Source organism: Peptoanaerobacter stomatis (assembly GCF_000238095.2).
GTDB lineage: Bacteria > Bacillota > Clostridia > Peptostreptococcales > Filifactoraceae > Peptoanaerobacter > Peptoanaerobacter stomatis_A.
This window is the reverse complement of record NZ_JH815225.1, coordinates 1,656,090-1,713,760: the sequence shown is the minus strand read 5'-3', so window position 1 is coordinate 1,713,760 and position 57,671 is coordinate 1,656,090. Positions and strand designations below refer to the sequence as shown.

At 31.2% G+C, this 57,671-nt stretch carries 49 protein-coding genes (2 of these 49 cut by a window edge); 12 read left to right on the top strand and 37 right to left on the bottom strand.

Going from position 1 to position 57,671, the window contains the following annotated elements; all coding sequences use genetic code 11:
* The 8 genes from ygfK to HMPREF9630_RS07480 form a co-directional block, all read right to left on the bottom strand.
* On the bottom strand, positions 1-1,975 hold the 5' portion of the coding sequence (gene ygfK / locus HMPREF9630_RS07515) for a putative selenate reductase subunit YgfK (protein ID WP_009527904.1). 1,073 nt of this gene lie to the left of the window's left edge; the window shows 1,975 of its 3,048 coding nt (coding positions 1-1,975); the start codon lies at positions 1,973-1,975; the stop codon falls past the left edge of the window.
* A gap of 419 nt (positions 1,976-2,394) precedes the next feature.
* On the bottom strand, positions 2,395-3,327 hold the full coding sequence (gene arcC / locus HMPREF9630_RS07510; protein ID WP_009527903.1) for a carbamate kinase: 933 nt from the start codon (positions 3,325-3,327) through the stop codon (positions 2,395-2,397).
* Between the two features lie 126 nt (positions 3,328-3,453).
* The gene (locus tag HMPREF9630_RS07505) at positions 3,454-4,821 is read right to left on the bottom strand and encodes a uracil-xanthine permease family protein (RefSeq protein WP_009527902.1); all 1,368 of its coding nucleotides are present in this window, start codon (positions 4,819-4,821) and stop codon (positions 3,454-3,456) included.
* Between the two features lie 495 nt (positions 4,822-5,316).
* Positions 5,317-6,510, bottom strand: coding sequence for a knotted carbamoyltransferase YgeW (gene ygeW / locus HMPREF9630_RS07500; RefSeq protein ID WP_009527901.1), 1,194 nt, complete (start codon positions 6,508-6,510; stop codon positions 5,317-5,319).
* Positions 6,511-6,673: 163 nt separating this feature from the next.
* On the bottom strand, positions 6,674-7,999 hold the full coding sequence (locus HMPREF9630_RS07495; RefSeq protein ID WP_009527900.1) for a YgeY family selenium metabolism-linked hydrolase: 1,326 nt from the start codon (positions 7,997-7,999) through the stop codon (positions 6,674-6,676).
* Between the two features lie 117 nt (positions 8,000-8,116).
* The gene (gene dpaL / locus HMPREF9630_RS07490; protein ID WP_009527899.1) at positions 8,117-9,322 is read right to left on the bottom strand and encodes a diaminopropionate ammonia-lyase; all 1,206 of its coding nucleotides are present in this window, start codon (positions 9,320-9,322) and stop codon (positions 8,117-8,119) included.
* 680 nt (positions 9,323-10,002) lie between these two features.
* Positions 10,003-11,760: a sigma-54 interaction domain-containing protein gene (locus tag HMPREF9630_RS07485; protein WP_009527898.1), complete on the bottom strand. Its 1,758-nt coding sequence runs from the start codon at positions 11,758-11,760 to the stop codon at positions 10,003-10,005.
* Between the two features lie 58 nt (positions 11,761-11,818).
* Positions 11,819-12,631, bottom strand: coding sequence for an XdhC family protein (locus HMPREF9630_RS07480; protein ID WP_009527897.1), 813 nt, complete (start codon positions 12,629-12,631; stop codon positions 11,819-11,821).
* Positions 12,632-13,309: 678 nt separating this feature from the next.
* Between HMPREF9630_RS07480 and ggt the strand changes: the two genes are divergently transcribed.
* The gene (ggt, locus tag HMPREF9630_RS07475; RefSeq protein WP_009527896.1) at positions 13,310-15,028 is read left to right on the top strand and encodes a gamma-glutamyltransferase; all 1,719 of its coding nucleotides are present in this window, start codon (positions 13,310-13,312) and stop codon (positions 15,026-15,028) included.
* 361 nt (positions 15,029-15,389) lie between these two features.
* Here the strand turns inward: ggt and HMPREF9630_RS07470 are convergent, their stop codons facing one another.
* Positions 15,390-16,850 (bottom strand): hypothetical protein, encoded by a 1,461-nt coding sequence (locus tag HMPREF9630_RS07470; protein ID WP_009527895.1) that lies wholly within the window; start codon positions 16,848-16,850, stop codon positions 15,390-15,392.
* Positions 16,851-16,946: 96 nt separating this feature from the next.
* A complete protein-coding gene (locus HMPREF9630_RS07465) occupies positions 16,947-17,891 on the bottom strand; it encodes a DMT family transporter (protein ID WP_009527894.1) in 945 nt (314 codons plus the stop codon).
* 523 nt (positions 17,892-18,414) lie between these two features.
* On the opposite strand from HMPREF9630_RS07465, the gene HMPREF9630_RS07460 reads away from it, so the two are divergent.
* The 4 genes from HMPREF9630_RS07460 (at position 18,415) to HMPREF9630_RS07445 (ending at position 21,898) form a co-directional block, all read left to right on the top strand.
* A complete protein-coding gene (locus HMPREF9630_RS07460) occupies positions 18,415-19,119 on the top strand; it encodes a response regulator transcription factor (RefSeq protein ID WP_009527893.1) in 705 nt (234 codons plus the stop codon).
* A gap of 176 nt (positions 19,120-19,295) precedes the next feature.
* On the top strand, positions 19,296-20,213 hold the full coding sequence (locus HMPREF9630_RS07455; protein WP_009527892.1) for an ABC transporter ATP-binding protein: 918 nt from the start codon (positions 19,296-19,298) through the stop codon (positions 20,211-20,213).
* Positions 20,206-20,970, top strand: coding sequence for an ABC transporter (locus HMPREF9630_RS07450; protein WP_009525257.1), 765 nt, complete (start codon positions 20,206-20,208; stop codon positions 20,968-20,970). The genes HMPREF9630_RS07455 and HMPREF9630_RS07450 overlap by 8 nt, the downstream gene beginning before the upstream one ends.
* 10 nt (positions 20,971-20,980) lie before the next feature.
* Complete coding sequence (locus tag HMPREF9630_RS07445) at positions 20,981-21,898, top strand: sensor histidine kinase (RefSeq protein ID WP_009527891.1); 918 nt, start codon at positions 20,981-20,983, stop codon at positions 21,896-21,898.
* Here HMPREF9630_RS07445 and HMPREF9630_RS07440 read toward each other — a convergent pair.
* The 15 genes from HMPREF9630_RS07440 to HMPREF9630_RS07375 all read right to left on the bottom strand — a co-directional run bounded on the left by HMPREF9630_RS07440 (position 21,895) and on the right by HMPREF9630_RS07375 (position 34,291).
* The gene (locus HMPREF9630_RS07440) at positions 21,895-22,740 is read right to left on the bottom strand and encodes a MetQ/NlpA family ABC transporter substrate-binding protein (RefSeq protein ID WP_009527890.1); all 846 of its coding nucleotides are present in this window, start codon (positions 22,738-22,740) and stop codon (positions 21,895-21,897) included. The genes HMPREF9630_RS07445 and HMPREF9630_RS07440 overlap by 4 nt on opposite strands.
* Positions 22,741-23,002: 262 nt before the next feature.
* On the bottom strand, positions 23,003-23,653 hold the full coding sequence (locus tag HMPREF9630_RS07435) for a methionine ABC transporter permease (RefSeq protein ID WP_009527889.1): 651 nt from the start codon (positions 23,651-23,653) through the stop codon (positions 23,003-23,005).
* Positions 23,653-24,627 (bottom strand): methionine ABC transporter ATP-binding protein, encoded by a 975-nt coding sequence (locus HMPREF9630_RS07430; RefSeq protein ID WP_009527888.1) that lies wholly within the window; start codon positions 24,625-24,627, stop codon positions 23,653-23,655. Before HMPREF9630_RS07430 ends, HMPREF9630_RS07435 begins: the two co-directional genes overlap by 1 nt.
* 480 nt (positions 24,628-25,107) lie before the next feature.
* Positions 25,108-25,860: an ABC transporter ATP-binding protein gene (locus tag HMPREF9630_RS07425; protein ID WP_009527887.1), complete on the bottom strand. Its 753-nt coding sequence runs from the start codon at positions 25,858-25,860 to the stop codon at positions 25,108-25,110.
* A 96-nt stretch (positions 25,861-25,956) separates the two neighbouring features.
* Positions 25,957-26,403 carry a ribosomal protein S18-alanine N-acetyltransferase gene (gene rimI, locus HMPREF9630_RS07420; protein WP_009527886.1) on the bottom strand — a complete coding sequence of 149 codons (447 nt, stop codon included), beginning with the start codon at positions 26,401-26,403 and terminating at the stop codon, positions 25,957-25,959.
* Positions 26,404-26,492: 89 nt separating this feature from the next.
* Entirely contained in the window at positions 26,493-27,200 is a 708-nt protein-coding gene (locus HMPREF9630_RS07415) for a class I SAM-dependent methyltransferase (RefSeq protein ID WP_009527885.1), read from the bottom strand.
* A complete protein-coding gene (locus HMPREF9630_RS07410) occupies positions 27,201-28,067 on the bottom strand; it encodes a ComEC/Rec2 family competence protein (protein ID WP_009527884.1) in 867 nt (288 codons plus the stop codon).
* 74 nt (positions 28,068-28,141) lie between these two features.
* Entirely contained in the window at positions 28,142-29,863 is a 1,722-nt protein-coding gene (locus HMPREF9630_RS07405; RefSeq protein WP_009527883.1) for a phospholipase D-like domain-containing protein, read from the bottom strand.
* Positions 29,864-30,156: 293 nt separating this feature from the next.
* On the bottom strand, positions 30,157-30,513 hold the full coding sequence (locus HMPREF9630_RS07400) for a hypothetical protein (protein ID WP_009527882.1): 357 nt from the start codon (positions 30,511-30,513) through the stop codon (positions 30,157-30,159).
* Between the two features lie 4 nt (positions 30,514-30,517).
* Positions 30,518-30,838 (bottom strand): hypothetical protein, encoded by a 321-nt coding sequence (locus tag HMPREF9630_RS07395; protein WP_009527881.1) that lies wholly within the window; start codon positions 30,836-30,838, stop codon positions 30,518-30,520.
* A 291-nt stretch (positions 30,839-31,129) separates the two neighbouring features.
* Positions 31,130-32,515, bottom strand: a complete 1,386-nt coding sequence (locus tag HMPREF9630_RS07390; RefSeq protein ID WP_009527880.1) for an aminopeptidase — start codon at positions 32,513-32,515, stop codon at positions 31,130-31,132.
* 352 nt (positions 32,516-32,867) lie between these two features.
* A complete protein-coding gene (locus HMPREF9630_RS07385; protein WP_009527879.1) occupies positions 32,868-33,083 on the bottom strand; it encodes a DUF2922 domain-containing protein in 216 nt (71 codons plus the stop codon).
* A gap of 19 nt (positions 33,084-33,102) precedes the next feature.
* Positions 33,103-33,315, bottom strand: a complete 213-nt coding sequence (locus HMPREF9630_RS07380) for a DUF1659 domain-containing protein (RefSeq protein ID WP_009527878.1) — start codon at positions 33,313-33,315, stop codon at positions 33,103-33,105.
* A 283-nt stretch (positions 33,316-33,598) separates the two neighbouring features.
* Complete coding sequence (locus HMPREF9630_RS10110) at positions 33,599-33,751, bottom strand: YvrJ family protein (protein WP_009527877.1); 153 nt, start codon at positions 33,749-33,751, stop codon at positions 33,599-33,601.
* 9 nt (positions 33,752-33,760) lie between these two features.
* Entirely contained in the window at positions 33,761-34,291 is a 531-nt protein-coding gene (locus HMPREF9630_RS07375; protein WP_009527876.1) for a sigma-70 RNA polymerase sigma factor region 4 domain-containing protein, read from the bottom strand.
* Between the two features lie 485 nt (positions 34,292-34,776).
* Here HMPREF9630_RS07375 and HMPREF9630_RS07370 point away from each other — a divergent pair, with 485 nt between their 5' ends.
* A complete protein-coding gene (locus HMPREF9630_RS07370; RefSeq protein ID WP_009527875.1) occupies positions 34,777-35,367 on the top strand; it encodes a peptidoglycan recognition protein family protein in 591 nt (196 codons plus the stop codon).
* 295 nt (positions 35,368-35,662) lie between these two features.
* Here HMPREF9630_RS07370 and HMPREF9630_RS07365 read toward each other — a convergent pair whose 3' ends face one another.
* Both HMPREF9630_RS07365 and HMPREF9630_RS07360 read right to left on the bottom strand, forming a co-directional pair.
* Positions 35,663-38,131 (bottom strand): stalk domain-containing protein, encoded by a 2,469-nt coding sequence (locus HMPREF9630_RS07365; protein ID WP_009527874.1) that lies wholly within the window; start codon positions 38,129-38,131, stop codon positions 35,663-35,665.
* A 513-nt stretch (positions 38,132-38,644) separates the two neighbouring features.
* On the bottom strand, positions 38,645-39,688 hold the full coding sequence (locus HMPREF9630_RS07360; RefSeq protein ID WP_009527873.1) for an ORF6N domain-containing protein: 1,044 nt from the start codon (positions 39,686-39,688) through the stop codon (positions 38,645-38,647).
* Positions 39,689-40,362: 674 nt separating this feature from the next.
* Between HMPREF9630_RS07360 and HMPREF9630_RS07355 the strand changes: the two genes are divergently transcribed.
* Together HMPREF9630_RS07355 and HMPREF9630_RS07350 are read left to right on the top strand one after the other, a co-directional pair.
* Complete coding sequence (locus HMPREF9630_RS07355; protein WP_009527872.1) at positions 40,363-41,862, top strand: leucyl aminopeptidase; 1,500 nt, start codon at positions 40,363-40,365, stop codon at positions 41,860-41,862.
* A 23-nt stretch (positions 41,863-41,885) separates the two neighbouring features.
* Complete coding sequence (locus HMPREF9630_RS07350) at positions 41,886-42,464, top strand: TetR/AcrR family transcriptional regulator (protein ID WP_009527871.1); 579 nt, start codon at positions 41,886-41,888, stop codon at positions 42,462-42,464.
* 145 nt (positions 42,465-42,609) lie between these two features.
* Here HMPREF9630_RS07350 and HMPREF9630_RS07345 read toward each other — a convergent pair whose 3' ends face one another.
* From HMPREF9630_RS07345 to HMPREF9630_RS07320, 6 genes are all read right to left on the bottom strand, one after another.
* The gene (locus HMPREF9630_RS07345) at positions 42,610-43,512 is read right to left on the bottom strand and encodes an acetyltransferase domain-containing protein (protein WP_009527870.1); all 903 of its coding nucleotides are present in this window, start codon (positions 43,510-43,512) and stop codon (positions 42,610-42,612) included.
* Positions 43,513-43,558: 46 nt separating this feature from the next.
* Positions 43,559-44,062, bottom strand: a complete 504-nt coding sequence (locus HMPREF9630_RS07340) for a YaaR family protein (protein WP_009527869.1) — start codon at positions 44,060-44,062, stop codon at positions 43,559-43,561.
* Positions 44,063-44,520: 458 nt separating this feature from the next.
* On the bottom strand, positions 44,521-45,708 hold the full coding sequence (locus tag HMPREF9630_RS07335; protein WP_009527868.1) for a M20 family metallopeptidase: 1,188 nt from the start codon (positions 45,706-45,708) through the stop codon (positions 44,521-44,523).
* A gap of 133 nt (positions 45,709-45,841) precedes the next feature.
* Positions 45,842-46,690, bottom strand: a complete 849-nt coding sequence (locus HMPREF9630_RS07330) for a MetQ/NlpA family ABC transporter substrate-binding protein (protein WP_009527867.1) — start codon at positions 46,688-46,690, stop codon at positions 45,842-45,844.
* 307 nt (positions 46,691-46,997) lie between these two features.
* Complete coding sequence (locus HMPREF9630_RS07325) at positions 46,998-47,672, bottom strand: methionine ABC transporter permease (protein ID WP_009527866.1); 675 nt, start codon at positions 47,670-47,672, stop codon at positions 46,998-47,000.
* The gene (locus HMPREF9630_RS07320) at positions 47,656-48,678 is read right to left on the bottom strand and encodes a methionine ABC transporter ATP-binding protein (RefSeq protein WP_009527865.1); all 1,023 of its coding nucleotides are present in this window, start codon (positions 48,676-48,678) and stop codon (positions 47,656-47,658) included. Before HMPREF9630_RS07320 ends, HMPREF9630_RS07325 begins: the two co-directional genes overlap by 17 nt.
* A gap of 425 nt (positions 48,679-49,103) precedes the next feature.
* Between HMPREF9630_RS07320 and HMPREF9630_RS07315 the strand changes: the two genes are divergently transcribed.
* On the top strand, positions 49,104-50,342 hold the full coding sequence (locus tag HMPREF9630_RS07315) for a D-alanyl-D-alanine carboxypeptidase family protein (RefSeq protein ID WP_009527864.1): 1,239 nt from the start codon (positions 49,104-49,106) through the stop codon (positions 50,340-50,342).
* 149 nt (positions 50,343-50,491) lie between these two features.
* Here the strand turns inward: HMPREF9630_RS07315 and hydA are convergent, their stop codons facing one another.
* The gene (hydA, locus tag HMPREF9630_RS07310; RefSeq protein ID WP_009527863.1) at positions 50,492-51,871 is read right to left on the bottom strand and encodes a dihydropyrimidinase; all 1,380 of its coding nucleotides are present in this window, start codon (positions 51,869-51,871) and stop codon (positions 50,492-50,494) included.
* 147 nt (positions 51,872-52,018) lie between these two features.
* Here hydA and rnr point away from each other — a divergent pair, with 147 nt between their 5' ends.
* Positions 52,019-54,133 (top strand): ribonuclease R, encoded by a 2,115-nt coding sequence (gene rnr, locus HMPREF9630_RS07305; protein WP_009527862.1) that lies wholly within the window; start codon positions 52,019-52,021, stop codon positions 54,131-54,133.
* Positions 54,134-54,347: 214 nt separating this feature from the next.
* A complete protein-coding gene (locus HMPREF9630_RS07300; RefSeq protein WP_009526002.1) occupies positions 54,348-54,554 on the top strand; it encodes a TOBE domain-containing protein in 207 nt (68 codons plus the stop codon).
* Between the two features lie 251 nt (positions 54,555-54,805).
* Here the strand turns inward: HMPREF9630_RS07300 and HMPREF9630_RS07295 are convergent, their stop codons facing one another.
* Together HMPREF9630_RS07295 and HMPREF9630_RS07290 are read right to left on the bottom strand one after the other, a co-directional pair.
* Positions 54,806-55,396 (bottom strand): class I SAM-dependent methyltransferase, encoded by a 591-nt coding sequence (locus HMPREF9630_RS07295; protein ID WP_009527861.1) that lies wholly within the window; start codon positions 55,394-55,396, stop codon positions 54,806-54,808.
* Positions 55,397-55,559: 163 nt separating this feature from the next.
* A complete protein-coding gene (locus HMPREF9630_RS07290; RefSeq protein WP_009527860.1) occupies positions 55,560-56,090 on the bottom strand; it encodes an ECF transporter S component in 531 nt (176 codons plus the stop codon).
* 274 nt (positions 56,091-56,364) lie between these two features.
* Between HMPREF9630_RS07290 and HMPREF9630_RS07285 the strand changes: the two genes are divergently transcribed.
* The gene (locus tag HMPREF9630_RS07285) at positions 56,365-57,327 is read left to right on the top strand and encodes a DHH family phosphoesterase (protein ID WP_009527859.1); all 963 of its coding nucleotides are present in this window, start codon (positions 56,365-56,367) and stop codon (positions 57,325-57,327) included.
* Between the two features lie 286 nt (positions 57,328-57,613).
* Here HMPREF9630_RS07285 and HMPREF9630_RS07280 read toward each other — a convergent pair whose 3' ends face one another.
* Positions 57,614-57,671 carry the end of a flavin reductase family protein gene (locus HMPREF9630_RS07280; protein ID WP_009527858.1) on the bottom strand. It continues 479 nt past the right edge of the window, so the window shows 58 of its 537 coding nt (coding positions 480-537); its start codon lies beyond the right edge, outside the window; its stop codon occupies positions 57,614-57,616.

Below are 57,671 nucleotides of genomic sequence, written 5' to 3'. Positions count from 1 at the left end.
AGAATTCAAGAGCGTCTATTATCTTGTCTGCTCCATCTTTAACAGGTGATAGACCTTTTTCCCAAGCACCTGTACATACAACTACATATTTATATTCTTTTTGAAGATTTTCATAACTGTCTTTAACTTCAGTGTTGAATCTGAATTCTACTCCTTGATTTACAGCTATTTGGTAGTCTCTTTCAATTTGTTCATTTGATATTCTAAACTCAGGTATGATGTGGCTTACTATACCGTAAGGTTTTGATAGTTTTTCAAATACTGTAACTGCAACTCCGTTTCTTCTAAGGTATGATGCTACAGCTATACCTACAGGTCCTGCTCCTATTACTGCTACCTTGTTTTGAGTCTTCAAGTCAACTTTTTTGATATTGCTTATAAACTTATCTTGTGCGTTGTCAGCAGCTATAAGTTTCATATCTCTGATTTGAAGTGTCTTATCGTAGTCAACTCTCGTACAACGATCTTGACAGTGATGAGCACATAGTACGCCCAAGATAGTAGGTGCAGTATTGTCATTTGCTATAACTTCTATAGCCTTGTCGTAATTCTTGTCAGCAACAAGTTTAAGATATTCAGGTATTTGTTGTTCTATCGGACAACCGCCGTCCTTACATGGTGCCTTGTAGCAATCAAACAGTGGCAATTCAGAATCTGTCTTTCTGTTTCCTGCTTTTTCTCTATAAAGCTTGTGATTTCTTCTTTCATTAGGTATATTTGCCACAACTTTTGCAAGTTTTTCATGGTCTATACCTTCGTATTTATCTTTCATCAAGTCTTCAGTTTCTTCAGCAAGTTGTCTGAATCTTTCGTATCCGCCAGGTTTTAATATTGTAGTTGCAACTGTTATTGGCATTACTCCAGTTTCAAATATTTCTCTTATATTAAATGCATCAGCTCCACCTGAATAAGCCATAGGTAATTGTCCCTTAAATTCAGTTGAAAGCTTGCTTGCCAATGACAATGACAATAGATATAGAGAACGTCCTGCCATGTACATTTCTTCAGAAGGCAATTCGCCTTTTTTAACTTGTACAGGGAAGGTATTTGTAATCTTAAGTCCAAATGCCTTACCTTCGTTTTCAGCAACCTTCAATAATCTCCTAAACATTGCAATAGCATCTGCATATTGTAGGTCGTTATTGAAATGGTGATCGTCAAATGCGATATAGTCATATCCCATTTTATCAAGCATACTTCTTGCAAATTCATATCCAAGTAAAGTAGGGTTACATTTTATAAATGCGTTTACTTTCTTTTCAGTAAGAAGATAATAACTTATCTTTTCAATGTCTTCAGCAGGACATCCGTGCAATGTTGACAATGTTACTGAATTACAGATATTTGGAGATATTTTTTCCAAGTCTTCAAGTGTAAACTTTGAAAACATTGATATATTTTCTTTTAAGAAGTTCTTACATTCGTTGAATATCTCTGTCTTAGAAGCATCTTTCATATTTTCTATATAGCTGTCTATCTTAGGAAGCTTTATACCTTCCAAATCATATCCTACACTCATATTGTATGCAAAGTCTTGGCTGTCTGATATGCCAAATTCCTTTGCAAGCACAATACAGGCAAAGTAAGCTTTTACATATTCTTCATAAGCCATAAGCACTGTAAGCTCTGTAGACCATTCACAGTTGTAGCATTCGTCTTCTGCATATATACATGGTCTTGCTATGCAGTCTTGCAATTCTTTACCGTCCATCTTTTGTACAGTCTTAAGTTCCATGAATCTTGCTCCTGAAAGATAAGACGCTACTATATTTTGTGCAAGTTGAGAGTTTGGTCCTGCAGCAGGTCCTACTATAGTTGATATTTCATCTCCAAGCACAATTTTTTGTTTCTTTCCTGATTTGTTGAAATAAAACTTGTCTTTTCTTATCCCAAATACGCTTCCCATCTTCTTGTATTCGTCCAAAGACCAAGTTATGATATTTTCAAAAGGAATTCCTCTCATTAATTCACTCATAATTTCCCCTCCTAAATTAAAAGTTTTTTGTAAACATTAATTCAAATAATTTTTTTATTTATATAAGTTTCAATTTTTTTCAAGCTCAAAATAATTCTTTTTTAATAAAATCTAATATCATTTTAAAATGATACATAAACCTTAAAACTGCCATTTCTCAAATATTGTTAGCGATTTCTTTCAGAGCACTCTATTTTTATTTGAGAGTAGAACAATATATTTTTACCTGCAAAATTACTTTTTAAAATAATTTATAACTTAGTATTAAACCGCTATATAGTTAAATATCAGTATCTAAATTTATATAGCGGTTCAATTAAAACATATCTCTTCCTTTAAAACTTTATTATTCGTCTTTTCTTGCCATTTCTTCCACTAATTCATAAATATTAATTTATACTTAATATGAATTTTAAAAACTATTCATTTACTATAACTGTTCCTGTTTTTCCTGCTATAGCTTCATCGGCTTTTTCAAGTGATGTTATTATAGCTTTTCTTCCTTTTTTAGATTTTGCAAATTCAACCGCAGCCAATACCTTCGGCAACATTGAACCTTCTGCAAACTCTTTGTCGTCTATATATTTTTGTACTTCTTCAAGTGATATTGTGTCAAGCCATTTTACATCAGGTTTTCCAAATCTTATTGCCACTTTATCTACTGCTGTAAGTACCAAAAATACATCTGCATCCAATATCTCAGCAATTTTTTCACAAGTAAAGTCTTTGTCTATTACGGCAGGCACACCTACAAGTTCGTCTCCTCTTTTTACTACAGGTATACCACCGCCACCGCCGCATATCATGACTATTCTGTCATTAAAAATATTTAGCAGTGAGTCTTTTTCAACTATATCAATAGGTTTTGGTGATGGAACTACAGTTCTATATCCTCTACCTGCGTCTTCCTTTACAGCTATGCCTTTGCTTGCAAGTACATCAGCTTCTTCTTTAGTCATAAATGCTCCAACAGGTTTTGTAGGATTTTTAAAAGCAGGATCGCTTTCATCAACCAACGTTTGAGTTACAACCGTAATTACAGGTAAATCGCCTCTACCTCTCTTAGCAGCTTCATTTTTTATGGCATTTTGAAGGTGATATCCTATATATCCCTGACTCATGGCTCCGCATTCAGGGAAAGGCATCTGAGGTATTTTAGCTTCAGCTTTTGCCGCTATGTCCATGGCATTGTTTATCATACCTACTTGTGGTCCGTTTCCATGACCTATTATTACTTTATTGCCTGATTGAATCAAATCTACTATGGACTTCGCAGTCGTCTTAACAGCTTCTTTTTGCTCTTCAGGTGTGTTGCCAAGGGCATTTCCACCAAGCGCTAACACTATTTTCATTTATTCGCCTCCACTACTATCAATATTATATTTTTATATAAAATCAATATTTAAATTTTTATAATAAATTATTAGATTTTTTAATTTAAATTGAATTTTTAAGATTTATATATTTTCAATACAAAATTATTCTTTTTTCGAATTATTTTCAATAATTTGTGGTAATACAAGATTCAATACCACAGCTATCAATGTAGTCGTACTTGTAGCTGAAGTTCCAAATACGTCTATAATCATTTTAGGAAATCCTGTAAGTGATCCGGGTACTCTAACTATACCTTCTCCTATAGCAAGTGCTATTCCTACCACTCCTATATTTCTTGGATTTAAACCTGCACTTGATATCATTTTTACTCCTGTCATAGATATTGTTGCAAAAACTGATATTGTAGCACCTCCAAGAACCGCCTGAGGAATTGTTGTAAGTACAGCTGAAATTTTTGGTAAAAGTCCTGCTATTATTACAATTATTGATGAGAACACAAATATTTTTCTATTTATACATTTATTAAGTGTAACTATACCAACATTTTGACTGAATGTTGAAAGAGGCATACAACCAAATACAGAACCCATTAAACTTGAAAATCCGTAACCTATTATTCCGCCTTGAAGCTCATCATCTGTAGGTAGTCTATCCATTCCACCTTGTGTTGTTGCAGTTAAATCACCTATGGCTTGTATTGAGTTTACTATATGAAGTATTCCAAGAGATATGATTGCTGATGGTACAAACTCAAAACCGAAATGCATAGGTTTTGGTGCTTGAACAAGACCTGCATTTGCTATGCTTGAAAAATTAACCATACCAAGAGGTATAGATACTAAATATCCTACTATAACTCCTATCAATATAGAAGCAAGTTTTATTGTTCCTTTTCCCCAGTTATTACATACTAAAACTACTGCCAAAGTTATAAGAGCTACAGCCCAGTTTTTAAGTGAACCGAAATTTGGATTTATATCTATATTTCCTCCTCCTGCCATATATCTTACAGCAACCGGATATAGACCTAAACCTATTGAAAGTATAACTGTTCCTGTAACAAGTGGTGGGAAAAGTTTTGTCAATTTCTTTACAAATAGCCCAAAAATCATTGAAATTATTCCACCTACAAGCTGAGCTCCAAACACCACTGCCATAGCTTTAGGACCGTCAAAGCCTGCTTCTATAGCGTTTTTCACTATAGCTGAAAGCGTTGACACATAGGCAAAACCTACCCCCATTATAACAGGCAACTTAGAGCCTAATTTTCCAAAAAGACCGAAGTTTTGCAATAATGTAGCAAGCCCTGCAAAAATTAATGAAGATTGAACAAGTAGCACCTTATCTTCCGGTGATAATCCAGCTCCTCCGGATATTATAAGTGCCGGCGTTATACATCCTACTACCATTGCAACAACGTGCTGAAAACCAAGTGGAGCAGTATCAGACATTGAAAGCGGCGCTTCGTATATGTATAAATTTTTATTATTTTCTTTAGTGTTTTCCATTAATTATCTCCCCTATTTAAATCAATATTAATGACTCAATTACACATGGAAATAGACACAAAATCCCTAAAATTACAAGGAAGAAGTGAAATAAAATACTTACCTCGACTTATTCTAAAATCTTTGATTTAAGCACAAGGCTTTTTAAATCAAATCTTTACAGTATTATGATATAAATAGTATAAATTTAAAAGTGCAATTATTTTTTTGTCGAGTTGTATATTATTATTTTTCCAAATGTTAATATTTCAGTAGTTATACTACTTTATTTATTCAGAAAAGCTGAGTTGGTGATAAATGTTGCAAATAAATCCACACTTATCTTAGTACTGTCATTTATTTAAATTTTAGATGGGTCCCTTACTTTGCCTAATATTCAGCAAAATTTAATATACATAAAATATAAAAATTTCCACGCAATATTAAAAATGATTCCTTTGGCAAAGCACCTTTGCCAAAGGAAAATATTAAGTTGTAATGATTTTATAACTTATACTATTTCATCCATCTTTCTTTTTTTGCATTTTCTAATCTTTGCAACATATCTTGTGGATTTCTTACTTTTGATAAGAATATCATAGCTGCTATTATATATGGTTTGAAGCTTGCTTCTTTGTATAGAGGCACTCTATATCTGTCGAATACTGAGTTTTCAACTTCTCCTTCTTTACAGCTAAGTCCTGTTATATCAGCAGGCAAGCAGTGTAGGTAAAGAGCTTTTCCGTCTTTAGTAGTTTTCATTAACTCTTCTGTACATTCCCAATCTTTATGTTTAGCGTTTTGAGCAAGAAGTTCTTTTTCAAGTTCATTTATTCCGTTCATATCGCCTTTTCCATAAAGGTCTGTTCTTTTTTCCATAGCTGCAAAAGGAGCCCAAGATTTAGGATATACTATATCTGCATCTTTGAATGCTTCTGCCATTGAGTTTGTCTTAGTGAATTTTCCACCATAAGCTGCTGCATTTTTTCTACCTATTTCTTCTACTTCAGGCATTATTTCATAACCTTCCGGATGAGCAAGAGATACTTCCATTCCTAATCTTGTAAATAGTCCTACAACACCTTGAGGTACTGAAAGTGGTTTTCCGTAAGATGGTGAGTAAGCCCAAGTCATAGCTATTTTTTTGCCTTTAAGATTTTCTATTCCACCAAATTCGTGTATTACATGAAGTGCGTCAGCCATTGTTTGTGTAGGGTGATCTATATCGCATTGAAGGTCAACAAGTGTAGGTCTTTGCTCTAATATACCGTCTTTATGTCCTTCGTCAACATATGATGCATAATCTCTCATATATTTGTTACCTTTTCCGATATACATATCATCTCTGATACCTATAACATCAGCCATAAATGATATCATATTAGCTGTTTCTCTAACTGTTTCACCGTGTGCTATTTGTGATTTTCCTTCATCTAAGTCTTGTACTTCTAAACCTAATAGGTTACAAGCTGATGCAAAAGAGAATCTTGTTCTTGTTGAGTTATCTCTAAATAGTGATATTCCAAGACCTGAATCGAATATCTTTGTAGATATGTTTTCTTCTCTCAATTTTCTAAGTGCATCTGCAACTGTCCAAGTAGCTTGTAATTCATCAAATGTTTTTGTCCAAGTTTCAAAAAAATCGTTGTTGTACATTTTTTCAAAATTTAGTGAATCTAATTTGTTTACATATCTTTGCATTAATGACATTATTTAATCCTCCGAAATTAATTTATTATTTAATTTGTAATTACTCCATATTAAGCCGAAGATGCGTGTTTAACGCACATATGAAGTTGCATTTCAAACACGCACTCTTCTTTTAGCTTTAAACTTAAAACTTGTTTATTTTTTAGTCCAATAATATTAAAATTTATTTTACTATTTGTGAATATTCGTAAGGAACTCCTGCATATAAAGCAGCGCAAGTTACCAAGTCGTTTTTCCAAGTTATTTCATTTGGTGCATGGGCTTGAGCTTCCGCTCCAGGTCCAAATCCTATGCAAGGTATTCCGTTTCTTCCCATTATAGACACACCGTTTGTAGAGAATGTCCATTTATCTGTAAGAGGTCTTGCTTGTCTCATTTCTATATTATCTACGTCACCTTTTCTAAGTTCAGTATTGTATAGTCCTTGATATACTTTTTCAAGAGATTTTGTAACATTGTGATCTTTTGGAATTACCCAAGTTGGGAAGTAGCATTCTATAGGATATTTTTCTCCTGTCCAAGATGGTACATCATATTCGTACATTGATACCTTAGCACCGTATTTTTGTACTGCCGGAAGGTCTTCAATCTCTTTTATACAACTTTGCCATGTTTCACCTGCAGTCATTCTTCTGTCAAGTGATATGCTGCAAGAGTCAGCTACTGCACAACGGCTTGGAGATGTGTAGAATATTTGAGATACTGTAACTGTTCCTCTTCCAAGGAAGTTAGCTTCTTCATAATGCTCAGGATTGTATTTTTTATCAAGCATTTTTACAAGTCCTCTTATTGCAGTAGACTCGTCTGCAGAATTTGCATTAAGATCTCTTATGTTTTGGATTATTTCAGACATTTTGTATATAGCATTATCTCCACGCTCAGGAGCTGAACCGTGGCAAGATATACCTTGTACGTCAACTCTTATTTCCATACGTCCTCTTTGTCCTCTGTAGATACCACCATCAGTAGGTTCTGTAGATACAACAAATTCAGGTCTTATGTTTTCTTTTTTGATTATATATTCCCAGCAAAGTCCGTCGCAGTCTTCTTCTTGAACTGTTCCTACAACCATTACTTTGTATCCGTCAGGGATAAGGTTAAGTTCTTTCATTATTCTTGCACCGTAAACAGCAGATATAACTCCACCTAATTGGTCAGAAACTCCTCTACCGCCTATATGCAAATCATCTTCGAATCCTTCATATGGATCGAATGTCCAGTTAGCTCTGTTTCCTATACCAACTGTATCTATATGTCCGTCAAAAGCTATTATCTTGTCGCCTTTGCCCATGAATCCCATTACGTTTCCTTGTTTGTCTATATACGCTTCATCAAACTCTAACATTTTCATTTCTTCAAGAATTCTTTCAGCATGTTCTTTTTCTCCGCAGCTTTCACCAGGAAACTTTACTACATCTCTTAAGAATTTTGTCATAGCAGCTTTATAGCCTTCTGCTTTTTCTTGAATTAACTTGTAATCAATACTCATTTTTTTCTTCCTCCTATATATTTTTTGCTGACTTTTAACAGCAAATTTTTAAATTAATATTTTATACTAAAATCTATTTAAATAAAATAGAATTACCATCCAAAACTTAGTCTAAAACTATCTTGAAAACTCTCCGTCCCAAACTATTTTTCTGTAGTTATCAGGATCTGTATCCCCTTCTGTTGAAATTACAAGAATCTTTGAATTTTCATCTATTTTAAGTTTTTCTTTAAGTTCTTTTAAATTTTCATCTGTAAGGATTTCATATACTATACCTGAAGTAACAGCTCCTGATTCTCCTGATATAACTTTAGGGTCATTTCCAAGCGGATTACCTAAAACTCTCATACCATCAGCTGCAACATATTCAGGGCAAGATATAAATGCATCCGAATAATCTTTCATTATATCCCAACCTATAGGATTAGGCTCACCACAAGCAAGACCTGCCATTATAGTAAACATATCTCCTGTAACGTTAGTCATTTTTTTATTTTCTGCTGAACGGAATATACAGTTTGCAACTTCCGGTTCAACTATTGTAGTTATAGGTCTGTTTTCAGGATATATAGAAGCTATCATCCCTTGAACCGCACCTGCCATAGCTCCAACACCTGCTTGTAAGAATACATGCGTAGGTGCATCTATTCCATATTCTTTCATTTGTTCAACCGCCTCAAGCATAAGCGTACCGTAGCCTTGCATTATCCACATAGGCACTTTTACATAACCTTCCCAAGCTGTATCTTGGATTACTTCTCCGCCTGTTGCTTTTGCGTTTTTATCAGCCAATCTAACCGCTTCATCATAGTTCATATCAGTTATGCTGGCATCTGCTCCTTCTGCCTTTATCTTATCAAGTCTGTACTGTGAAGAACCTTTTGGCATATATACAACAGATTTTTGACCAAGTTGATTAGCTGCCCAAGCCACACCTCTACCATGATTTCCGTCCGTAGCTGTGTAAAAAGTAATATCTCCCAATTTTTCCTTTGTTTCGTTTGATTTGAGCATATCAAAATCTACTTCATCAATGTTTTTTTCCAGCTTTTCAGCTAAGAAATTGCCTATTGCATATGAACCTCCAAGCACTTTAAAAGCATTAAGTCCAAATCTTTTGGACTCATCTTTTACAAGAAACTCCTTAACCCCTAACTTTGCTGACAATTCAGTAAGTCTTGCAAGTGGAGTAGGCTCATAAATGTCAAATTTTTTATGGAAGTTTCTTGCCTTTGAAATTTCATTTTGACTGAAAGCATCTACATTCGCTTTTTCACCTGAAACTCTTGAATTATCGTTGATAATCCATCTTACATTCTCCATACTTCTCTCCCAATCTTTAATAATACATATGCTGAAATACATTTATATAACTTCAATTTTATGTAAGGATTCAGCTATGCTTCTATATTTTTACCAAAGTCTAACAGCAATAAAGACAGTTTTTAATATCATACTCCTCACCAAGTTTTATTTTTTTGTGCACAATAATGATTTTAAAATTTATCCAAGTCATATTTTACTATTAAACTTTTCCATTAAATAATATATGCAAATTTCGTGCCAAGTTTTTAAATTATTAAAAAATATTTTTTATTTCTTAATCATCCTCTACGAATATTCGTTTAAAAATTATAGTTTATTTAGAAAATATATTAAATTTAAAAATACTACATTAGTATAATTTATCCGCAAATATGATTAAAAATTTAATAAGCACTTAATATAAAAACCAAAAATTTATTATCATTTTGATAATTTTATCATTTTGATAATAATTTTTTGATAAATTATTTATATTTAGACATTATAAAGCTATACTTTTTTCAGAATAATATATACAATGGTGTTTAATATAAATAACATTCGTTGTATGTGTGTAAAACTATGCAGACAAAATAAGTCTTAAATACATGTATTTAAGGCACACAAATAAAATACATATACATCCAACAACCAAATGCACACCTTTAGAATAGTTTTTTATCATTTTGATAATTTAATTAAACATTAATCTCTTCTTCAATCTTTCTGTACAGAGTGGCTATTCCTATACCCAATTTTTTTGCTGCAATCTTCTTGCCTTTCGTATCATAGCCGTATATGTTGAGAGCTTTTCTTATTTCATTCATTTCCAATTCTTTTATAGGAACTACTCTTTGACTTTTATTAGCTTTTTCATCGTCTTTCGGTTCATAACCGACTCTTTTTTCAAGTATATTTATAGGGATTAACTCTTCCGTAAGTGTATCAGTTTCAGATATATTCATCATATATTCTATTACATTTTCAAGCTCTCTGATATTACCTTCCCAATCATATTCCATAAATATCTGTATGACTTCACTATCTATATGTGTAACATTTTTACCGAAACTCTTGTTATATCTGTCGAGCATATGATAAGCTAATTTTTCTATATCATCAAGTCTTTTCCTAAGTGGTGGAACGCTTATAGGAATTACATTTATTCTGTAATACAAATCCTCTCTGAACTTTTTTTCTTCTATGAGCTTCTTCAAGTCCTTATTAGTTGCCGTTACAACTCTCACATCCAATTTTATCGTCTTGTTGGAACCTATCCTTATGAGTTCTTTGTCTTGGAGCAGTCTTAATATTTTCGCTTGTAAATGCAACGGCATATCGCCTATTTCATCCAAAAATATAACTCCTCTGTTGGCAAGCTCAAATTTACCTATCCTACCTTGATCGCTCGCACCTGTAAATGCACCTTTGACATATCCGAAAAGCTCAGTTTCCAATAAACTGTCCGGTATTGCCGCACAGTTTACAGCTATAAACGGTTTATCAGCTCTATCAGATTCGGAGTGTATAGATCTTGCAATGAGTTCTTTACCCGTACCGCTTTCTCCCGTTATAAAAACTGTCGATGTAGATTTTGCAATCTTTTTTATTCTTTCTTTTAACAGTTTTATCTGTTTGTTAGAGCCTATTATGTCGTCCGTACTTATATAGTTATGTCCTGTAACGACGTTATATGCTCTATCTTTAATATTCTTTGTCTTGGTACAAATTATTATATCGGTATGCTCATAATATACACTGTTGGCTGATTTTATTCTACCTATTACATCTACGTCCTTTTGATCCGTCTGTATGGTAAAAAGATATTCTCCCACCAACATCTCGTGTGTTTTCTTGACGTTTATTTTCTCTCCAACTTCTATATTTAGAGTGTTTTTTGCCATTTTATTTATATGAATTACAGTATTTTCACCGTTTAAGACTATAACCATCTTATCTATATCATCCACTATTTGATGAAACAGCTCTATTCTTTTTTTAGTTTTTTCCTGCTCGTCCAACTCGTGCAACTTATCCGTTATATTGCCGGCAATCTCTTTTATAAACTTCAAATAATCTTTTTCTTTTGCAATAAGCTTTTGCTTCTGCTCCAATTTGGTACAGACCAACTGTATAACGCCCACTATCTCTTTTTCATATTTTATAGGCATAGATATTTGCATAAGTTCTCTGCACTCGTCTTTTTCACTACATTTGGAACATAATATATTTTTACCTGGATCTTTAATGACATGAAGCTGTCCGGTTTTTATAACATCTATATATATATATCCTTCTTTTGCTACATTTTTATTGATGTTTTCTCTATATGCTCCGGTTCCTGCAATAGTGTTGAGTTGACTGTCTACTATTTCCACGTCAACACCTATAACATTAGCTATAGCATTTGCATATTCAATTACCGAGTTTTGTATTCTTTTTAGTGGAGAATCCATATTTATTCCTCTACTTTAATAAGTTGTATAATATAATTAATTTTTTTATTCTAAAACCTTAAAGTTCTACACTTTGCCTGTATAAATCTCTCATATGTTCAGGTTTTTTACCATTTTTACAAAGCACTATCTCACACATTATCCCAAGCGCAATTTCGCCTGGCAAATTAGAGCCTATATCAAGCCCTATCGGTGCATACAGTTTAGACAAATTATCCTTATATAAGGCATCTTCTTTTAAAACGTCCAAAGTTCCTTTTATCTTTCTTCTCGAACCTATCATTCCTATATATGCAGTATCCTTATTGATAAAAGCCTTCAACGCCTCTTTATCATATTTATGCCCTCTTGTCACTATAACAACTGACGTAAATTTATCCACTTCCAGCTTAGACAATACATCTTCATATTCACCTACAACTATATCTGCATCAGGATAAGCCTCTTTGTTTGCATATTCTTGCCTGTCATCCATTACGGTTATATCGAAGTCAAGCGTAACAGCTAAATCATAAAGCGCCTTCCCCACATGACCTGCTCCTATTATAAGCAATTTATTTCTCGGATAAAACACCTTGATATATCCGCTTGTCTCCCCTCCGCATATCATACCCAAATCTCCTTTTTCTGTAAGAATATGCTCAAATTCTCTATCTTCTATCTTCTCTATCGCCTCTTCTGCTGATATGAGTATCTGATTTTCCAGATTTCCTCCACCTACTGTACCGCATCTGCTGCCGTCCTCACATAGAGCCATTATACTTCCGGCTTTTCTCGGAGTAGAACCAGATGTCTGCGTAAGTAGTATAAGTGCCGCTTTTTTACCATCTTCTACTTTTTCATCTATAAATTTCAATATATTTGCGTCCATTAGTTATTACCGCCTCTTTACTATTTATAAAGTAAATACCATCTATATACTTATATCAAAATTCAAATAAAATTAAAGAACTACAATATTTTTGCGCCTGTTGCAACTGCCACATCGTTTTTAAATCCATTTATTAAATATAATATTTAATACTGCGCCCTATCTTTAAAAAATAATTATAATTTCAAATATCAAAAAATCACAAATATTCAATACCAAACCTAATTAAAAACACACTATAAACATATACTTCGCAAAAATAATCATTTAATTCAAAGCATATGCTTTTTATCATATAAAGTTTAGAGATTTTATAATTTGTAATAACATTTCATATGAAATTCAATTTTTCAGATTTAAAAGTCGATTATATATAATTTTTTATAAAATTACAAATAAAGACATCATTGATAATACTTAATATTTTATTATATCATAACTTAATATAATTTTACAACTTACCTTTAATAAATTAAATTTATATTTAATAATTGAAAACGTATTGAAATTTTTTTTGATTAGTTATATAATCTATCTCGGATAACCTTTTCTTTAAATTTGTTTTATAGAAAATAAGTGGTGTTAAACGATTTTTCTTATTATTTGAAAACATTTTTTATCTGTTTTTATATAATTTTTTGAAAGATCATATACTTAATCATTTAAGGAGGAATATCATTGAAAAGATTAACAAAAAAAATTTTGAGCGTTGTAAGTAGCGTTGCACTATCTTTTTCTATGTGTGCAGTAAGCTTTTCAAATGTTCACGCTGCGGCATACAGACCTCTAAAAGATAGCAAAACAGGTCTTGTAGTGTCTACAAACGTACTTGCAAACGAAGTAGGAAAAAAAGTACTTGACAATGGTGGAAACGCTATTGACGCTGCCGTTGCAGTAGGATATATGCTTGCTGTTGTGCACCCTTCTGCCGGAAATATAGGCGGCGGAGGATTCGCAGTTATACATACCGCTGACGGTAAAGATACTACTCTTGATTTTAGAGAAGTAGCACCACTTGCTGCTACAAGAGATATGTATCTTGATGAAAAGAAAAACCCTATCGACGGTCTAAGCATGACAGGTTACAAATCTGCAGGCGTACCCGGAACAGTTGCCGGAATGAATGAAATGTTGGCAAAATACGGAACAATGCCTCTAAAAGATTTGATACAACCTGCTATAGATACTGCAAACAAAGGTTTTGCAATATCAGATAGACAAGCAGAAACATTCATTGAAGAATATGACAGAATGGTTCCTTATGAATCAACAAGAAAATACTTCTTCAAAGCTGATGGAAAAACTACTTACAAAGAAGGCGAAATCTTAGTACAAAAAGATTTAGCAAAAACGCTTGAAAGAATAGCAAAAGACGGTACAAAAGGATTCTATGAAGGTGAAACTGCAGAGCTTATAGAAAAAGATATGAAAAAAAATGGCGGTCTTATCACTAAACAAGATTTGAAAGAATATAAGCCTGTATGGAGAGAACCTATAAGAGGAACTTACAGAGGATATGATATCGTATCTATGGCTCCTCCAAGCTCAGGTGGAACACATATACTTCAAATATTAAACGTACTTGAAAACGCAGATATAAAATCTATGGGATTCGGATCATCTGAAAAAATACATCTTATGGCAGAAGCTGAAAGATATGCTTATGCAGACAGATCAGAATACATGGGCGATCCAGGATTTGTAAATGTTCCTGTAAAAGAACTATCATCAAAAGAATATGCTAAAAAAATATATGATAATATAGTTGCAGCAGGTAAAAAAGCTGTACCAAGCGAAACTATAAAACCGGGTAAACTTCTTCCTGAAAGTATTCACACTACTCACTACTCAGTAGCAGACTTTAAAGGAAACGCTGTATCTGTAACTTATACAATCAACTACACTTTCGGTAGCGGCGCTACTGTAGACGGAGCAGGTTTCATATTGAATGACGAAATGGATGACTTCTCAATAAAACCTGGCGTACCTAACGCTTACGGTTTGATAGGTGGAGATGCCAATGCAATAGAAGCAAGAAAAAGACCTCTAAGCTCAATGTCACCTACTATAATACTTAAAGATGGCAAAGTATTTATGGTTGTAGGAAGCCCAGGAGGAGCAAGAATAATAACTACTGTTGCACAAGTTATCTCTAACGTAATAGACCATGATATGAATATATCAGAAGCAGTTGAAGCTCCAAGATTCCATATGCAATGGTTACCTGACGAGCTAAGAGTTGAAAAAGACACTTTAGTAAAAGATGTTGAAAACAAACTTAAAGACATGGGATATAACATTCAAGTAAAAGCGCCTATGGGTGATGTAAATGCAATAGTTATAGACCAAAAGAATAAAGTTATGTACGGAACTAAAGATCCAAGAACAGAATTCTAAGAAAAGTTTTAAAGAGGTTATCTGATATAAAAAATATCCACCTAAAAATTATGTGGATATTTTTTATACTGTTATCTAAATAAATACATATTTTTAATCTAATCATCCAATGTATGCTAATACTAAAAACTATTACAAACCTCAAAATCTATAAACTTTATATGATTTGTTGTTTAAAAAAACATATGCTTTGAAGTAAATGATTATATTATGCTTTTAATTAGCGTCTTACATTATACAAATATTAAAATTCAATAGAAAAATAGTGTGTTGTAAATTTAATAAAACATAATGCTATTTATGGACTTCTTAATATAAATTATCTATTATTGTATCATATATAAGGATTTAATTTATAGCATTATTTCATTGTAGCTTTTACCATATGATCTTTGGCATTCCAAACTACCTCAAATTCTCTTTCCTCCATAATTTTTTTAAATGGAAGATATTCATCTTTTTCATCTAAAACGTCATGTAATATATGTTCTTCCAAATCTGATTTTTTCACATACAAGACACCGTTTTTAACTTTGCAGTCTATCTTAGTTTCAGATTTTTCACCATATTCGTTTTTTACAAGTATTTTTTTGCTCGGTGATATGCTTATCTCATATTTGTCATCACCTGTTTGTTTTGCATTTTTTTGTTCTTCCTCGTATTTTTTTAGTTCTTCTTCAATTTGCTTTTGTTTTTCAGCCATAAATTCAGAATAATTAAATGTGTCATAAGAATTTGGAGCTTTTAACTCAAGATAAGTGTTATTTTTGGACATTTGCTCTGAGTTTAATGAAATGTTTATATTTTGCTCTGAGTTTTTCTCATCTTTTTTGCCGACAACACCTACACTCATATTGTTTTTTTCTGTCGAATTTAATGTAGAATTAAATAATTTATCAGCTTTATTCACATCAATATTTATATTCAAACTTATTTTTGCACTGTAGTTGTCATCTCCAAAAGCTTCTTCCATAGACAAGTTCGAACCTTTTATAACCTCTTTAATCACAGGCATCATAGGCTCTACTTTTGTTTTCCACATATCAAGAGCCTCTTGCATATTCTTTTCAATCTCTTCCTTACTTACCTTTACACCGGACTCTTTATATACTTCATACACATCTATTCCCAAGACATCATTATAAAACTTAGCAAAGCTGTCAAAATTTGAGAATATATATTTGAAATACGCATTAGTTATATCGACCATTTTATCAGAATCCCAAGTCAATATATAATTATCGTCACTTTTCTTAGTAAGTCCCAAATCTATACCGAGATCTATACTTTTTATGAAGTTTATCATTTTTTCAGTAAGCTGAGGTGCATTTTCATAATAATTCTTCATGTATTTGGAATTTAAGCCGAGTTTTTTGGAGTCTTTTTCATTAATATCTATCTTTACAAAATCTCTGTCAAACTTCTTGTCAATTCCTATATAGCCTCCAACTGCATTGATTAACTCTTTATTAACATAAATATCTTTATCATCAAAATACAGTTTAAACTCAGGTATTACCGGTGTCTTATCGTTTTTAGGCGTAAACTTTGCATTTAATTCACCACTCATTTTAGATCTGTCAAATTTTGAATTAAGCTCAATATCATATCCGAATGACACCTTTTCATCTTTGTCAATGTTAGCGTCAAAACCTGTTTTGATATTTGTTTGAGTTTCCATTTTTTCCCAGTTTGACACTCTTTTTAAATTCTCAAAATATTCATCGCTTGCACTGTCGGCATTTGCAGACGAATAAAAAGCAAGTGATGTGAATATCATCATACCTGAAAGTACAGACGAAGCTATCTTCTTAAAATTCATTGTAATCCCTCCTGATATTTTATTGTTATTATTACATTATACACGAAAAACTAAAATATGCACTTACATTTTAATTACAATTATTATAAATGTTTATTAAATTTTCGTTTTTTTAAGATTTGTAAAAAATAATATGCAAGAACCTATTACTATAAACATAAGACCTATGAGATTGTGCATAGAAATGACCTCTCTTATAAAAATATAAGCGATTATAGGTGCGAGCACAGGTTTTATAAAAAATACAAGTGATACAAATACAACAGGCAAATTTTCCATAGCCAGAAAATATGACGCAAAGCCCATACCCGTAACACCTACGGCAATATACATAAGTATGTGTATATTACTGCTGTTTATACCTGCAAATATAGGTATCATCGAAAATTTTTCAAGCCCTATTGACAAAAACATATCCGATATAGCCGGAATATGAGATAGACATATCAATATCAATAACTCCGCAACTCCGAACAAAAATCCGAACGAAGTTATAACTATACTGCTCATATTGGAAGTTCTTGCAAAAAACTTGCCGAGTACACCATAAAATGCAAAAAATACAGCAGACGTCAAACAAAGAACAACACCTATCAAACTGCCCTCAAAATTGAACGGATTGATTATATACATTATCCCAAAAAGCGATATTGCAAGTGCCACAAAAGTTCTCGTATCTATTTTCTCCTTTAATATTATAGACGCAAGCATTATAGAAAAAAATGTATTGCCTGCAAATATTATAGCAGCAGTATATGCAGGTATATAAGCTACAGATGAAGTATAAAAACTCATACTTACAACTACATTCATAAAACCTGATATTGCAAATTTGAAATAATCGGATTTTTGCAATTTATAATCAGCCTTTTCCAAATTGTTTAAGGCAATAGGCATAAGTATAAGACCGCCCACCAAAAACCTTATAAAATTAAGTTGTATGGGATTAAATGCACCCTTAGATGATTTTATAGCCACCTCCATAGACGAAAAAAATAGTGTAGCCATAATCACATATATAAATGCGAACCTGTTTTTCATCAAACCCTCCGTATCTATAATAAACAATCATATATAATTTAATTAAATAATATTTTCTAATAAAATTATGGATAACTTGTATAATTATATGACCTTAATATAAATAGTTTATTGGAAAAATTAATTATTATTATTTTATATTATTCTATAAGGTTTTAGTATAAAATAGTAAAAATCAACTTATTAAAATATTATACTTTATATTAAACACTTTATTTCTATTGTATTTTTTAGAAAATTACTTTAAAATAAAAATATGACATTGTGCTATATTTACCGTATGGCAAATTTTTTTGACTTTACGAAGTACACTATATTTATACTGATATTGGTCTGATTAATGGATAGCTCTTTGTTTTAAATATGCTTATCTAATAAATTCTAAAAAACAAAAATATCCATTGCTTAATTAAACTTCAATATTACAGTAAAATATATAAAATTATAGCATATATAACGTTTATAATATTACTTAATAAAATAATTGTCAACTGTTTGACATACATTTCTGATGGGAGGCTTTATGAACAATATACTTATAGTCGAAGATGACAATGATATAAATATGCTGCTGACAGACTTGTTAAAAGGAGAATACAATATTACAAACGCATTCTCCGGCACTGAGGCAATGCTTATATTCGCAAATTCAGGCGAAAAATTTGACCTTATCCTGCTTGACCTTATGTTACCTGGCAAAAACGGAGAGGAAGTTATAGAAGAAATTAGAAAAACATCATCAGTGCCTATAATAGTGCTAACTGCAAAAGGAGATACACAGACACTTGTAAGCGTATTGGAAATCGGGGCGGACGATTATATATCCAAACCTTTTGACACAAGAGAAGTAAAAGCAAGAGTAAAATCACATTTAAGAAAATTGCAAACAAGCGCAAATACCGATACAAACGATATACTTCAATTCGAAAATATCAAAATAGATTTGATGTCAAGAGATGTCCTTGCCGATAATAAACCTATCACGCTGACTCAAAAAGAATTTGATTTGCTCGTACTGTTTATAAACGAGCCTAAAAGAGTATTTACAAAAGAAATACTTTATACTATGGTGTGGGGGGACGCATACTATGGAGATGACAACACAATAAACGTTCACATCTCAAGGCTTCGCTCAAAACTCAAAGACTATACACAAAAAGATATAATCGAAACAGTATGGGGTGTAGGCTTCAGATTAAACACAAAAAATAATTTAAGTAATATTTAACATTTTAATTAATTATTTTTTAAAAATTTATTTTTATACTTTTATTATAGTTTTAAATGCAATTCATTTAAGTATGGACTTATACTTGCGTAAAATTTGTTCTGAATATACCCTTTCAAAACAAGTTTTGATAAATTAAAACTTCTAAAATCAAATAACTGAATTGAGGAGGTAATATGAACTCTATAATAAAAGTGGAAAATTTGAGCAAAGTGTACAAAACTTTCTACGCCTTAAAAGATTTGTCATTGGACGTTATGCAAGGCGATATATACGGTCTTATAGGCAAAAACGGTGCGGGCAAATCCACTTTGCTAAAAGCAATATCCGGCATAATTCCTGCAACATATGGCAGTATAAGCATACAAAACAGTCAAAACGAGCAACAATTAAGACTGTCACGCAAAAATATGAGATTTTTTATAGACAAAAGTCTGTTTCCATATCTGAGTGCATACGAAAATCTAAGTTATCGTTGCAAAATAGACGGCATACAAAATGAAAAACAGGAGATACTTCGTGTATTGGACGCACTCAAATTGAAAAATATAAAAAAACCTGTCAAAACCTACTCCATGGGTATGAAACAAAGGCTTGAAATAGCGTCCTGCCTTATGGGTTATCCAGATATAATTTTACTTGACGAACCTCTAAACGGTTTAGACCCTGAAGGTATCCACGATTTAAAAAATCTTATAATAGACATAAACAAAAACTATGGCACAACATTTATAATAAGTTCACACATATTATCTGAATTGGAAGTAATGTCAACAAAATTCGGTTTTTTGGATTCAGGAATGCTTATAAAACAATTAAGCCATGAAGAGCTTGAAGATGAATGTAAACAACAACTCATAGTAAAAGCCGATGATACAAAAAAAGCCACAATCATATTGGAACAAATTCTTAACACCCATAACTACAGCGTCAACTCAAATAACGAAATATTATTACTCGACTATGTAGACGAACCTCAAAAAGTAGCTGATGCACTGTACGAAAACGGATTACATCTTCAAAAATTACACTTAAATTCAATAACTCTTGAAGAATTTTTCTTAAAGATGATTGGAGGTAAAACAAATGATTAATACCTTATGTGCCGATTTATACAGAATAGCTCATAAAAAGAAAAATTATCTTTTTTTCTTAATACTTACACTACTTTTTACAACTGTAATGTTATCAGGAAGTTTATCTTACGGTGAAGAACAGCGCTTTTCACCCGATATGATAATAACAGCCTTGTCGGTGTGCACAAATTTAGGTGTTATACTGCTCTCTATAAACGCATTTATAGTAGTATATTGCGATGACATAAACAGCGGATATATAAAACAGATATTTTCAAAATCTTCCGACAGAACTTATTATATAGTATCAAAATTAATATCTCTGCTCATATATTTATTTTTTGCATATTTATTTTTAGGAGCAGTATTTTTTGCAGAGTTTTATATATTTTCTAAAGGATTTTATTCAAATATTGCAGCATATATTGATGTCTTGAAACTAAGTATAAAGACAGGACTTGTATCCTATATAATAACAGCTGTATATACGCTTGAAGGGGCGGTTATACTGTATTTTACATCAAAAACCGATATAGCTTTAGGATGGCTCTGCCTTTCGACAACACGAATATTGACAAATGTACTTTATTGGATATCCCAAATAGTAAAATTCTTAAAACCTTTTTTAAACATAACTGTAGATTCAATAGCAGGCAATGCCTTGGAAAACGGCATTATCAGCTTAAAATTTCTCATAGGTGTTTCGCTTTATGTACTTTCATTTATAGTTATACAGATATTTTTCATCAATACAAGGGAATTAAAAATAGATTAAAGGAGTTCAAATGCTTTACTTTTTATCAGGATTCTTATGTGCAATCATATTATTTATAATATATGTAATATGGAACAGAAATGAGCAGAGAAAAATCGAGTTTCAACTCAATTTAATAATACAAAAAAGCTCTGCAAGTCCTATAAAAACAAGCTATTTCGTATTTATTCCAAGCCTTTTAAATTCAATCAATCTGATAATACAGGAATTGCTTGAGCAAAAAAAAGAATTTGAAACTGCAAAGGAAAGCCTAAAAAGTATGGCAACTTCCATATCACACGATTTCAGAACACCGCTTACTTCTATAAGTGGATATATGCAACTCCTATTGGAAGATAACAACATTTCACAAGAAGATAAGATAAAATACTTAAATATTGTAAAAAACAGGAGTATGTCGCTGTCAGCTTTGGTAGAAGATTTTTATTCCATAACATCCATCGACAGTTTCGACTATCCTTTCGTAATATCAAAAATCTCTCTAAGTCAAACACTTAGAGAGATTATCGCCAATTATTACAGTGAGCTTGAGCAGGTATATGATAAGATAAATATAGATATACCTTCAAATAAAAGTATGATATATTCTGATAAAACTTCACTTGAACGAATATTTTCAAATCTTATAAAAAACTCATTTATATACGGAAGAGAAAAAATAGATATTTCCTTAAAAGATAATGCCGAGAAAAACACCTACGATGTTAGCATATCAAATACTCTGCCTGCAAATTTTAAGGTAAATTCTACACAAGATATATTCAAGCGAAACTACTCCGTTGATTGGTCAAGTGGCAGTAAATCAACAGGTCTTGGCTTATCAATAGCAAAAACTCTAACTGAAAAATCAGGTGGGCAAATAAATGCCGTAATAAAAGATAACACTATAATTTTCAGTCTATCTTTTCCAAAATGTACAGCTAATTAAAATGCCGGTACTATTGCACCTTTGTAAGTTTCTTCAATAAATTTTTTTGTTTCTTCACTGTTAAGAGCTTTCATAAGTGCTTGTATTCTCGGATCTTCTGTTTCTCCTTCTCTTACTGCTACTATATTAGCATATGGAGATTCTTTATCTTCTACAACAAGCGCATCTTTTGTAGGGTCAAGCTTTGCATCTAATGCATAGTTTGTATTTATTACTGATGCATCTACGTCATCAAGTGTTCTTGGTAATTGAGCGGCATCTAATAATTCAAATTTGAAATTTTTAGCATTTTCTACAATATCTTTATCTGTTGCAGTAAGTCCTGCTCCGTCTTTTAATTTGATTAATCCTTCTTTTTGAAGAAGTATAAGTGCTCTACCTCCGTTTGTAGGGTCATTCGGCAATGATATTGTAGCACCTTCAGGCAAATCACTCAATGCGGTGTATTTTTTAGAATATACAGCCATAGGCTCAACGTGAACTGTTCCTGCTGATACTATATGTGTACCTTTTTGAGCGTTGAACTCGTCCAAATATGGTTGGTGTTGAAAATAGTTTGCGTCCAAATCTTTTTCTTCCAATGCTGTATTCGGTATTACATAATCATTGAATACTTGTATATCCAATTTTATGCCTTCTTTTTCAAGTGCAGGTTTTACAGATTCCAATATCGCTGCATGCGGTTCAGGTGTTGCACCTATTTTTAATACTTGTTCTTCAGGAGCAGTTTTGTTTTCTTCCTTAGCAGTTCCTTGCTTTTCATTTCCTCCACTTGAGCAACCTACCAATAAAATAGATGCTGATAATGCAAATGCCAATAGTTTTTTAATATTTTTCTTCATTTAACTTACCTCCAAGTTTTAAAATTTATTAAACAATTTATTTTACTGAAACATTTTTTAGTTTATACCAATCTTTTTTTATACTAATATTTAATAAAATAATATATATTTTATTTTTCAATTATTTTTGTTAAATTAAACAAAAACATAATATGAAGCTCATCTGTCAATTAAGCAAATATCAGTATAGTACATAGTTAACAATTAAATAATGATTGCGATTTTGTCGTATACACTTTTAAAAGTTTCAGAAACTGACGCTTTATTTTTTATCCAATCTTTTGGCAATCCTGTTGCCTATGCTTTGAATTATTTGTACCAATATTACAAGGACTATTACCGTAATTATCATTATATCGGTCTGCCATCTTTGATAGCCATACATTATCGCCAAGTCGCCAAGTCCTCCGCCACCGATAGAACCTGCCATAGCTGAATATCCGAGTATGCTGATCACAGTTGTAGTTATGCCGAGAACTATTGATGATAATGCCTCCGGTATCATAACTCTCCTTATTATCTGCATTGTAGTAGAGCCCATGGAAAGCGCCGCCTCTATAACTCCCCACGGTATTTCTCTAAGTGAAGTTTCTACCAACCTTGCAAAAAAAGGTGTTGCTGCAAAAACAAGCGGAACTATAGCCGCTGTCGTTCCTATTTTTTTCCCTACTATAAATTTTGTCAGCGGAAATATGCTTATCATAAGTATTATAAAAGGGAATGAACGAGTTATGTTCACTATATATGATAAAACTGTGTTTAACACTTTTTTAGGCATTATATGATTATCAGATGTTATAACTATAACTGTTCCAAGCGGTAATCCTATCAACACGGTAAATAATGTAGATACCCCTACCATATATAAGGTTTCTAAAAGTGGTTCATATAAAACTCTTATCATATCTTGCATTATATTACCTCCACTCTTACATTATATTGCTCAAATTCTGATTTTATTTCATCTATATCGTAATCTTTCGGTATTTCAACGCACAATTTCCCAAGCGGTTCGCCTTGTATATAATCTATATTTCCGGAAATTACATTTATATCTATGTTGTACCTTCTTGAAATTTTAGAAATAATTGCTGTACAGGCAACTTCACTTGTAAATGTCAGCGACATCAGATGACCTTTATATATACCTTCAGGCAATTTATAATCATATTCTACAAAATGTTTTGTTCTTTCATTTGCAGGTTTTGAGAATAAATCTATAACTTTACCGCTGTCTATTATCTTACCTTTTTCTATTATTGCAACCTTGTTACATATTTGTTTTATAACTTCCATTTCGTGAGTTATAATGACGAGAGTGAGCGAAGTTTGTTTATTTATATCTTTTAAAAGCGATAGTATCTGCCCTGTTGTCTTAGGGTCTAACGCCGATGTAGCCTCATCACAAAGAAGTACATCAGGATTATTGGCAATAGCTCTTGCTATACCTACCCTTTGCTTTTGTCCACCTGACAACTGTGACGGATAGCTTTCCGCCTTATCTTGTAAATCAACTATTTCCAATAACTCTTTAACTCTCTTTTTTATATAATTTTTATCTTGTTTAGCCAATCTTAGCGGATAGGCTATGTTTTCAAATACTGTCATAGATGAGAAAAGGTTAAAATTTTGAAATATCATTCCTATTTTTTTCCTCTGCTCAATGAGTTCGTTTTTTCCAAGTTTCAATATATCCGAGTTTCCTATTATAACCTTACCGCTGTCAGGTTCTTCAAGCCTGTTTATACATCTCACCAAAGATGACTTTCCTGCACCGGATAGACCCACTATCCCGAATATATCTCCTTTTTCAATATCAAGATTTATATCATCAAGAGCTTTAACCGAATTGTTATACGTTTTGTTTAAATGCTCTATTTTTATCATCTATTGCTCCTAAAATTTTATAAGTATTTACTTAAACACAAGTCCATACTATAAAAAATAAAAATATTTTCAAAAATCATTATAATCTATATACTTACTAAAGATAGTATTATACTAAAATCTTATAGAATAACGAAAAATTATAACAATTAATTTTTCTGGTAGACTATGTATTAATTTTATATAATTATACAAGTTATCCATAATTTTATTAGAAAATAATATTAATTTTAATTTAATAATGGTTATTTTATAGTATGTTAAAATATATTACAGTAGATTAAGCTAATTTTTAATTTACATTCCAATATATTATATTTTTTCATATCTTTTGTCAAGCTAAATCATTCATTTTTACAGTATTTTACGATATATATTAGTTATTATCGGCTATAAGTTTTATTTATATTAAAGCCTATAAATTATAAAAATATACATAAAAAACACCGCTGTTTAATTATATAAAAACAGCAGTATTTTTTAATCTATTACATATGTTGCATCTAAAAGTTTTCTGGTATATATGTTTTGTGATTTTTTTAAATCTTTGCTTGAAATCTGCTCTACTATTTTTCCGTCATTCATTATAAATATTTCATCTGAAGCACTTGCCATCAATGCCAAATCATGAGATATGTATATTATGGTCATATTGGTTTTAGACTTTATATAGTCCAACAATTCCATTATCTGCTTGCCTACGGAAACATCTAATGCAGATGTTATCTCATCGCAAATCAAAAGTTTAGGATTTACTGAAAGTGCTCCTATTATAGCTATTCTTTGTCTTTGTCCTCCGCTGAGAGAATTAGGACTCCTATCCAACACACTTTCATCCAAACTCACCAAATTCAACAATTCTTTTGTTTTTTCAAGGCATTTTTTATCGTCATATTTATAAAAATTTTTCATAGGCTCTTTTATATAATCTCTTATGCTCATACTCGGGTTAAAGGCTGAGTGTGAATCCTGTATTATCATTTGTATGTGCTTTCTGTTTTCTCTTATCTCTTTTTTGCTGATATTTACTATGCTTTTACCCTCAAATAATATATCTCCTGAATATATATCGCACATATTGGTTACAGCTTTTACAAGCGTAGTTTTTCCACCACCGCTTTCTCCCACTATCGCAATGCTCTGTCCGTTTTTCACGCTTAAATTTATATCAGATATGATTTTTTTATTGTCATATCCTGCACTCAAATTTTTTATTTCCAATATTTTATCCATACAATCCCTTTTTATGCTAATACAATTCTCCATTTGAAATACCATATAGCTTTTATTTCTATATTATTCTAATAAACATAGATATTTTTTATATGGTTACAAGTCAAACAAATACATTATATAAGCGTCTTCACCGTTGTCCTGATAATATTTTTTTCGTCTGCCTTGCACTTCAAATCCGTATTTTTCATATAGTTTTATTGCCGGCTCGTTTGATACTCTGACCTCCAAACTCATAGTATCAAGATTTCTATCTTTTGCTTCTTTTATAAAATCCTCCATAATTAAATTGCCATAGCCTTTACCCCTATATTCTATATCCACTGCAACATTCATTATCTGAGCATCATCTATTATATCCCAAAACCCTGCATAGCCGACTATTTTTTCATCTTGAACAAGCACAATATAATAAGCCAACGGATTTAAAAGCTCGTCTTCAAACATTTTTTTTGTCCACGGATCTGTAAAACAACGCTTTTCAATCTCAAGCAAATCTTCTATATGTTCTTCCCTCATTTTCAATATTTTTACGTCTTCCATAACTATTTCCTTCTTTATGTGTTATAATTACTTCGCCTTTTTCAAAATAAAAATAATATAACTCACTTTTAACTCAATATAGTTATTAATTATTTTTTTGCCACTATTTTAAACATTCTGACAGGATTGTAAAATTCATCTCTTTCTTTATATATTCTGTCGCTTAAACTTTCATCCACTTCGCATACTTTATAGCCTATGTTTTTCAAAACTTCTACATCATATGCCGGTCTTACCCTTTTTTCAAGCTCTGAATATATTTTGTTGCATTTTTTCTTTTGCTCATCGCTCAATATTGAATGTGAACATTTTTTCGGTATTGGCGTTTCCAACAATTTGTTGGCGTTGTAATTTCCGTCAAGATTTATCAATACTCCATATTTTTTTAATATCTTATGCCATTTTTCATATGCTTTTTCCATATTAGGAAGTGTCCATGTGAGATTTCGTGTCACTATTATATCAAAGCTCTCATCTTCAAAATCAGGATTTTCAGCATCATCTACCATAAAATTTACATCCGTCCCAACTGTTTTAGTATTATTTATTGCACACTCAATCATCTCCTCGCACAAATCAATACCTGTAACTTCATATCCTTGAGTTGACAAGAGTATGGCAAAAAATCCGCTCCCTGTTCCTATATCCAATATTTTTTGATTTTTGTTTTGTAAATAAGGAGATATTTCTGCCAACCATCTGCCGGATTTAATATCTTCCAGCTCTCTTTGATGAAGATTTGAAAAATCCTTCGCTCTTGATGTCCAATACTCTATTATTTCCTGTTTAAGCTCCATTTATTTACCTCTCCTGCTATAAATTTTATATCCGTCACTATAAAGCACAATACTGCCTTGTTCATCTGTCCTGAATATCATTATATTGTATTTTTCAAGCAAATTCATAACTTCTTTATGCGGATGTCCGTATTTGTTGTTTTTTCCGCAAGATATTACCCCTATGCTCGGATTTACTTTACCTAAAAAATAATCAGATGTGGATGTACTGCTTCCATGATGTCCAAGTTTAAGCACGTCCGCTCTTATATCATCAAAATCGTTTATAATTGCAATCTCATTTTCCATAGTTGCATCCGCCATAAATAAAAAAGACACCTCTTTATATAAAAGTCTTGCGACTATTGAATACTCATTGGTGTCGCTATAGGTTCTATTTTTTTGTGGTGAAAGTATTTGTAATTTGACATCTTTTCCTATACTAAGACCATCACCTGTATAAAGCGGTTTATTTTTTAATTTTTTATTTTTCAGCTCCTGTTTTATCTCCTTGTATTGTTTAGTATCCTTTGAAACGAGTGGCATAGAAAACATACCTATATCAAAGTTTTTTATAATCTTATCCATACCGCCTATGTGATCGGCATCAGGATGAGTTGCTATTACGAGGTCAAGCTTGTCGATACCTTGAGATTTTATATAACCAGTTGTTCTACTCGAATGTTGCTCATCTCCGGCATCTATCAATACAGTTTTTTTGTCAGGAGTTATTATAAGCGTGCTGTCGCCTTGACCGACATCTATAAAATGTACCTGTAAAGTAGGACTTGTATTGTATATGCCCTGCAACCTCTGATACAGCGTATAAATTACAGATGTCAACAGCAAAATTATTATAATTTTTTGTTTTAAACTTATTTTTTTCATAATTTTAATCAATTCTCTTTAAAATATTTATATAAAATCGCTGAATATATCAAGAAAAATATACATAACTATCATCACATAAGAGGGGCAAATACTCTAAAAAGCCTTCCCAAAAGCCTGTTAAAAACAGATATATTCCTATACTCCTGATGTGTCATAAGTTTTGCCGTCTTGAGAGTATTCTCAAAATCTTCTTCTATATCAAGCGCCAATTCTCTGTCATAACAAAATATACCATTTTCAAAATGCAAATATAAACTACGATAATCCAAATTTACCGTACCGACAGTGCTTACAATATCATCACTTACAAAAACTTTTGAATGCACAAAACCTTTTGTATAAATATATATTTGTACACCTGCATCCATAAGCGCCGTAAAATAGCTCTGTGCAACCATATAGGGTATTTTTTTGTCAGGTATGCCGGGAAGTAGCAACCTTACTCTTACACCTCGCTTACACGCCATACTCATCGCATTTATAAGCTCGTCATCTATTATAAGATATGGCGTCATAATATCAACATATTTTTTCGCATAAAAAAGTATATGTATATATATAGCTTCTGCCGTATTATTCATATTACTCGGATAATCACCATAAGGTATAGCATAGTTGGCATATACTCTCATAGGTTGTATGACACAATTTTTACACTTAAATGTAAGTAAATTTTCTCTTATTTTAACCTTTTGTTTCGGATTATTTTTTAATTTTTCTTTCAACTGATATCTTTTTTTCTCATGCAAAAGCCCATTCACATCTACAAGTTTTTTATGAGTGATTTTAAGTCTTTTCTGTTTTTCTGTGAGCAAATAAGTATTGTAATCTTCCATTTCATATTTATCTTTTTCGTTTACGTTCCACATTTGCAAAAACATAGCTGTAAGACTTTTTACAGCATGTCCTTCTATCCTGATTGCACAGTCTTTCCAATGTCCGAATCTTTCTTTTTTATTAATGTACTCATCAGCTATATTTATACCTCCTGTAAACCCTATTTTTCCGTCTATAACTATAATTTTTCTGTGGTCTCTGTTGTTTTGATATGAAGATATTATAGGTTTTACCGGCGAAAATATTTTGCAGTCGATTCCTTTTGAACTTATAAACTCACTGTAATTGTCAGGTAGCGAAAACATATTCGCCCCGTCATACATAAATCTTATCTCTACACCTTCGTTGGCTTTCTTTTCAAGAATATCCAACACTTCTGTGAGCATATATCCTCTTGAAACTATGAAAAATTCTATAAATATATAATCTCTTGCTTTTAAAAGCTCTTTTTTTATGCTCTCAAAAGCATATTCTCCAAGCGAATAATACTCTAATTTTGTATCTGCATATAAAGGAAAACTCTCATATTCATACAAAAATTTTGCCATAGACGCATAATTACTGTCTACCTCTTTAAAAGATTTAAGTACATCTTCATTTTGATGTATGTACTGACTTGACATACATATCTTAGTTTTCAATACATCTGATAATTGTTTTGTTCCCGGCAATACTTTTATGAGTACATACAATATTATACCTATTAAAGGAAACACACACATAGGTAAAATCCACGCTATTTTATATGCCGAATTTTCTTCTTTATTTATTATGAAAAGTGCCAAAATTATTGATATTAAATGCCAAGATATGTTGAATACTCCCTGATACTTGTCCAATCTCGTATAGACTTCAAAAAGTATTATAAGTTGTACAAAAAAAAGAAGAGAAGTTATAGCTATCGGTTGAACGTTCATTTTCTCTCTTCGTTTTTTTCTTAATCTCAGTTTTCGCATTCTATCTTCCTCCTTTTGTACAGTTGGATAAAGATGTGCAAAATAAAAAAATATATTCTATCAGCAATATATAAATATAACTGCATTATTATACTGTATATAGTTGTGAATAACTATATAGACTACATTTTGCACACGTCTAACAGTTGTATAATAAAAAACTAAACAAAGCTATAGAAATAAATAATATTGTGTACATTTAATAAAAATATAACACTATTTATAGATTTCTCGTATAAATTATCCATTATTCTATTTAAGCTTTAGTATGAATCTATTTTGTAAAATCTTATCTATGTGTTTTTAATCTGAATTTGTTCTTGATACTCTTTCTTTGTAGGTATATCCATATCTTTATCAAACAAATTGTTTAATTTGTATGTTTTTCCTATATTGGTAACAACTATATCTCTCACGCATTTATTTAGATATTTATAATCATCTTGAAGAATTTTTACTATATTTCTTACATTTGAGTTAGACATACCTATTTTCGATGTATATACCGAACCTTGTATCCAGATAAAATTATTACTATACATATATTCTTTTATATCTTCATATGCTTTTCGCCAATTATTTTTCGGATAATATATTTTTAATGACTTCGTATCTAAATCAAATGCTATTTGTTTTAAAATTTTTGACATAATATTACACTATCTTTCTCGGTCTTATGACAGGAATTGCAAGCTCTACAAGCACATCTTCAACATCATCTTCATCTGTATCCTGCCAAGTCCAGCTTTTTACATTATTTCTGAATTCTTCTTCTAAATACAATGTGCAGTTGCCATCAAGTGTAGCTCCATAACCGCTTTCCTTATCGCTTTGGTAGATAAGTACATATTTGTCGCTACTTACATTTTCCAATTTATCTATGCGTGTATCAAAATGTTTGTCCGCAATTTTTTTCATATTTGACAGAGTTGTATCGTCCAAGTTATCTTTTAATGTTATCACTGTTTTGAACATAATTCCCTCCTGCTTTTAATTAATATCGCTGTTCGTTTAATTAACAGATATTCCACTTTGATTATACTTAATTTTAATCAGGAAATAAATTCTAAAAAACAAGTATATCCATTATTATATTAAATTTTAGTATAATAATGAAAGATATTTTAAAATTATCTATCCTATTTCAAACTTAGAGCATATCCGAAAAATATTCAGTTTATCATATAAAAGTATTTTAGAAAAAATTTCGATTTTTACAATATTTTTTCAGATACGCTCTATTATCTGCTTGATTAAAAATTGTTCCTAACGATTTAAAAATGCAAAATATGCTTTTGAACTCATATATGCATCTGCTTTTCCTACAAGTTCGATAGGTGCATGCATACTTAGCATAGGCGTTCCGCAATCAAGCACCTCTGCGCCGAGATTTGCAAGAATATAGGCAATTGTACCTCCGCCACCTTGGTCTGCCTTGCCAAGCTCGCCTGTTTGCCATATAACATCATTGTCATCAAACACTTTTCTAACTATAGCCAAAAATTCGGCATTTGCGTCATTGCAACCGCCTTTTCCTCTTACACCTGTATATTTTGATATAGTTATACCATGTCCCACAAGTGCTGCATTTCTCTTTTCCATAACCTCAGGGAATGTAGGGTCGAATGCCGCATTAACGTCAGCTGACAAAACTTGCGAATTTGCAAAAGCCGACCTTATCTTCAAATCATTGTAATCCTCTTGCATAGCAATCAAATTTGCCACAAGATTTTCAAAAAATCTTGATTCCATTCCGGTATTACCCATAGAGCCCACTTCTTCTTTATCTGTGAGCAAACAAACTGCTGATGTATCTACATCTTGTACTTTGAATATCGCTTCCATTCCGGCATATGAGCAAACCCTGTCATCATGTCCATGTCCTGCGATAAATGAGCTGTCCAATCCCACATGTCTTGATTTTCCGGCAGGCACTATCTCAAGCTCAGCAGTCATAAAATCTTCTTCTCTTATACCGTATTTTTCTTCCAATATCTTCAATATATTTTCTTTCACATAGTTTTTTACTTCTTTATCATCTGTTTTTAGAGGTATCTGTCCTACAACAACATTGAGTTGCTCAGCTTCTATAACTTTACTTGCTTTTTTCTCCATTTGGTCTGCTGACAGGTGAATTAACAAGTCATTTATATATAATACAGGCTCATCATCTGAATCTCCAAAAGAAATCTCCACTTCCTTACCTTCTCTTGTAAAAACTACCCCATGTAAAGCAAGAGGTATTGTAGTCCATTGATATTTTTTAACCCCACCGTAATAATGAGTTTTAAAAAGAGCCATATTCGAATCTTCATATAAAGGGCAAGCCTTTATATCAAGACGTGGTGAATCTATATGTGCACCCACTATGTTCATGCCGTCTTTTATAGGTTTCTTACCCACTACAAACAACACTGCTGATTTACCCTTGTGATTATATACTATCTTGTCCCCAACATTTATCTTGCCGATTTTTACAAATTCTTCATAATCTTTAAATCCGTTTTCTTTTGCAAGTTTTACTATCTGTTTTGTAGCAAGACGCTCAGTTTTAGCTATATCCAAAAAGTTCATATATCTTTTTGCATAATCCATAATCTCTTTATGTTCTACTTCTTTCCATACATTTTTAGGTTCAAATTCTCTCTTCATAACACTCTCCTTATATATTTTTTAATAATAATTATTTTTTGAAATTTAATAAATATATTATAACGTACGTTTTATATAGCGTCAATATGTGGCATTTTATACATCATTACCGTTCTATATTTATTATGATACCATTTCCCAATAAAGTTACAGATAAATTATATAATTGTATAGCATCAATATAAATGCTTTATTGCAAAAATTAATGATAGATTGTCAAGTTAAGTGCAACACTTTTATAAAATCACTTATAAATTTCCAATATTTTATAAGATTTTAGTATTAATCGGATTTTAATATAAACGCAAAAAAACACACCTATAAAACTATAGATGTGTTTTTCTTTTAATATCTATTCTGCAGATATCTTAGTTTCTCTGCTGTCAATCATCACCGCTCCCACAAAGCTCAACACTTTATTACCTGCATAATTAAGCATAGAGTTTGTCGCTATATAGTTGCCGAGAGCTTTTATATCAGCTTGCGAAGCTGTTTCCTTAGCATTTTTTATACTCACTGTCTTTTCCTTCGCATCTGCCATTTTAAATTTCAATTTTAATGTATTCATAATCATCCTCCATTTTCAATTAGTTTAATACTGTTGTTTCAGCTATTTCCACATCAGCAGACGGTGTTTGCTGAACTTTTGCAATCACTTCCACCATACCGAATATTATCTCGTCACTTACAGCAGAGTCTATATTGCCTATCGTATTGTAAGAATATTTCGGTTTGCCTGTAGCAGACACCCCTGTTTGATATTTGAATTTTATACTTCTTGCCTTTATATTTTTATTCATAATATTTCTCCTTTTACTAAGTAAAATTAAACATTTATAATAAACCGCTTTATTTACTTTCTTTTAAAAAAGTATAAAGTCTGTAACTCAATAAATTCATTTTAACTAAAAAGAAAGTTTAAACTTAGTTTATTATAATTATAAACATTTTTTTGAAGGCTTATCTTCGCCTTTCAATAATTAATATCCGATTTTTTATAAAAAAGTATACAAAAAATTTTTTATAATAAATCATATTCAAATCAAGATATTCTGAAATCTATCAAAAAGTTTTCATTTTTAATCATTCTTTGTTATAATCAATCACATTTGTCAGTTTGTTTATACTCTCGTTCAATTTGTCCATTTTTGACTCCAACCTTATAAGCACATATATTGTTATCCCTATCGGAAAACCCATATTGCCCACCAAATTCACTATCTCATTATATTGCATAATATCCTCCTATATGTTTTTTCTCATAACATCAAGCGCCGATTTCTTTATCTTTTTGGCATATACATACGATATCTTCATATCTATTGCCACCTCTTGCAATTTCTTATTTTCAAGCACATTATTCTTTATTATATACCTTTGCGAATCGCTCAGCATACTCATCATGCTGTCCACTTCCACACTGTAAACATCATTGCAAGACATCTCGCTCATATACATATCATCACAAATTATTTCACAGCTATTAATATTATTAAAATACATTCGTTTGAAATATAATTCCATAAACCTCTTTATATATCCTGCAAATCTGTTGTAATGCAGATAATCATAGCTCACAGTCCTTTCAATAAGCTCCACTATCGCACTTTGCATGATATCTTCATCATATACGGAAAAATATCTGAACATAAGCTTTACAATAAGCGGTTTAAAACACTCTATTATCTCAGATAATGCCTCATCTTTGGCATATTCATCACCTTCAAAAAAAATTTTAACAAGATTTTCAACATAACTATACTCATTCTTCCTCATCGTTCCGCCTCCAATCAATAGAAAATATTTTCTAATTTACAATTAATACAATATCCGTTTCATTACTAAAAAATATTATTTCAAATAAGATATACTTATAAAAATGAAACTGTTCTATAAATATATAAACATTAAAAATAAGTATTTTAAAGCAAAATCTATACATACGAAAATATGTGATGCCCTGCTTATTTTTTTATTGATATTTATATTACGATATATATTATAAAAAATTATATTCTATAATTCAAGCATAAAATTTTTAAAATTTTGTATACCTTTTTTTAAATTTGCAGATATTTTTTAATAGATACATTTTTATTTTCAATGTATTCAGCTTTATTAATTAGTTGTATTTTCAACGTTTATTGCAATTGTATTGATATATACATTGCAATTACAATCATAAAATTTTAATAGACATATCAAGTGATAACACAAAATATTTTATAGAATATATTTTCTATTATATAGGAGGTAGTAATATGAATATAATAAAGCAACATCTCACAAATAACGACTGCTACAAATCAGCTACAAAGATGAATATAAGAGGATTGATGATACACAGCGTAGGTTGCAACGTAGAAAATCCGATGAATTTTATAAAAAGTTGGAACAAAGCAGGTGTATATAAATGCGTACACGCTTTTGTGTCAACTTATGCAATATACGAAACTTTACCATATAATTATAGAGGTTGGCATTGCGGGAAAGGACAAAAAGGTAGCTACAACAGCGGATATATAGGGATAGAACTCACAGAGCCCAAAAGCATAAGATATATAAAAGGAGGATTGTTTGAAGATACAGACCCCATTTATACAAAAAGATATGTAAAACAAACTTACTGCCTTGCAGTAGAATATTTTGCCTATTTATGTAAGATATTTTCATTAAACCCTCTCAAACCATATACCATACTCTCACACAGTGAAGCACACAAATTAGGCTATGCCAGCGACCACTCCGACGTAGAGCATATATGGAATTATGTGGGGCTTACTATGAACAATTTCAGAAAAGATGTAAACACAAAATTACTTATACTAAAAAACAATAGAAATATTGAATGATGTATTAGATAGATTATGTGACAACACAAATTTATTAACTAAAGATATTGTAAACAGCGTTACCTATATGATATGGATTATCTCCTCCAAGCTATTTGTTTTAATGCTATATAATTATATAAGTTATCCATAATTTTATTAAAAAATAGTATAAAATTATATTACAGAAACATTTATAATAATGCTTGATATAACAACATATATTTCTTTACACAAAAAAATAGAGTATCTATACGATACTCTATTTTTTTATTTTATCAAGTAGGTTTAACCACTCTTTTAATAGTTTCAATTACTATTTTGCTGGAGTTTCAGCAGGCTTTTCTTCTGCTTTTGGAGCTTCAGTTTTTGGAGCCTCAGCCGGTTTAGCTTCTTTTGCATCTTTTAGGATTGTTCCGTCTTGAGCAGCTTTTACTTCTTCAGGTGTTGCATCTTGAGGAAGTATAGTTACAGTCTTAGCTTCTTGATTCCAGATTATTGTTTCGCCATGTTTTAGACCAAACGCTTGAGCTATGTTAGCTACCGGTAAGAATATTCTTCCTTCAACGTTAGTTGGTTTAGCATCAAGTTGTACTGGAGAACCATTTACATACATTACATTCTTGTCTATATTCATAGTTACTACTGATTGATATTTTTGGAATGTTGCTATTCTTGTAGTAGGGTCATAGTTAACTACTGCACCTATAGCATCAGCTATATATCTTACAGGTAACATTGTTCTGTTATCTTTGATGAATGGAGCAACGTCAGCAGTCTTAGCTTCTTTAACTCCACGAACTACTTCTGTATAAGATTTCTCACCTATAGTGAATACTGTAGTTATTCTCTTTTCGTCAGATACCGGAGTTATAGTTGTAAAGTAATCAAATTTCTTAACTGTCTTGCTCAAGTCATATCTTTCATCAACTATACCGAAGTTTCCTTTAAGTCTTAATTCACCGTAAGGAACAGATCTGTCAAGAGTTACACTGATATTCTTAAATGTTATTGCAGAAGGTTTAGTAGATCTTCTTTCTACTTGAACGTAGATATATTTATCTTTCTTATCTACTTTTTTGATTCCGATATTACCTTCATCAAGTGTGTACGCTACACTCTTGAAGTATGTTTGGATATTAGTATCTTCAAATTTAAGGTTATATTCTGCATAATTTGAATTAATTCCTGCAGGAACATAATCTTGTAATGCTCCAGCTTCTGTTTCTTTTACAAGTATGTCTTGTCCATCTTGTTTTTGAAGACCTATTTTAACTTGTGGAAGAGCACCTTTTACTTCAAATGTAACAGGAGCTTTAACATCAGCTATTTGAACTAATTGTTCTTCAGCACCTGCACCTTTTACTTTAAGGAATAGTTTACCAGTAAATCCTGAATCAACTACAAAAGGCACTTCTAATTCAAATTTAGTTCTTGTTGTTTCAGATTGTTGAGTAACATATAAGTCGAACTTATCTGCCATCTTATTATCTTTACCTTTACCGTCTTTATCATAAGTCTTTATATCATAATCTTCAACTTTACCTGATTCTTTATTGCCAACTCTCTCTATAGATGATTTATCTATTTGAAGTTTAGTTTCTTTATCTCCAGATTTCTTTGTTATCTTTAGTTTTTCACCATCTTGTAATGATGCATCTACCGCTTTACCATTCTCATCTACAAATTGGAATGTCATATATCTGTTGCCTTGTAGTGATGATGTGGCAGGTTCTTCTATAGTAAGTTTTGATTTGTATAGACCTTCTATATCTTTACCTGCTATAACATTAAGCACTTTTTCAGCTTTTACTTGTACACCGTAATCTACATATTCAGCTACTACAAGTGAAGTTGGAGATACATCTGAATTTTCTTGAACTATTACATCTACATCACCGAATTTTGCATCTCTATCAGGTATTATGCACATATTTAAATATATTGAATCCAATTGTTCAGTATATTTATCAGGTGTGATTTTCACTATTCTGTCATCAGAATTTGGAACTTTATCTATTTTTGCTTTGCTTACAGTATATGCTGTTTTTCCACTTGTAGAGAAATCCCAAGTAAACCCTCTTGGTAATTTAAGATTTATAGAGTGGTTTTTATCAAAAGCTTGTGGAGTCATTTCATCAAGTATCAATTGTACTTTAGTGTTACCACTTCTTGATATTTTTTCTTTCTTTTGTACTCTGAATTTTATAGAGTCTGCACCTACATTTGCATAAGCATATTCACCAGTACTAACATCTGAATCTTTAGGCACTACTTTTACTTTTTGAACACCTTCAGGAGTTCCATTAAATTGAACCAATAGAGGTATTTCTACTTTTCCATCCGCTATTACTTGTACTCCAAGTATAGAATCAGTTAATTTTTGAACTTTAGCATTTTTTAAGTTTTTAATTTGTTTACCATCAAAGTCAGAAGGTTTTGTTAGACCTGGATAATCAGGATTACCATTTGTATGATAATTAGCCGGATATAACACATTATCAGTATATGCATATTTATCAGTAAGTTCCTTTGAACCATATGTCCATTTTGCATCTCCATCTAAATGCAATTCAAAATTTTGTCCTGCTTTAGCACCATATATTGACGCAGCACTATCCACACCTAAAGTAAGTACAACTCCAGTTGTTTCATCTGTTATAGCATCAGATGTTGTAGTAATAGTTTTGTTTATTACGTTTCTTGTTGCAGCAAATGCTGGCTGAGCTGGAAGCAATGTAGCAGCCATCATAAATGCCATTAATAGAGATAATTTTCTCTTCATATTTAATTTCCCCCTTAAAATAATAATGTTATTTTAGAGCCTTACGCTCTCTCATAATATTATTATGTGCTTTCTTAATTTTTAATTAATTTAATTACAGTGTGAATTATAACATTCCTAATTTTGCTCGTCAAGTGATTTTTGTTTTTGTAATGTAGTTGTAAAATAAGATGTAGTTTTATGTCATAATTCGTGGATATCTTATACAGATAAGCTTATATACAATCAAACACTTATGCCAATATCATACCGACTTATTCAAAAAAACGAGTTACAAACCTACATATATATAACTGTTAAATTATAAGATTAATAAACAGCCTTATACTTTGTTAAATTTGTACAGTAGTATTTTCTATCGTTTTATTGACTTTAATATCAGTATGAATATCATATGTATGATGTCCATTGATTGTATGTGTACATTATATATTAATTTCTTATTTTTTGCAAATTACATATGCTTTACATCTATATTACAGCTTATTAATTATAGAAATAATTTCATTATTTTTATTTTAACTTTAAAATCGGATTTTTCAAGAGGTTGGTTATAAGGTCGGTATAAATCATTTGATCGACCACTTCCGTTATGCTTGTGATTCTTTGACCTGCATCTTTAGAAGACGCTCCGCAATGATAGATTCGCTGATGCTTGGTATTCCAGTCGATAATAATATATCTGTCGTGAAACTCTCCGCCGGATTTTTGAAATTTTATCTTTCTAAAAGGATATTCTTCGCAAAAATCCTGATATTCAATGGTATGAAGTCCTTTGCCGATATTATCGCTGAATATAATGATCTCTACCGATGAAGGGACATCTTTCAGTAATACTAAAGTTTTCACTCCGATGTAGTTATCTACAATATAAATACTCTTTTTTGCTATGCTGTAAATGTCTTTATATGCAAGATTTGCTTCGATCGGCTGTCCGTTCAAAAGTAAAAATCCGTATTTGAGCTGTGGATTGCTGAGGTCAAGAATCAGTTCAGACAGTTCGGATTTATGTACCACATTATTTAAGGTGTCCATAACTTCCGCCACCTGATCTTCCACATCTCTTAAATCTCGTCTTAAATCTTGCATTTCTACAACATTACTTGTAATCTGCATCGAAAGCTGTAAAAACTCTCTTTTACCAATCAACCCTTGATTTTCTACAATGTAGTCTTTCATTTGTTTAAAAGTACGAATCAGTGCCTTACTCTGCTTGACAGCAAGCTCTCCTTTTAAAACTGTCATCAGCATATAAATTCCTTGTTCAGTAAATGCGTGAGGATTGTATTTAATATTACTACCTCTTCCTGCACTTTTGTTCAAGGTCACATTTTGTGACCTTGAAAGTCCAGATACTTCCTCATCAGTTAATTGGAACATAAAATCTTCATCAAATTTTTCAATATTTCTTTTTACTTGCTGATTAAAAGCCTTTGTTTCATACCCATAGATTTCGGCTAATTCAAAGTCAAGCATTACCTTTTGTCCCCTTATTGTATAGATCTTTGTCAAGAATCCTTCTTGACTTATAATCATCATTCCATCTTTTTTATCCATTTCTTTATCCTCTTTATTCAAATTTCGAATCTATTTCATAGACCATATTGTATCATAAATGTAATAAAATTCATCATAATCCTTTTGAAAATTTTAAACTGTCAAAATATACCTATCAGAATACACTCTTTGTATGCGCTAAACTATTATTGTCCTATTTTCTTTTTTTATATTCTCTTGTGTATTATGTAAAACTCAGGTTTAGGTAGAATTATTTTATTTTTTCTAAATTTATATTTTTATTTCATTATATCAATATATCTCTATATTTTCCAATTACGTTTGATTTACTTTTATACGCTCATACTAAAACCTATTATAAGCATTTAACAATAAAATATATAAAAAATCTTTTTTAACTCGTATAAAATAGATTGTAAACAAAATAAATAAATGCAGTTCACATAAATTTTACAGATTAATATCTTGCTATTTCCCTAAAAATGCATTATATTTTAAACATTGCACATATTATATTATTTAATATGTTTGTTGTATTAATAATGCAACAAATATTACAACACTCTTTATTTTTATTTAGTATAATACAGTTTATCCAAAACTTAATTAAAAATAAGATTATTTTTGTATAATTTCGGTATAAAGTAACTATGCTAAATGCTTAAATTTATTATAACTACATAACTGTCGGTTATGTAAGAAAGAGGTGTAATTTGAAAATAGAATTAATAAAAAATAGTGAGCTTGAGCTTAAAAAAAACCTTGTAATATTACCTTGCTTTGAAAAGGAAGATATAAGCTTTAACAAATTGGACATTCCTTCTCAGGTATTGGACATAGCCAATAACTCTATAAAGGAAGAAAAGTTTAAAGCTTCAAAAGGTGAATTATATTATTACAACACAGTTTTAGAGGGCAAAATTATAAATGTACTGCTCTTAGGCATGGGAAAAAAAGCTGAGGCAAACCTTAAAGATGCTGTAAAAGGGCTTGTGTCTGCTACAAAATACGCATCCAAGCTATATCAAGGTGCTATATGTATAGCTCTTAGACCTTTAGAACGTACATCTTATGAATTATTTGCAAAATCTGTAATTCGCTCAATCATTTTATCAAAATATAAATTTGACAAGTACAAAAAATCAGATGATGCAAAAAATGAGCCGATTATAAAAATTGTACTGAAAGAAAATTGTTTAAATAATGCCGACACTTTGATAGAAGATGCAAAAATCGAAGCAGAATGCGTAAATTATACGAGAGATTTGATAAATGAACCTGCAAATCATATGACACCTGAAATCCTCTCACAAAAAGCAAAAGAATCAGCAGAAAAATATGGATATGAAGCAGAAATCTTCGATGAAAAATATATCGAAAAAATGGAAATGGGTGCGTTTTTATCAGTAGCAAAAGGCTCTGCAAATCCTCCAAGACTTATAGTTTTAAGATATAAGGGCAATCCGTCTGACGAAAAAATATACGGTCTTGTCGGTAAAGGCTTGTGCTATGACAGTGGCGGATATTCAATAAAACCTACAAGCTCAATGCTTGATATGAAAAGCGATATGGGTGGTTCTGCAACAGTAATAGGTGCACTTAATTTAATCGCACGGAAAAAATTGAAAGTCAACATAACAGCGGTAATAGCAAGCTGTGAAAATATGATTGCCGGCAACGCATATAAGCCCGGCGATATAATATGTTCTATGGATAAAACACATATAGAGATAGGAAACACAGACGCAGAGGGACGCTTGACACTTGCTGATGCAATAACATACAGTATACAAGAAGAAAAAGTTTCTCAAATAATAGAACTCTCTACTCTTACAGGTGCGGTGCTTGTAGCACTTGGAGAAGAAATAACAGGTGCAATAACAAAATATGATTACCTATATGATGATTTGAAAAAAGCGTCAAAAGAAACTCTTGATGAAGTATGGCAACTTCCATACTATGAAGATTATAGAAAACTTTTGGACTCAGATTTTGCGGACATAAATAATATAGGTGGCAGATATGCCGGAAGTATAACAGCAGGCTTATTCGTCACAAAATTTGCAAAAGAAACACCTATAATACATTTAGATATTGCAGGCTCCGCATGGGGAGAAAAAGAAACACCTATACGTCCTAAAGGCGGTACAGGTGCAAATGTTTTAATGCTTTACAAATATTTTGAAAATAAAATAAAAGATAATAATATTTAAATTTTTATTATTAAGGAGTAGATATGAGAAAAAAGGACATGAGAATAGAACGTACTCAAAGTTCTATAAAACGAGCATTTTTATCGTTATTGGAAACTGAGAACTACGGAAAAATAACTATTCAAGACATAGCAGATGAAGCTATGATAAACAGAAATACTTTCTATCTTCATTATAAAGATAAAGACGTACTGTTGAAATCTATAATAGATGAAAATATGGACTTAATAGATGAACACCTTGACTTTAAACTATCAAACGATACAAAAGAAGATGAAATAATAATACTTGAAAAAATAGCCGAGGCTTTATTAAAATACAGATACTTTCTAAAAGTCATGTTCTCATGTACAGAAAATAAATACTTCTTAGAGCGTTTTGACAATTCTATATCAAAAAGCATAATAGGTAACCACTCATTCCATTTTGACAACTTGGATAGAGAATATAGAGAAACTCAAATGGCATTTATAATATCAGGCTCTGTCGGACTTATCAAATATATAGCCAGCAGAGGCACAACTATGAATGCAACTCAAATAGCCGAAATGCTTTACAGCCTGTTTTTTCGTCCCTCAAAACCGGAAACAGTGAGCGAGTAAGCAAAAATAAAAAAACTTTAAATCAATAAAATTGGTTTAAAGTTTTTTTATTATATATCTATTTTATACTAATATTGCCCCAAATATATACTACGTTTAAATCAAAGTTATACTTTCGAGCATATATTTTTTGAAAGGGATTATATCAATTAATTATAATTTCAAAAATTATATAAAGCACTCCATATATGACCACTTGATGAAGTACATAGATGAGCAGGCTGTGCCTACCCATAGCACATATAAACACAGATATTTTATCTTTGCCGAAAATTCTACTAAAATATCTTTTTTCTTGGCTCTTTAATTCATCTTTTATTTTACAAGTATTATTGTGATTTTCAAAAATCTTTTCGGTATTCACAGCTTTATAGAACCTACCTGTAAAATAGCCTGTAAATGACAAAAATATCCATGGAAGTATCGGGAAATAATCAGCAGAATAAAAATCATCTCTTGGAAAACCATATATAAACGAAAGCGGAAGTTCTTGCATAAAATTGTATATACCTACATAAATGTCGCTTTTCAAAAAATATTTACTTTTTAAAACTATGAATATACCGAGCGTTATCAGCGAATATATTGCATATTTAATATCTGTTTTATTTCCAAGCTTTTTAAAAGTCTTGTCATCAGTTTCATTTTGAAATCTATTTTTACTGCAATTTTTATGGCTGTTTGTACTTTTATCTTCTATTTTTTTCACAAAGAATATTGCAAGCATAGAAAAAGCTAAGAAATGTATAATACCGAATTTAATTGCAAACTCGTCAGACACAAGAGTTGTCACAACGGTTATAATTATTGATATTATACTCAGCTTAACAGCATTTCTTAGCAATTTTTTACTAAAGTTGGTTGAAAATCCCGATAAAAATATAAAGCTCATACATATGTATTGCTGATAAAAATACCATGAATTAGTAGAAAAAAACGGCATATTAACAGAAAATACATATTTTAAATCATACAGCGTGTGATAGATAATCATATGAATTATAGTAAAACCGCGCAAAAAGTCTATAATATAAATTCTATCAGACATAAACTCTCCAATTTGTACTATTATCTAATCTAAATAGCTCTTAGTATTACATCATTATATCAAGCAACATTCCTCTTATATCGTCCATTTTTTTCAATATTCCCATATGGTCTATCTGTCCGTTTATAAAATCTTTTGTAAGACTTTCAAGCTCTCTGTCCACTGTCTTTACTATGGAGTAATTTCTATATCTTCCTTTTCTGTCGAGAAAATTTTCATTGCTGAATTGATGAGAGTTTTGTGTGGCTACATTTAAAAACTCTTTTACCAATTTTTTGTATTCCAATATATCCTTCAAATAGACTTTATCGCCTATTTTGTCGGATTGCACAGTTATTTTTTCAAATATGTTTTCAAGCTCTTCTTTTACGGACTCTGATTTTATTTTATCGAATTTTTCCATAAACTCAGTTCTTGATTTTTTCTTAGGATTTAGTTTATCTAAACTTTTTAAATCTTCTACTTCTCCTATTTTCAAGTTTTTTAGAGCATTTGTATTTTTTTGTACTTGAGAAACTGCATTATTGTTCACTTGATTTGTAACTTCCATTATATCCTCCATATATCTATATATGAAAATTTTTATTAGTCTATAATAAAAAAATTGTATAATTATCTATGTTTAATGCTTTTTATTATATTGTTTTTATTTACACTTTATTGACACTTGTTTAAAAAACATATATTTTCAATATTTGTAAACAGATTTAAGTATTATTTTATTATATCGGCTTGTTTACAACTTATCTTAAATTTTAATTTTAATTTATCAGCTAAATTAATGATATATTTCTAAGTTTTATATATTTGATATTTCCCATTATTCTATTAGCTCTTAGAATAATAAAGCAAAAAATCTCTCACCGAAAAAGATAAGAGATTTTTTGCTTGTATTTAATGTTTTAGAGGGTTTATCAATTTTTATAATTTAATCTTATTATATAAATACTTAAAAATTACATATATAAAAATATTTAATATGATAAATTTTATTGTATTAACCTTGTTTTAAATCAGTTTTTTTAGACTTTCTTGATAGTCTTTTTTCACTTCTTCCAAAAGATTTTTGTCTAATATAAGTTCTAAAGCAGTATAAGCCAACGCTTTTGAGCAAAATCTTATAGATTCCAAGCCGTATTCACTGCAAGATGCCTGCTTAAAACCTTCTGTATGCCCCACTATTTTGTCTAAAGATATTCTAAAACTTGGTTGTATTGTAGGCACGACATATGATACGTTTCCTACATCTGATGAGCCTATACTTTTCTTGCCGAAATGGTCTATTTCATAACCCAAGTCTTCTACATTTTTGGCATATATTTCATCTAATGTCCTTGTCATTACCATATCGTCCACGCTGTTTTCTTCTTGTATCAGCTCTCCTCTTGCTCCTGTTTGAAGTCCGGCGCCTTTTACTATATTGTCAAATTTTATTCTCAATTCTTCTACTTGTTTTTTTGTATTTGCTCTCAGATAAAACTTAGCCTCTGCAAATTCTGGTACTATATTGGGTGCATCTCCGCCTGAGGTGATTATACCATGTATTCTTACATCAGGTGTAACGTGTTGACGAAGTGCATTTACTCCGTTAAACACTTGTATTACAGCGTCAAGTGCATTTATGCCTTGCTCAGGCGATGCCGCTGAGTGTGCAGGTTTGCCGAAAAATCTTACTGTAAGCGGAATTATTGCAAGGAGATTACTGCTCACAGCATTTCTGTCAGCAGGATGTGCACAAAGAGCCACATCTACATCTTTAAAAAATCCTTCTCGTACAAAACTGCCCTTTGCACTGCTGTTTTCTCCACCTTCTTCGCCGGGAGTTCCATATACTCTTACTTCTCCGCCTACTTCATCAATGACGCTTTTAAGTCCTGCCGCTGCCAAACTGCTGTTTGCTCCGAACAAATTATGTCCGCAAGCGTGTCCTATGCCTACAAGTGCATCATATTCAGCTAAAAAAGCTATCACAGGGCCTTTTTTTCTTGATTTATATGTTGCAGTAAATCCTGTTCTGTGTCCTGCAACATCTACTTTTACATCAAAGCCTTCTTCTCCTAATTTTTCCGAAAGCAATTTGCAAGCTTCAAATTCATAGTTGCTGACTTCCGGCTTATCATGAATTTTAAGTGCTATTTGCTTATATTCATCTATATGTTCATCTATAAATTTGCTTATTTTTTCTTTATAACTCATATTTATCGCCTTTCCTTTTTTTCAAAGAATGATACATCAATAACACCGTTTTGTAAAATGTATTGCACTGAATTTAATTTTAAACAATTAATTATATTTGTCAATTATCTATAGTTGATAAGCACACCTCATTTTACCATACAGGTATTGTTTGACCGCCGTATTGTCTATCAAGCGCTTCTTTTGTAGCATCTGTTTGATATTCTTTTACTATAAGTTTAAAATCTTCTTTTTCGGCATCTTCTTTTCTTGCTGCAATTATATTCCAATAATCTCTCATTCTTTCTTCTTTATAATCTTCGTATGCGATAGCATCTTTTGCTATTGTAAGTCCTGCCTCGTATGCAACTCCATTGTTTATTATCCCAAAATCTAAATCCGGAAGCGATGCAGGTATTTGATTTGCTGCCATTTCTATTATTTCAACAGGTATAGTATATTCTGTTATATCCAATACTGAAGGTAAATTGCCTTTGCTCTCATCAACTTTTATATATCCCAATGATTCTAAAAACTTCAATGCACGTCCGCCATTTGACGTATCGTTAGGTATTGCTACTTTAAGAGGTTTATCTGATTTCAACTCTTTTAAGTCTTTTACTTTTGATGAATATACTCCCATAGGTGCTACAACTGTATATCCGATAGATGTAAGATTATCTATATTGTTTTCCTTTATAAAACTGTTAAAGTATATTTCCGTTTGGAAAGCATTCAAGTCTATATCTCCTGATGACAATGCTTTGTTTGGTTGAATATAATCTGCAAATTCCACAAATTCTAAATCAATCCCTTGTTTATTAAGTCTTTGTCTTATATCTTCCCAAGCTGAATGATCTGTTCCGTTGACTCCTAATTTATATTTTCTTAACTCTCCTTGTTTTTGCTCATCTTTTCCATTTTTTTCTCCACTTGAGCATCCTGCTAAAAGCAAAGCAGATGATAATGCCAACGCCAATAATTTTTTAATATTTTTTTTCATTTTATTCCTCCATATTTTACATTTATTATTTATGAGCTTTTATAAATCAAAAAGCTTATAGAATTAGTTGTTTAATTGAATTTAATTCAGTCTTCAATCCGTCATTATAATATTTTTAAATATTTTGATTTTTATAGTATTTTCTTTTGCTTGAGTAAAACTTTTTTTATAAAACATATAGTATTAATTTTAATTTAGCACTTGGATAACGAGGCGAACTAGCGAAAGTCAAAGGCACGTACTTAGGGTACATAACTGAGACTTGATGCGAAGTCCAACTAAATTAGGCAAGCTGATAAATTAAAATTTAGTGATTGCTTATTTTTTGATAAGCAAAATCCCCTATAAATTGCACAATAAACACCAACATTATTATTATGATTAAGGTAAGTGTCATAAGGTAAGGATTGAACATATTGTAACCATATCTTATGGCAAAATCTCCAAGACCTCCTCCACCTACCGTACCTGCTATTGCTGAATATCCTATAAGACCTACCATTGATAATGTCACGCCTTGTATTATTCCGCCTAAACCTTCTCTTAAAAGCACTTTTACTATAATGTCAATCTTGCTGAATCCCATCGCAGTATATGCTTCTATAACTCCTTTATCCACTTTTAACAATGCAAGTTCAACTTGCTTTGCCATAAACGGTGATGAGGCAATTATAAGCGGAATTACTGCGCCTTTTACCCCTATGGTAGTGTGTACTATCGCCCTTACAAGCCAAGGTATTGATGCTACCAATATTACAAACGGTATGGAACGAAGTACGTTTATTATCTTGGACAATATTGAATAAACATATTTATTTTTTAAAAGTCCGCCTTCATTTGTAACAGCCAGTATAACTCCTATAGGTGTGCCTATTATTGTTGCAAATATTCCTGATATGCCTACCATTATACAGGTATCTTTAAACGCTTTTATAAGTGAAGGTCCATACCTTACTAAATCTTCGCTAATTTTCTCTATCATATCTCATCACCTCCACAAATACATTATTGCTTGTCAAATACTCAATTGTGTCCTCTACATTTTTTTGTTCCCCTTCTATCGTAACCACCAAACTTCCATATGTTGTCTCATAAAGCTTTTCTATATTGGCAAAAAGTATGCTCGTAATTACGTTAAACTTGCTGTATAATCCTGCTATAAAAGGATCATCCGCATTTTCTCCTATGAAGTTTAATCTGTAAAAATCTTTTTTAAGCTCTTTTTGCTTTTTATGAATCTCATCTTGGTGTCTGCTTTGTGATATAAATTCTTTTGTAACTTCATTTTTAGGATGTATGAACACTTCCGCTATATCGCCTTGCTCCACTATACTCCCTTTTTCCATAACTGATACTTTGTTGCATACATATTTCACTACATCCATTTGATGTGTTATCAATACAACTGTTATGCCAAATTCTTTGTTTATCTTTTTTATCAAATCCAGTATAGATTTTGTAGTATTCGGATCAAGTGCAGATGTAGCTTCATCACAGAGCAGTATCTGCGGATCGTTTGACAAAGCTCTTGCTATTGCCACTCTTTGTTTTTGACCTCCACTTAACTGGCTCGGATATGCAAATTCTTTATCAGATAAATCCACCAATTTCAGTAGGCTTTTTACCTTTGCGTCTATCTCATTCTTACTAAGTCCTGTGTGATTTCTAAGTGGAGCCGCAATATTATCATATACGTTGGCGCTGTTTAATAAATTAAAACTCTGAAATATCATACCTATTTTTTTTCTCAGCTCTCTTAAGTTTTTCTCATCAAGAGCATTTATGTCGGTTTCATTTATATGAACACTCCCGCTGTCCGGAGTTTCTATTGCGTTTATAAGCCTTATAAGTGTACTTTTACCGGCACCGCTATATCCTATGACTCCGTATATATCTCCCTGCTTTATGGTAAGAGATACATCGCTAAGTGCATGAACCTTTCTATCTTTAAGTGAAAATGTCTTATTGACATTTTTTATTTTAATCATTGACTTGCTCCTCTAATACAAATTAATCTCTCCTAAATAGATAAAGTATAACCAAAATTTATAACTAAAATTTAAGTATGTGTATATTATAATTTTTTATTTTAAAAAGTCAACACAAATATAGTAATTTCAACATATATCATATTTATTATCAGTTATAAATAAAACTTATATCACTTCATTGTATTAGCGTCTTAAATTTATAATTGCAAAAAAACAACAAAAAATGATATAATTAAAATATTATGTTAAAAAATTTTTAATTTTTCATTATATTTATAGTACAATACTAAACACTAATTAAAAGTACATTAAATTATGCAGTTAAAGATTTATGTTTTTTTAAGTGGCAAATTATATAAAGCTTAGATATTTCATAATTTGTAATAGTGCTTAGCGTAAATATTTTTTTGAGAGGTTGAAGAGTGAAAAATTTCAAGTTAAATCTATTTTTATCCATTTTTATATTTGCTTTTACTTTACAAAGCGTAAATGTTTTTGCAGATGATATAAAAATTTCCAATTTCCCTGTTATCGCAGGTGGAGCAGGAGCTGTTATGGACTTTGACAGCGGGGCTGTCTTATGGAGTAAAGACGGTGATTCTCAAAGGACAATAGCATCAATGACCAAAGTTTTAGCTATAGCTGTAGCTTTTGATGAAATAAAAGCAGGTAATCTTAATATGGACGATAAAGTCGTTATAAGTGCAAATGCAGCAGCTATTTCAAACAATCCTATGTGGTCCGGACACGAAAGTTTTAAAGCAGGAGAAATACAAACAGTCAGAGATTTATTGAATAACGCTGTTGTATTTTCAGGAAATGCTTCTATTGTAGCCATCGGCGAACATATTTCAGGCTCTACAGCCGAATTTGCAACAAAGATGAATGCTTTAGCAGAAAAAATAGGAATGAACGGATATTTTGTAGATCCGGCAGGTATGAGTGAAAATAATACAACTACTGCAAAATCTATGTTAAAACTCGGAAAATACATCTACGAAAACTATGAAAACGAAATAAAAAGTATGACTATGCTCAGTAGCGTATATGTACACGGCATTTTAAAAAAATCCACCAATATGCTTTTAAATAACGGATATTATGGAATAGAAGGATTAAAGACAGGTACGTACAGCTCTTACAATGCCAATTTTATAGGAGTTGCAAAAAGAGGTGATAAAAGACTGATTGCCGTAACAATAAATACCCCTACTGCCAACAGATTTTCAGATATAACTTCTATGTTTGAGTTCGGATGGAAAAATGATTTTAATCAATATTGGAAAAATGACAGCAGATTGACTGAAACACAAATATCGTCAGATAAAAAAAATCCTTTAAACGGAGATAAATTTAAAATTACTTTGATGAATAAAAAGCTTAAAAATATAAACAACTTTACAGGAAAGGTCAGATGGTTTATAAACGGTGAACCGTACCTTGCAAACAGCATAAGAGATATGAATTATTCCAACCTCGGTCAAATCGAGGTGTCAAAAAATGATGATGAACCTATGATAATAACGGCTCAACTGTGGTTCGGCAACGAAATGTATGACAGCTATTCTATGATTTTTCAAGATGGTATAAATGAAACTCAAAATGATATGGTTGAAACTGTAACAGATAATGTAGATTTATACGAGAATCCAATTAAATAGCTAAAATTCTAAATATTTTTTAATTTTACAACAAAGCGATTAGAAAAAATTTTCTAATCGCTTTGTTTATAAATCTAAAACTAATGCCATTTTCTAATAAAATTATGGATAATTATTTTTATATAAATTTTTAATGCTCAGAAACAGACTTATTTTACAGGTTTTCTATGGACAAATTTGCCATAGCCTTTTTCACCTTTGAAATGACCGTCTTGATATACAATCTTACCTCTTGATAATACACAATCAATCTTACAGCTCACTTCAAAATCTTCATACGGTGTATAGTCGCAAGCTGAGTGTAAATTCACTTGCTTAAGCTTTTCCGATACTTTATCGTCTATTATCATTATATCTGCATCTGCGTTTGGCATTATCGTACCTTTTTTTGGATACATTCCGAATATTCTTGCAGGATTTTCGCACATAAGCTCTACAAATTTGTTGACTGAGATTTTATTTTTGCAAACTCCATATGTGAATATAAGTCTTACTCTTTCCTCCACTCCCGGTGCTCCTCCGGGTGCTTTTGTAAAATTGCCTTTGCCTTCCAATTTTTCTGAAAAATAAAACGGACAATGATCTGTCGCTATAACATCGACTGTACCGTCTTGCACTGCTGTCCAAAGAACCTCATTGTCTTCTTTTTTCCTAAGCGGTGGAGCCATCATGTATTTGAGCCCTTCATCATTTTCTTTTTTGTAGCAATCGTCTGTTAAGAGTAAATATTGCGGACAAGTTTCGACTTTTAAATTTTTAAGTCCTTTTTCTCTTGCCAATTTTATCTGATCTATTGACTCCTTAGCTGAGGTATGCACTATATAAAGATTGCTGTCATCTGCAAGCTCGGATAGTTGTATCAACCTTCCCACTGTTTCGCTTTCTGCATTATTAGGTCTGCTGAGTGCGTGATATATAGGCTCTGTTTTTCCCTCTTGTACAAATTTTTTTTGAAGATAGTTTGTTATCTCGTGATTTTCACAGTGTACGGTCAATACTCCGCCTGTTTTTTTCATACTTTGCAAAATTCTGTAAAATCCTTCGTCTGTAGTAGGAAAACCGTATGTGCTGTATGCTTTAAAACTTATTATACCTTCGTTTTCTACAATATTCTCAAGTTCTTTTATTATTTCGTCATCCACGTGTTGAATAACTCCATGGAAAGCATAATCTATTGCCGATTTTTCGGCAAGCTCCTTGTATCTGTCTATGCTGTAATGCAAGTTACAACCGGCAGGTCCGAATGCTATATGATCTATAATTGTAGTTGTACCTCCGCAAGCCGCTGCAACAGTACCTGTGTAAAAATCATCTACACTTGTAAATTTTTCCGATTGTCTAAGCTCCATATGTGTATGTGCATCTATTGCTCCCGGCATTACATATTTGCCGGTTGCATCTATCACCACATCTGCAATTTTTTCGTCAAACTTACCTATAGCTTTTATAATTTCATCTTCTATAAGTATATCGGATACAAACGTTTCACTTGAAGTCACTACATTTCCGTTTTTAATTAAAGTCAGCATAATTATCTCCTGTATCTTTATAAATTTTAATTATAAATAAAATTTTCAATCTATGATATAATATTATTATAGATATTTTATAAAAATTTTCAAGACGATTATTTTTATTTGTTAAGCAATATCATTTTATTTACATAGGGGGTAGTTATGAGCGAAGATTTAAAGGAAAGTTTGATAGATTTCCTGTCAAAAAAAGATACACATCCTCAAGATTTTGATGAAATATGTGCTTTTTTTCAAGATATACAAGCAGATGAAGTACAAAATATATTGAACGAAATGGTAGAAGACGGTCTTGTAGTCAAAACTCCTAAAAAGCAAAAATACACCGTACCGGAAAAATTGGGTATGAAAGCAGGTATAGTGCTTATGACGCAAAAAGGCTTTGCGTTCATAAGACCGTCACTTGACGAAAGAGATATATTCGTATCAAGATCCGACTTAATGGGCGCAATGGACAAAGATAAGGTATTAATCGAAATCACAAGACCGCAAAAAGACGATCAGAAAGCTGAAGGAAAAGTGGTACAGATATTACAAAGAAATATAGACACTGTAATAGGCAGATACCAAAGACAAAAAGACTACGGATTCGTTATACCGCTAAGCCGAAAGATAACATCAGATATATACATACCTAAAAAATACGAAAACGGAGCAAGAGAAGGCGATACAGTAGAATGTGAAATATATCAGTATGCTCAAAGCGAAAAAAAAGCGGAGGGCAAAATAATAAAAATAATAGCTGATAAAAATGACAAAGATGTATATTTCAAAGCCATATTTGCAGAAAATAAATTGAGCGAAAATTTCCCTGCAAAAGTTTTAAAAGAAGTAAGTAGAATACCTGAAGATATAAATATGAGTAAAATTCAAGATAGACTTGATTTGAGAGATGAATTCATATTCACAATAGACGGCTGGGATGCAAAAGATTTGGACGATGCAATATCCATATCAAAACTACAAAACGGCAATTACTCGCTCGGTGTACATATAGCGGACGTATCAGAATATGTAACCGAAAATACCGCACTCGATTCAGAGGCGTTTAGACGTGGCACATCTGTATATTTAGTTGACACTGTAGTGCCTATGCTCCCCGAAAAATTGTCAAACGGAGTCTGCTCACTTCATCCGAACGTTGACAGATTGGCACTGTCTTGCATAATGGAAATAGATGACAAAGGCAAAGTAGTAAATCATAAAATACAAAAAAGTATAATAAACTCACACGCAAGATTGGTATATACAGAAGTATCCGATTTTTTAGAAAACGGAGATGAAACCGTATTAAAAAAAGGTGAAATTTTAAGAGAAGTTCTCACTTTGAGCGATGAACTTGCAAAACTACTAAGAGAACACAGATTTGCAAGAGGAGCAATGGATTTTAATTTTCCGGAAAGCTCTATAGAAATGGACGAAAATAAAAATGTAATAGACATAAGACCTGAAGATAGAAGAATAGGAAACAAAATAATCGAAGAATTTATGCTCATAACAAACGAAACTATAGCCGAAGAATTTTATTGGGCATCTGTACCGTTCGTATATAGAGTACACGAATATCCTGACGTAGACAAACTCAGAAAACTCTTGCCGATTTTGGAAACTTACAATTATAAACTCAAGATAGATGACGATGTACACCCTAAGCAATTACAAGATTTATTAGACAGCTTAAATGGAAAAAAAGAAGAGGAAGTAATATCCACGCTATTGCTTCGTTCACTAAAAAAAGCAAGATACAGCCCGATATGTCTCGGCCACTTTTCACTATCGCTTAAATATTACTGCCATTTCACATCACCTATAAGAAGATACCCTGACTTGCAAATACACAGGATAATAAAAGAATATTTGGACGGCAAAATAGACGAAAGACGAGCAAAATATTTGGACGGTGTAGTAGCAAAAGCGTCAGAGCAATCATCACTTATGGAGCAAATGGCGGACGATGCGGAAAGACAAGTAGACGATTTGAGAAAAGCTCAGTATATGACAAAATTCGTAGGCTATACATTTGAAGGAGTTATATCCTCAGTTACAAATTTCGGTATATTTGTAAGATTAGACAACACCGTTGAAGGCTTGGTAAGATTTGTAGAGATGACGGATGACCGATATGAATTTGACGAAACAAACTATGCTGTAATTGGTAAATCCACAGGCAAAAAATACACTTTGGGTGACAAAATAAAAGTAAAGGTAGTAAGAACATCGGAAGAATTCAGAGAAGTGGATTTTGCGATAGTACAATAAAGTAAATGTTTAATATTTTAAAATTTGTGTATAATTTGACTATATAGAATTTATATCGGTTCCAAATTTTATACTGTTAATAAGTCAATAGAATTCTAATTTATAAGCATTATAATAGTTTTATATTTGCTGTTTAACAGTTGCCGCATTAATAATCTGATTAGATTGTTAATAAATTTATTCTATAATAAATACAAAATAAGGAGATTTAACTATGAAAATAAGTGCAAGAAATCAATTCAAAGGAAAAGTAGTAAAAATAACAGAAGGAGCTGTTCACTCAATAGTTAAGATAGATATCGGCGGTAACGTAATAAGCTCATCTATAACAAACGAGGCTGTAAAAGAGCTTGGTCTTGCAGAAGGCAAAGAAGCATATGCAATAATAAAAGCATCTAATGTAATGGTTGGAATAGAATAGTTTTAAAGGGACTGTTGAAAAATAATAAAAATCATATCAGCAGTCCCTTTTCGTTTATACTATTTTCTATACGATATTTTCACAATTTGAACATCATTTAAAAAATATTGTATTCTATCATCATATAACTTTTTATACTAAAAATATTAAATAATCATATAATTACATTACAACAAAATTATTTACAGTCAATAAAATAATACCTTCAAATACAAAAAACTCTCATCAGTACATATGATTATGAGTTAAATTTATTTAACTGTTCCTGAAAACATATAAAATTTGTCAGTATCTATTGATATGTCAATATTCAACATATCTTCCCAAAATTTTGTTTCAGTATTCACATCTCTAAGCGTTCTTGATATATTATTTCCAACATTTTTATGTATATTTTCTATAAAATTTCTGCTTTTTCCATGTGCTACGGTTATTCTCGCTCCTATTTTACAAACTTGTTTCAATTTAAATTTTAATTTTTCAACATCCATGATATGCGGATAAGCATTGTATATGTAGACTATATCAAAATCATTTTCATCCAATTCCAAAACATCCATATTTTTGAATTTTATGTTGTCGAAATGCCTATATTTTTTTCTTGCTATCTCGAGCATTTTATCGGATATATCAACTCCTACTATTTCACTTGGAACGTATTTCAATAAACTTCCAAACAACACTCCTGTTCCGCAACCTATATCCAAAACTTTCATATTATTTTTTATGCCGGTTATTTCAAATATGGCTTTCAAAAGATTGTCATCAGCCTTGGATTCATTATCCCAATTTGACGCTTTAATGTTAAAAAACTCTTTTATATCATTATTTACTTGTTCCATAACTCTCCTAAATTTTTATAATAAAGCATATTTATTATGCTGTTAACTATAATATTTTTTATTTTTATAATAAAGCCAAACCTACTTATTTATCTTTCAAATCCGACTTTTATTTTCATATTTATATTATTAATCCAAAATAAACAGTTCATAATTTAAAAATTTATATATGAGCCTCATTGTTTTCATATTTTTTTATAGCGAACATTATAGCAGGTATAAAGATAAGCTGTATTATTATTCCCGGCAATCCTGTAATAACTGCACCTTGTATGTATACCAAAAATGGTGGAAGTTTCACAGAAAATACGTTTATAAGTATAGAAACTACTATTCCTGCAACAATTCTACCAACTATCATAGATATAATAAGTGAAACAACATAATTCAGTTTTAATTTAACATGAAGTATTGAAGCTACAAAACCATATGCCCCAAGCTCCGCCATCATTATAGGCAATATCGGAAATGCCGGAGGCATTCCTGTCAATAAACTTGACAACAACGGAGTTACTACTCCTGCTGAAAGTGCATAGAGAGGATTTAACAAAAGTCCTCCTAATAAAACCGGTATGTGCATAGGCAACAAAACTTTTCCTGCCGCCAATAAGTGAAAAATCATCGGCAATATAACTCCGACAGCTATAAAAAAACCTGACAAAATAACGTTTTTTAAGTATGTATTATTTTTCATAACCTTCTCCTCCTTTGTCATTTTATATTATAATAATAAAGTTTTTTGAAAAAGTCAAATAATTAATATTTTTTTATTATTTATCTAAAATTTCATAAAAATATCATAAACAAAAACTGTTCCTTATACAATTTTAATACAATCATATATATTTTGAACATATTACTATATAAATTATACTAAATACTATTTAAGATATAAGAATTACTTATATTTTTGTGTTATTTTATAAAAATTTATGGTATTATTTACTTATAATTAATAAAAAGGGAGCGTGATTACAATTAATAAAATTAATTTTAATGAACGTTATAGATTGGTTACAAGAAGCGACTTTGACGGCTTGGTTTGTGCCATGATTTTAAAAGAGCTCGATATATTGGACGAAATCAAATTTGTTCATCCAAAAGACATACAAGATAAAATAATAGACATAACAGGCAGAGATATTCTTACTAATTTACCTTATGATGATAGAGCATTGTTGGTATTCGACCACCACAACTCAGAAAAGCTGAGAAATAAAGAGCTTTTAAATGCTGAAAATTATATAATTGACGGTAATGCTCCAAGCGCTGCACGTGTAGTTTACAGTTATTTCATAAAAGAGCATAAGGCTCAATTGGACAGAATAAGTGATGAGCTTATGAGAGAAGTGGATAAAGCCGACTCGGCTATGTATAATGAAAATGAAATTTTAAATCCTACAAGATGGACACTTTTGAATTTCATAATGGACGCAAGAACTGGACTTGGCAGATTTAGAAACTTCAGAATTTCAAACTATGATTTGATGATGAAATTGATTGATTTTTGCTTGGAAAACAACAATATAGATGATATATTGGAATTGCCCGACGTTAAAGAAAGAGTAGATTTGTATTTTGAGCAACAGGAGCTTTTCAAAAAACAATTGAATAAAATAGCAAAAGCAGATAAAAAAGTGCTCGTACTTGACTATAGAAATGAAGATATAATATATGCAGGCAACAGATTTTTGTGCTATTCAATATACCCTGATATAGAAATATCTATAAATGTAGTAAAAGGCAAGAACGATAATATAGCTATTATGATAGGAAAATCTATAATAAACAGAAATTCTGCTTTCGACATAGGTCAATGCTGTCTTTCATATGGTGGTGGCGGACACAAAAACGCAGGAACTTGCCAAGTATCTGCAAGTGAAGCTGATAAAGTGCTTGCAGAAATCATAGAAAAAATAAATAACAACTAATTTAAAAAAGGCTATTATCAACTATAAAAAATGTCGAAATAGCCTTTTTTCACTAATACCTAATCAATACTAATATATGTTTAATTAATGGATATATTTATATAAATTGTTTGTTTTAAATATACTTATACTTTTTTCTAATAAAATTATGGATAAATTATATTGTACACCTAAAATTATATGACATTAATATAAATAGTTTATTGAAAAAAATTAATTATTATATTTTTCTATTATTCTATAAATTTTAGTATTACTAACAAATTCTTAAAAACAATAATATCCATTATTCTATTATATATGCAGATACTATTTCTCCAAAGTATGAAGTATGAAAGTCTTTA

Bases quoted from the DNA above. Each gene is read 5' to 3' on its own strand.
- arcC (WP_009527903.1), bottom strand. From the start codon at position 3,327: ATGAAAATAGTGTTAGCGCTTGGTGGAAATGCCCTTGGCAACACACCT.
- HMPREF9630_RS07505 (WP_009527902.1), bottom strand. From the start codon at position 4,821: ATGGAAAACACTAAAGAAAATAATAAAAATTTATACATATACGAAGCG.
- ygeW (WP_009527901.1), bottom strand. From the start codon at position 6,510: ATGTCATTAATGCAAAGATATGTAAACAAATTAGATTCACTAAATTTT.
- HMPREF9630_RS07495 (WP_009527900.1), bottom strand. From the start codon at position 7,999: ATGAGTATTGATTACAAGTTAATTCAAGAAAAAGCAGAAGGCTATAAA.
- dpaL (WP_009527899.1), bottom strand. From the start codon at position 9,322: ATGGAGAATGTAAGATGGATTATCAACGATAATTCAAGAGTTTCAGGT.
- HMPREF9630_RS07485 (WP_009527898.1), bottom strand. From the start codon at position 11,760: ATGGATTCTCCACTAAAAAGAATACAAAACTCGGTAATTGAATATGCA.
- HMPREF9630_RS07480 (WP_009527897.1), bottom strand. From the start codon at position 12,631: ATGGACGCAAATATATTGAAATTTATAGATGAAAAAGTAGAAGATGGT.
- HMPREF9630_RS07470 (WP_009527895.1), bottom strand. From the start codon at position 16,850: ATGAATTTTAAGAAGATAGCTTCGTCTGTACTTTCAGGTATGATGATA.
- HMPREF9630_RS07465 (WP_009527894.1), bottom strand. From the start codon at position 17,891: ATGAAAAACAGGTTCGCATTTATATATGTGATTATGGCTACACTATTT.
- HMPREF9630_RS07460 (WP_009527893.1), top strand. From the start codon at position 18,415: ATGAACAATATACTTATAGTCGAAGATGACAATGATATAAATATGCTG.
- HMPREF9630_RS07455 (WP_009527892.1), top strand. From the start codon at position 19,296: ATGAACTCTATAATAAAAGTGGAAAATTTGAGCAAAGTGTACAAAACT.
- HMPREF9630_RS07450 (WP_009525257.1), top strand. From the start codon at position 20,206: ATGATTAATACCTTATGTGCCGATTTATACAGAATAGCTCATAAAAAG.
- HMPREF9630_RS07445 (WP_009527891.1), top strand. From the start codon at position 20,981: ATGCTTTACTTTTTATCAGGATTCTTATGTGCAATCATATTATTTATA.
- HMPREF9630_RS07440 (WP_009527890.1), bottom strand. From the start codon at position 22,740: ATGAAGAAAAATATTAAAAAACTATTGGCATTTGCATTATCAGCATCT.
- HMPREF9630_RS07435 (WP_009527889.1), bottom strand. From the start codon at position 23,653: ATGCAAGATATGATAAGAGTTTTATATGAACCACTTTTAGAAACCTTA.
- HMPREF9630_RS07430 (WP_009527888.1), bottom strand. From the start codon at position 24,627: ATGATAAAAATAGAGCATTTAAACAAAACGTATAACAATTCGGTTAAA.
- HMPREF9630_RS07425 (WP_009527887.1), bottom strand. From the start codon at position 25,860: ATGGATAAAATATTGGAAATAAAAAATTTGAGTGCAGGATATGACAAT.
- rimI (WP_009527886.1), bottom strand. From the start codon at position 26,403: ATGGAAGACGTAAAAATATTGAAAATGAGGGAAGAACATATAGAAGAT.
- HMPREF9630_RS07415 (WP_009527885.1), bottom strand. From the start codon at position 27,200: ATGGAGCTTAAACAGGAAATAATAGAGTATTGGACATCAAGAGCGAAG.
- HMPREF9630_RS07410 (WP_009527884.1), bottom strand. From the start codon at position 28,067: ATGAAAAAAATAAGTTTAAAACAAAAAATTATAATAATTTTGCTGTTG.
- HMPREF9630_RS07405 (WP_009527883.1), bottom strand. From the start codon at position 29,863: ATGCGAAAACTGAGATTAAGAAAAAAACGAAGAGAGAAAATGAACGTT.
- HMPREF9630_RS07400 (WP_009527882.1), bottom strand. From the start codon at position 30,513: ATGTCAAAAATTTTAAAACAAATAGCATTTGATTTAGATACGAAGTCA.
- HMPREF9630_RS07395 (WP_009527881.1), bottom strand. From the start codon at position 30,838: ATGTTCAAAACAGTGATAACATTAAAAGATAACTTGGACGATACAACT.
- HMPREF9630_RS07390 (WP_009527880.1), bottom strand. From the start codon at position 32,515: ATGAAGAGAGAATTTGAACCTAAAAATGTATGGAAAGAAGTAGAACAT.
- HMPREF9630_RS07385 (WP_009527879.1), bottom strand. From the start codon at position 33,083: ATGAATACATTAAAATTGAAATTTAAAATGGCAGATGCGAAGGAAAAG.
- HMPREF9630_RS07380 (WP_009527878.1), bottom strand. From the start codon at position 33,315: ATGAATAAAAATATAAAGGCAAGAAGTATAAAATTCAAATATCAAACA.
- HMPREF9630_RS10110 (WP_009527877.1), bottom strand. From the start codon at position 33,751: ATGCAATATAATGAGATAGTGAATTTGGTGGGCAATATGGGTTTTCCG.
- HMPREF9630_RS07375 (WP_009527876.1), bottom strand. From the start codon at position 34,291: ATGAGGAAGAATGAGTATAGTTATGTTGAAAATCTTGTTAAAATTTTT.
- HMPREF9630_RS07370 (WP_009527875.1), top strand. From the start codon at position 34,777: ATGAATATAATAAAGCAACATCTCACAAATAACGACTGCTACAAATCA.
- HMPREF9630_RS07365 (WP_009527874.1), bottom strand. From the start codon at position 38,131: ATGAAGAGAAAATTATCTCTATTAATGGCATTTATGATGGCTGCTACA.
- HMPREF9630_RS07360 (WP_009527873.1), bottom strand. From the start codon at position 39,688: ATGGATAAAAAAGATGGAATGATGATTATAAGTCAAGAAGGATTCTTG.
- HMPREF9630_RS07350 (WP_009527871.1), top strand. From the start codon at position 41,886: ATGAGAAAAAAGGACATGAGAATAGAACGTACTCAAAGTTCTATAAAA.
- HMPREF9630_RS07345 (WP_009527870.1), bottom strand. From the start codon at position 43,512: ATGTCTGATAGAATTTATATTATAGACTTTTTGCGCGGTTTTACTATA.
- HMPREF9630_RS07340 (WP_009527869.1), bottom strand. From the start codon at position 44,062: ATGGAAGTTACAAATCAAGTGAACAATAATGCAGTTTCTCAAGTACAA.
- HMPREF9630_RS07335 (WP_009527868.1), bottom strand. From the start codon at position 45,708: ATGAGTTATAAAGAAAAAATAAGCAAATTTATAGATGAACATATAGAT.
- HMPREF9630_RS07330 (WP_009527867.1), bottom strand. From the start codon at position 46,690: ATGAAAAAAAATATTAAAAAATTATTGGCGTTGGCATTATCATCTGCT.
- HMPREF9630_RS07325 (WP_009527866.1), bottom strand. From the start codon at position 47,672: ATGATAGAGAAAATTAGCGAAGATTTAGTAAGGTATGGACCTTCACTT.
- HMPREF9630_RS07320 (WP_009527865.1), bottom strand. From the start codon at position 48,678: ATGATTAAAATAAAAAATGTCAATAAGACATTTTCACTTAAAGATAGA.
- hydA (WP_009527863.1), bottom strand. From the start codon at position 51,871: ATGCTGACTTTAATTAAAAACGGAAATGTAGTGACTTCAAGTGAAACG.
- rnr (WP_009527862.1), top strand. From the start codon at position 52,019: ATGAGCGAAGATTTAAAGGAAAGTTTGATAGATTTCCTGTCAAAAAAA.
- HMPREF9630_RS07300 (WP_009526002.1), top strand. From the start codon at position 54,348: ATGAAAATAAGTGCAAGAAATCAATTCAAAGGAAAAGTAGTAAAAATA.
- HMPREF9630_RS07295 (WP_009527861.1), bottom strand. From the start codon at position 55,396: ATGGAACAAGTAAATAATGATATAAAAGAGTTTTTTAACATTAAAGCG.
- HMPREF9630_RS07290 (WP_009527860.1), bottom strand. From the start codon at position 56,090: ATGAAAAATAATACATACTTAAAAAACGTTATTTTGTCAGGTTTTTTT.